Source organism: Domibacillus sp. 8LH, assembly GCF_038806185.1.
Taxonomy (GTDB): domain Bacteria; phylum Bacillota; class Bacilli; order Bacillales; family Domibacillaceae; genus Domibacillus; species Domibacillus indicus_A.
Map to the genome: position 1 here is coordinate 1 of NZ_JAVJNG010000020.1, position 56,951 is coordinate 56,951.

The following is a 56,951-nucleotide window of genomic DNA, read 5'->3' on the forward strand; positions in this document are numbered from 1 at the left end:
GGATTTACAACCGTCTCGGTCTGGCTGGACAGAGAATCCACCCATTCTCCATTTATGTAGTTTTGTAATGTTTTCACTTCTGAGTTTACTGCTGACATGTTTGATTCCTCCTTGAAAAGTCGGTTTTTAAATAAACAAGAAGCTGGCCATTGGCTTAAAAGCAGCGGTCGACTGAAATCGATTTCATCATGTTTCAAAAATAAGAACGCTGTTCAAGAGATCTATCCGCTTAATAGAGCGTTTTCATTACTGCCGTATTAATGATCTTAATACCCTTTACATTGTCTTACCAAGCAACATAGGACTGAAATCGATTTCAGTCAATTTCACTGAAAACAGCTTATTGATGTTTTGATAGGATTATTAAGTAACTAATCCAGCGATCCTTACTAAATGAAAACGCTATTTGAAATCGATTTCATTCAGTTATTTCTGAACCTTCAAAACTTTATATTGAAAGTGTACAACACTCTTTTTGATTTGTAAACACTTTCAATGTAATTTTTTTCGACAAAAAATAAAGAACCCGACAAACGCTGTCAGGTCCGCATTTTCGCCCGTTATTTTTTTTGAAAAACAGACAGGATGGCATAAATCAACACCATGATAAATCCTATTCCCGCTGCCAGAATAAATCCGTAAATTCCAACCATTCGGACCCAGCCAATTGTGAATGTAAAAAAGAGCCAAGCATACACGATGCCTCCTAAAACTAAAGCAAGCGGCCCATTAAACGGAAATAGGCACCTCCACTTCCAAATAAGCAGAGCGGCTAAAGCGCCTAATATGACAAGCCCCACTGCTTGATCCGGCCCGAAAAAAGGCAGCAGCCGTGACTGTTGAACATCTGCATCTGCGTCAGCTGGGGATGGCTGGGCGAGTCCCGTAAAAATTGAAAAAATAGACCAAACAGCTGCAATGGCAAATAGGGCAATTATCACCCAATTGATTTTTTGATAAAAAGACTTGTTTTGCATGTTATGGCTCCTTTTTGTGCTGTACGGACTCCAGCCATTTTAAGTTAAAAGAGATATTGCTTTTATATAAAAACGGCTGGATATGAGACAAGCTGGCTCATACTCTTTGTAACCGCATATTATTTTCCAGCTGTTTCTTCCATTATCTCATAAAAAGTGCTATTCAAGTGTGTAAAGGGTTGAGCACCAATGATTTGAATTGGTTTTCCGGCGGCCCCTCCACCCGTTTTTCCTCAGCTCGCCGGCTAACAGCTGATTAAAAAAGCCGTGACCAACAAGAGCAATTGAACGATGTTCAGCTGCGGCCAGCTGCTTCGCTCCTTTTTCCGCTCTTCGCTTTGCTTCTTTATATGATTCACAATGCCGGCTATATCCGGCTAACCACACTGTTCTCAGTAAAACTGTCCATACAGCAGGCGGCAGCTTTAAATGGGTAAAAGAAACAACTGGCAGCTCTACTTCACGAAACAGCGCGTCTGATTGTACTTTAACAGCTGGATTCAAATACTTAGCCGACTCGATGGATCGAACTAAATCGCTCGTGATGAGGCATGATGCATCCTTTATAGAAGCAACCGTCTCCTTCGGACAGCTGCTTTCCTGTACGCCAGCTTCGTTATAAGCCTGTACCCATGCTGAAAATTTCCGCCCTGTCATAGGTCTGCTTTCAGTATGGGCAGAACGGCCATGCCGAATTAATAAAATGGTTTTCATCGCCTTTATTTCTCACTTTCTATTAGCAGCTTTCACTCAATGGTATAGTTTTATATAATAATTGATTTGCCTGTGAAACTAGGTATACTCTCGTCCGGCTCATTCAGACAATAGATGCTTCTAAGTATACATACTAATATATTTACATTTTGCGTAGATGAGAGCAATCATAAGGATCTTTTATTTATTTGTTTATACAATGAAAAAGCTATTTTCTCAGTAACCTTTTTTCTGCCATTTGTTCATCATGAAATGCAGCCCGTTTAACATAATCCCGGTTTATTTTATATTTTCTTACCTCATTACAGCCGATCGCTTAATAGAGGATGTCAAAGTGAAAAAAAGCCGCCCATTTGAATGAGCGGCTTTTTTATTTCATTTCCATTTTTCAGCATATTTGGCTGCATTCTCTTTTGTAACAAGTTCAAAAGGAATCAAGATATTTTTTTCTACCTTTTCCCCATTTGCTGTTTTCACTGCTGTTTGAATTGCACTCGTTCCTTGTCCAATGGCATCCTGGAAAACGGTAAGCTCCATTTTTCCTTCTTGTACATATTCTAAGGCGGGCGGAGTTGCATCAATACCTGCTACTAAAATATCGTCTAATTTCCCAGCCGCTTCAATGGCCATAATCGCGCCGATCGCCATTTCATCATTATTAGCAATTACTGCATCTATTTTTTTATTTGTTTGAAGCCAGTTTTCCATTAACGTCATGCCTTTTTCCCGGTCATAGTCTGCTGCACCTTCAAGAACAACTTTCATTTTAGGTTTTTTGTCTATTACCTGCTTGTTTCCTTCAGTACGCTTCACTTGTGCTTCATGCCCTAAAGGTCCCATCAAAATGGCTATATTCCCTTTCCCTCCCAGCATTTTTGCTGCTTCTTCCATTTGGATAATACCCGCTTGCATCGATTCAGATCCTACGTAAGCGGTTGCTTTTTCTACTCCATCAAAGGTTTTTAATAAAACAATACTTGGAATACTGGCTGCGTTGATCGTATCGAGCATTCCTTCTGCAGCCACTGTATCTACTGGAGAGAAAATAATGGTATCAACGTCCCGGGAAATAAAGTTTTCGATCTGGCTCATTTGAGTGGAACTATCATCTTGTGCATCTGTATAAATAAATTCAACAGAGGAGTGTTTCTTTTCCTCTTCTTTCATCGCATCCAGCATATAGGTCACATACTGATCGCTGAAGTTCGCCATTGAAACACCTATTACTTTATGGTCTTCGGCTTTATCTTCCGGTCCCCCAGCTTCTTTACTGCAGCCTGCCAGCAGTAAAATGAATAAAAACCCCATTGCTGCTAACCATTTTCTAGACTTCTTCACGCATATTCCCCCTTTTTGGTTAAGCGCTTTCTCAAAAACGCAAAATGAATACGTTTCCAATATTACAACCTTCTGTATTTTCTGTAAACAATATTTTTAAATAATAATGGAATTTAAATGATTCCAATTTCCTGCTGTATGGATCCCTTTGCTTTAAAACTAAAAATAAAGAAGACAGCCTTTTAACCAAACCCTCTTGTTCTCCTTTTAAACACTTGTCAGTAAGAAGAGAAACAAGCCAGATGGATGTCCATCCGGCTTGTTTGCCTAAACTTACCTGAATGCAAAAGAACCTTCAAATAGATTATTCGAATGACAACAGAAAAGAGCACAGCCAATATACTTCACTTTATAATGCTTACTTTGACAGCTTTGCGCCTATCGCTTCGGCAACTTGCTTCCAATAAGCCTTAGAGTGAGGTACAAACGACTGCTTATCTGCCCGTTTTTTAACGAATTCCTTTTCTCCAGCTTCGTTTATCTGAAAACCCTCCACTTCGATAAAGTTAATCTGATCGAAGCAAAAAGACTGAAAAAGGCTAAAAGGCGCCCGAACGAGGCCTGATACTTCTTCCTGCTGAAGTGTAAAGTTCACTTCCTCTTCAATCTGATGCATATATACATGCCTAAACTCCCTGTCTAGGAACCCTTCCAGCTCGATCGACTCTTTTATGATACCAAGCGGCTGTACCTGGTGAATTGTTAAGTCGAGACCTAGTTCCTCGTTTACTTCTCGAATACCATCTTCAGCTGTTTCATCCTTCAGCAGGTGCCCTGCCGCAGTAATGTCGAGCAGGCTCGGAAAATCCTTTTTCATGCTGCTTCGAATTTGAAAGTAAATGTACACGGTGTTTTCTTCTTTTTTTAACAGCCAATATTGAAATGTTTCATGCCAGTATCCTTCTTTATGAATCTCTTCCCGGCTCGCCGTGCCTATTTCACGATGCTCTCCGTCAAATATTCGCAGTCGTTCACTTTCCATGTCTGTCCGTTCCTCCCTGTTTTATAAAAAGGTGGATTCATCTAACCCGTATTCATTCTAAAATCAGCCTGAATGTCTTTATCCTAAGAAAGGAGCCCAAACTATCGCAGCCGAAAGAATACAGCAAACAGATCGCTCCCATCCGCTGTTGCTTCTTCCTTTGTTCTGCCCTTCATTAAATTGATTTTCATTTATGCTGGATTGGGGTATAATTGGTATGTAAAGAAACATATTAAAAAAAGACCACTGGTGCGGCAAACACCAGCGGCCTTGCGCAGAATTCCCTTCAAGGGGGATCAGCAAATGAAAGTGAAAGGTAATCCACTCCCCTGCTTGTCGGCTCAAGGGTGGATTACTTTTTTTGTGTTAATGAGATGATTGAAACAACGAGACTAGCGAAAGCAATCATCAGCATCAGCGATTGAAAAGTCGTCATAGGCAGCACCCCCCCTGGCCTGCGCAGGGCAGGTAGTGCAGACATTGCCCCAGGAATCGGCGCTCTTTGTCTGCCAGCCGATTAAAAGAATGCTGTCCACCCTTGAGACGCAATTCCAACGCACTTTCATTATAGCATAGAGCTGGTAAATATAGATAACAAAAACGGAACATTAGTTCTTTTTTAGTAGATTTTTCTATTCTTCAAGTATTTCAGGCTTCCAAACCTACTTCTCTTTTTCTTCCTTCAGCTATGTTTCGCAGCCTTTACAATGTCATGTCAATTTGGTTAAAAGGGTTGAAAATCCGGTTAAGCGGCTCAAAACAAGGTACTAAAAAGATATAGATACCACTGAAGGAGGCAGCATAATGAAACGTTCATTTATTAAAGCGGCAGCACCAGCTCTTGCAGTTGGCCTTGCTTTCTCCGCTCAAGCCGCAACAGCCAGTGCTTCTGTTTCTACCCACACTGAAACGCAACCGTTAAAAACCGTCCAAAGTCAAATTACAGTCATAGATAAAAAGCTCGAAGATATTCATGCCGATTTGGCAAGAGAACGAGTGATTTCAGAAGAAACTCGTGTCCGCTCACTCAGCCGGTTGAATTCTCTTCTTTACCAAACGAATACCGCTTCACAAAAAGTAGATGCGTTAGCCCAGCAGCTTGGCGGCGATACTCTCCAGACAGCTGATGTAGAGACAAAGCTGAATACTGCCGCTACGCGTATTCTTGAAGTGCGTGACGCTTTGTTTATTCCGGACAGAGATGACCCGGCTAACACAGAAGATGTACCCGAAGGCGTTATGGATGAAAACTAAGAGAGGTGTAAAGGAGCTCCCTTCCCTGTTGAAAGGAAAAAAGCTCTTTTTCTTTTTCTGACCGACAAATTCAGCATGCACAGCAGCGGTATACAGATATGATTTACCGCCAGACTCGTTTCGTTCCCCCTATTTCATACAAGTCAATTCCCAAAAATTCGTTGCACGACTCATCAGAAAACAAAAAAACAACATGCGGGGCGTCCGGATGTACTGCGGAACCTGCTGCTTTTTCGTTACTCAACCGAAAAGAATGCTTGAATCCTTGTGCTATGACTTCCCGAACAAAAACATCTGCTGTTCCATTCAAATACTTTACTTTTTGAGCGGTTCTTCCTGCCAGCTCAACTCCAATTACCGGTACCTGCCAGCCAAAATGGATTATAATCTCCTGGTTTTCCATCAAATCGACTGTTGTTGCTACAGAACCGGCTTCAAAATCTGTTAAATGCATATAAGCTCTTTCCGCTTTCTTATCATAAGTAATTTGCTCTCTCACCCTTTGTCCCCCTATCATTTAAGGCTGAAGGCCAAAATATTTCTCATGAACGCCGAAAAAAACAGCCTGCTGCCATGCTCTTTACTTTTTCACTTTACCCCGTCTTCGGTAAATAAAAAGCAAAAAAAGACGGTTTTAGCCGTCTTTTATTTGCGGATTTCCGTTGCTTCAAGCTGTTCATTGATCGATGTTTCTGCTGCCTGGACTGTATTTTGTTTTTCAATATAACGGCTATATTTATCATTCCATCTTTTTATGGCCCATACGGCCACAACAGCCGTCAGAACGGCCAAGCTTGTTAATGCCGGCCAGAATAAGGGTGAAACGATCCCTTCTTCATATGCAAGACCAAATGGAGAGAAAACGATATAAAATTCAACCATCAGTCCGATCAGTACGACAGCCGTTGCCAGGGCATATTTCCATGGCTTCATATCAATCTTTGGATGTGGTGTGTAGCTCCATGCTTTTTTCGTCGGGTATAGCTTTCCAATAACAAGCATGATGATGAGTTCTGTTATAAATAAAATACCATACACATGAATATAATTGATTTCGAGCGAAAAACCAAAAAGGTGGTTTGTTCCCCAAATCATCATATAGTAGGTAATCACGTGGAAAACAATGACCACTTTAGCAGCAGCGGGCGGTACACGTCTGGCAAAAATGCCAATAAGAACGATCGTGATAATCGGAATGTTAAAAAAACCGGTAAAGCGGCGAATCAATTCCCATAAACCGTCTGGTGCATACATAAGCAAAGGGGATATGCAAAAACTGATAACCGCAAGCCCCGCTGTAAACCATTTGCTTAAGCTGAGAAGCTTGGCATCCGATAAATGAGGCTTCCACGGCTGAACAACATCAAGGGCAAACATCGTTGCAGCTGAATTGATCAGCGCATTAAAAGTGCTGAATACCGCACCAAGCAGTACAACTAAAAAAAGTCCCTGCAAGTACCATGGGAGAATATTGGCCGCCAGTGTCGGATATGCCAGGTCAATAGAGGCCAGCTTTCCGCCATATAAGTGAAAAGCCATAACGCCTGGAAGCATCATAAACACCGGGACAAGCAGTTTAAAAAAGCCGGTATACAGTACGCCTTTTTGTCCTTCCGCCAGGTTTTGGGCTCCAAGCGTTCGCTGAATGGCATACTGGTTTGTTCCCCAATAAAAAAGATTCGCCCAAATCATCCCCGTAAAAATAGTGGCAAAAGGAACTGAATCGGTACTTGATCCAACTGCGTTTAATTTTTCGGGATGGTTTGTGGCCATCGTTTGAAAACCTTCTGCAATGCTGCCGCTTCCTAGTTGATACAGCGCCATGATTGGAATAAGCGCACAAATGACGAGCAAGCCTATGCCAATAAAAGTATCCGACACAGCGATCGCCTTCATTCCCCCAAAAATGGCAAAAAACGCACCAATGATGCCGATCACCCACACCATCAGCCAAATGGACTGTGTATAAGAAATGCCAAATAAGCTTTCTACATCAAATAGCTTCATAACCCCTAATGCCCCTGAATATAAGGTCGATGGAATGGTAACGAAGACATAACCGAGCATAAATAACACAACCGCAAGCCGCCGGACTCCTTCGTCATACCGATCCCGCAAAAATTGCGGAAGTGTCGTAAACGCGCCGCCTAAATAGCGGGGCAGCAGGAGCAGCGCCATGATGACGATCGCCAAAACGGCGGTGACTTCCCACGCCATGTTGCTCATATTCGTCCCATACGCCTGTCCATTTAATCCAACCATTTGCTCGGCAGATAAATTTGTCAGGATCAAAGCCCCGGCAATAAAGCCGCCGCCCAAGCCGCGCCCGGCCAAAAAATACCCTTCTGTTGTGGAATTAGCCCCTTTTGTTTTTTTGTATGTCCAGATGCCGAGCAGCACAATGATGACCGCACTCGACAACAACGTAAACCAGATATTTTGACTGCCCATCCTATCGCTCCTTCCATCCCCTTTGTCTTTTTTTTCATTAAAAGAAGCGATCCACTATGTATAGTCGCTGAATGCAGGGCGTATGCCCAGTAAGTATGCCATCCTCATACCCATGTTTCGATAGAATAAACCCCTTTTCCTTCCTTTTTTCCATCAATCAGAAAAAAACAGCCGGCTTTGAAGGAACCCTGCTGCCTAAAAGAATGCGTACATCTCCAGTTCTTCTTTTTATTATTGAATGACTTTTTTCAATTCGTTCACTGACTCTTTCGACATTGTTCCATACCCTTCATCTTCTTGCTCACCAATTATTTCTGCCGTGCCCTTTTCATGCAGCCAAATTCTATAAGTTTGCAGCCGCTCCGGCATGCCAGCTTCCTCTTCAAAAAAAAATACAACTTTTACATCTTCCGTTCTCGCCATCGATACTTGGGTGCCCGGCTCCCACTTTACCTGCGTGAATACCTTCTCTAATGCCATAACCTCTTCTTTTCTTGCAATTGTTACCGTCTCTCCAACAAGCTGGTTTTCTTCAAAACGTTCTACGTCAATTCTTGTTAAATCTGACTCTTCACTGCAGCCCGCAATTAAGATCATCATTCCAACAGCCATCAGCCTGGCTATTTTTTTCCTCATTTTTTCTCCTCCTTTTTATCAGCGAAACAGCGTTAGAAAAAGTCCAAATTAAAAAAGGATCTTCCATATCTTGATCGATTGTTTTGCGCTTTTCTTCATCCTGCTCACTTTCTTTTTGTTATTTTTCTCCATTATATAGTAAGAAGAGCTTACAGCGGGTTGATTTTATAAAAAAAGCCAGACAGATGTTACCATCTGTTTGGCTTTTACCTTATTCAATCACATACAGCTTTTGATCGCCTCTGCCAAACGAGCCATCGCCGCTTTTTGTTTGCTGCTAATGAAAATAATAGAGTCTATTCTTTGGATGAACCCATGAAATAGTTACAGAATTGTTTTCCAGCTTGTGAATCTTAAAGAAGATCATTCAGTCTTGTGATAAACTGATTGAAAAGGAGGCACTAGCATGATTGATCAATGTAAAAAAAAGCAAAAAGCAGAGCTGGAGCGGCATACGTGAAAACATCATTTGGCCTTTCTGCCTTGCTGTCGCAAGGATTGTTTCTCGCATTCCTTCCTGTTTGGTTTATGCTTTTTTGGTATCTTCACCCTGTGGTCATTGTTGTTGTATGGGCGACGCTGACCGCGCTTGTTTTCTTACTCGTGTACGGCTTTCGCCAGGATACAATTGATATACCGGCAAAGTTTTTAAAACGGATAATGGCCCTTTACACAGCGGCGCTGCTCATTCTGCTGTTTTTTCGGCCATCAAATCAGACTTATGAGAATATGAATCTTATACCATTTCACACAATCCGCCTTTTTTTAAGCGGGGAGGCAGATACATTTGTGGCCTTTTACAATATAGCCGCAAATGTCGTGCTGTTCGTACCATACGGCATGTTTTGGATGCTGACAGCGTCCCCTTCCCTTCTGCAAAAAACGCTTGTACCCGTTCTGGTTATTACCTTGATCGAATTGGTGCAGTTTGTTACCCACCGGGGCAGCTTGGATATAGATGACCTGATCTTAAATATCGCTGGCGTGTTCCTTGGATATGCGTTGTATCCGTTGGGCCGGCGTGTTTTGCGTGTGATCCGCTAGTACTTCTAGAAACATAAAAATCCGGCAGACCTTCACGCAGGCCTGCCGGATTTTTATTTTTTACTTTTACTTATTCAGCTATAGGAAGCTTATTCACATAAGTACTGTACACGTAGCCTGTCTGGGACGGGTTATCTGACACGATCTCCGCCCACTCTCCATCTTTAATAATGGTAACCGGCATGCCGTTCGCTTTGTATGTGTACAAGATGCTTTGACTTGTACTTGGACCTGTGCGCACGTTTAAGCCCGGCGTGTTCGTGAAACCAATCGTATAGCGGCCAAAGTCTTGTCCGCCCATTGCCTGGTCAACCGTATACATATGGCCGGCAAATTTTGCACCCCAGTAAGGATCGGATGCGTACTTCACGTTTACGCCTGTTGTTTTGTTTCCAGGCACGGAGCCATTAAACCGCCAGTGAGTCGGTGTGAAATATCCTGCTCCTAAGTAATCTTTTGCAAGCGCCGTTACACCTTCTTCTACGGTTTTAAACACAGAGCCGCCAGTAGGATCGGAGTCGTACACTTTCAAGCCGAATAAATTATTGATCGTTTGTGCTTTATCACTCATTCCGTAATCACTTTCATGAATCGCCAGTGTAACGATCATAAGTGCGTTGACGTTATATAAGCTTTCTGCTTTTTTGGCCATCGTACCGAGGCCAATCAGCTTGCTTTTCGTTGTGGCATTTGCGTATTTAGAAAGGCCCATCGCCTGTCTTTCCGCCAGCACTTTTTGAATATAGGCATCAAGCTCGGCAGCGGTGTAATTCGTTTTCGTGCGGCCGGACAGGAACTGGAAATATTGATATTCACGCCCTGCCTGCTGACCTGCTTCATTGTAAAACGAGAAACCATCCCAGCTATAATACTTTGAGCCTGCCTGCATAAATGATGGTGCCGGTCCAGCTGTATACGCGACTGTCTTGTTTGTGTCAACATTGTAAATGTGATGGACAAGCAAACCATTTGATACAGAATAATAACCGCGTCCTTTTGCGCCTTCATACGGTACAAGGCGTGTATCTTCCGGCTTCATAAAATACTCGCTTCCGCCGAGGTATACCTTCACATATGAATCGGTCGAAGTGATATACTGCAGCTCGGTGGAAATACCGCTGCTTCCAATCGCAGAAGCTGTCACGTATGTTTTTTCATTTTTAAACTGCTCATCCGCATAAAGCCTCACAATTGTTGCGTTGCTTTCTGGCTTGGCAAAAACCATGCCTCCATACTCTTTCATATACATAATTTCCCCATTTTTAAGCAGAAGCTCAGCCCCGTTTTTGTCCATGGCTTGTTTGGCAGCATCAAAGGATTCGTACGCAACAGCTGAAGGTGTAACCGTGCCAGCTGCATCAATCATCGCTGTTTCAAACGGCTTTACAATCGGCTCTGGCAGGTTTCCTTCAAGCATCCGGTAAATAAAAGCAGCTGCTTGTCCGCGGCGTGCGTTATCCAGCGGACCAAATCGTCCATCTGTATACCCAGAAATGATACCTAAGCTGACACTTTTGCCGATTGCCACTCGATACGCCGAGCTGATATTATCAATATCTGTAAAGGATGGCTTTACATACGCGGCATCTTTCCCTAAATAGTTGAGCGCATTGCTGATCATAAGCGCCATATCCTGGCGGGTAATCGTTGCTTTTGGCGAGAAATTTCCGTCTGAACCGCCGTTAATGATGCCGGCAGCAGCCGCGGCATTTACATAAGGAGTCAGCTTAGCTGAAGCCGGGACATCTTTAAATCGCTCTGGTCCTTCCGGCAGCTGTAAGGCACGAGCTAAAAACGTCGCAAATTCTTCCCGCGTGACGCTGTTGTCTGGCTTATACGAGCCATCTTCATAGCCGCTCATAATACCGGCTTCAATAACGGCACTCAGTTCTCTGCCAAGCGAATCGCCGGCCGCCTCTACATTATTTTCGGATAAAGGCACAAGCGGAAACAATAAGCTGGCCGCCAGCACATATGAACCTATTTTTTTCATTCTCTCCAAAACTCCCTTCACTGCTTATCTTGTATGTACGTTTACAGCTCATAGCTGCTCTTTTTCTCAAATCATTCCTTCAATACATCATAATGGAAAAAGAACCGCACTCCTACTCTTTTTTTCGGCTTTCCTTTCTTACTTGTTTAGAAGTCTGCCAAAGAAAAAAGGAAAGCCAGCCGGCTTTCCTTATGAGTTAGCTAGATCGTATAATGAATCAACATCATAGCCTTTTGCTTTGTAGTAATCCAAAATACCGTAGTAAAGGGCTTTAGACATCACTGTCTGCCAGTAATCTGACTTTAGCTTGTCATTCTCCTCTTTATTCGTAATAAACCCTAGTTCCACTAAAGCGGATGGCACTGTGTTGTATTTTAATACACCTAAATCTGTTCTTCTTACTAAACCGCGGTCTTTTAAATTCCAAGCCTGCAGCATACGGTTCTGAAGTTTTTCAGCAAGCAGCTTGCTGTCTGCTGAATTAGCCGTATTCGTGGCGCTGTAATAAAGCGTTTCCGTGCCGTTTGCACTTGAACTTGCTGCGGCGTTAGCATGGATACTGACAAACACACTACCGTTGTTTTTGCTCGCAAATGCAGCACGATTATTGATTGTGATAAATGTATCTGTTGAACGGGTCATCTTCACATTAAACGGTGTTTGTTTTAACAGCTCGTTCACTTTCAAGCCTGTTTTCAGCACAACGTCTTTTTCCTGAAGTCCAAAACCAATTGCTCCTGGATCCCGTCCGCCATGACCCGGATCTAAAATGATCGTTTGATTTGACAGGCGTGGATCACTTGCTGCACTTTTTGTCTCTGTATCACGCAGATAAAAAACATTAACGAAACCAACAACTTCCCCTGACTGAATATAAATCCAGTCACCCACTTTATGGGCTGCTGAAACTTGTACATTTTCAGCTAGTTTTCCTTTTGAACCATAAGCGGTTGACGGGCCTGAGCGAATATTCAAGTCGCCCACATTCGCCCACATTGTCTTGCTAAAATCGTTCGTGTTGACTAGGCGAAACTCTGGATTGATGGCACGCGCAAGGAAAACGGAAAAGTCTGCGCGCTTCAGCAGCTGATCGGCCCCAAATGTGCCGTCATCTACACCTTGAGCAATCCCACGTGCTGTTAATGCTTTGGCTGCGCCTGACAGTGTACTGCCGAACGAATAGTCAAATGCTTTCGCCATCATGACCGCCATTTCGCCGCGCGTTACTGGTTTATCCGGCAAAAAACGGCCGCCATCATAACCCGAGAAAATCTTTTTATCTACCGCCGACTGTATATACCCAGACGCAAAATTCCCTGAACCTACATCCACAAAGTTAGTGGCTCTCTTTGTTCCATCCAGCTGCAGAGCCCGTCCAATAAACGCCGCTGCCTCTGCACGTGTAACGGTTTTATCGGCGCCAAATACTGTTGCGGATGATCCGTTTGCAATCTTTCCTTCGGCTAAATAATTAACTTCCTTTACTGCACGGCTTGGCACATCAACAAACCCGGCTGCTTGAGCAGGCAGCCCGAAACCGGCCATTGATAGAATAAGAGCCAGTACCAAACCAATCATTGCTGCTTGTTTTTTCAAACCTTTTCCTCCAGTTCTCTTTTGTTACAAATTTCATCTCTCTATTGGTTAATTTTACATATTGGATTCTATTTTTCTATAATTTAACTTTAATTGTAATCTAATTGTTATTTTTGATATTCAATAGTCATTATGTCCATATTTCTAAAAAATTACCTGTTTACTGGTTAAATGAAGGTATTCTTCGAATCCTCTTATACTTTCGAACTATTAAGCCGATAATAAAAAGGGAGGTGAGACGTATGGATATCGCTGCTTTATCGACTGGCATAAGCCAGGCTTCCCTTAACCAAAGTGTCAGTATTGCGCTGACGAAAAAAACAATGGATATGGCCCAGCAAAATGCCAGCCAAATGGTGCAAATGCTGCAGGCTCCTCATCCAACGCTCGGAAAATCAATTGACGTAAAAGCGTAACAGAAAAAGCAGCGGATCAATCCGCTGCTTTTTCTGTACGCATAATATAAAATGACAATGCTTTATCGCCTTCATATCCTTCTCCGTTATCGATTACACCAAGCTCTTTCACAAAATAATATAAAATGATGATATATTCCTTTAAGCTAGATGCAAGTACAACCCGTTCATCATATTCATGATCCACCTCGACGACCTGCCCGTACTGGCCCTTTGTATCTGGATCAAGGTCGATGGCAATAAAGTTGCCTCCCCCATCATGCTGAAAAGGAATTTTGTTGGACAGCATTTCATTATTTTTCACATAACCAGCCGGGATGGATTGAACCGGATACCGTCCTTTTATATTGCGGCCCGCAAAGTTGACTTCACGGACAATTTCATCCCAGTTCATCAGCGGGTTTCCGCCGATATGCGCATATGCTGCGCCTTCTCGTTCAATATCTTCTATCCAATGATCCGCGTCGTTGCCGTTACAAAGCGTATAAAGCATGACGAAGTCTTCAATCGGTTCTGCCTCATAATGGTTAAAAACCGAGAAAATCTGTTTTCTTTCATTTCCTGGCAAAAGCGGTGTGCAAAGCCTGCCAAATGTCCCGCTTAAAAAAGCATGGTATTCTTTCCAGAGTTCTATAAAGGGCATTGATTTGTATGTATGGATAAATTCTTTTAAGCCTGGCACGGAATGGTACACACCATATTGGCCATGATGATTCTTCGCTTCAAGCATTGCAGTCCCTCCATTGCTTTGTTTAAAGTTTATACCCACCCTTTTTTCTCACATAATGAAGTAATATGCGCCAGGTGATGACGGCCATGCCAGGCATAAATGCCAATGTTTTCGCCGATCGTTACATGGCCCGAATCAGGGTGTATGAATGTTTTATTTACATCGTTTTTCGTGAGGCTTGATAGAAGTGCTGCCCATCGTTCATGCAGCGCTTCAAGTAAAGAAAGAGACACTTCAACGGGCAGGCGGCTGTCCGTAAGATTCGCCCACGCTGCTTCATCATACGGCTTGATAACAGGTGTGGCTTCAGTCAGGGCCAGTTTAAAGCGGATAAACGCATTCATATGGCTGTCTGCGAGATGATGCACAACCTGCCGCACTGTCCAGCCGCCGTCCCGGTAAGGTGTATCAAGTTGCTCATCTGTCAAATGTTCTACCGTTTGGCGCAGCAGCAAAGGAAAGGTTTTAATGTCCTCTCTCCAGCCACTAATTACGTTTTCCGTTAATTCATCAGGCCAGGCAAAGGAGCCAATTGGAAATCTCTCATTCATTGCTTTTCCTCCCCATTTAGTATCATTTCAGCAAGAACCTGCTGCTCTATAAGCATTTAAACCGGAGCAGCCGCCATCCTTTTACTGATAAACGTCAATGTATCACCCCATGCTTTTTCTGCCGATGCTTGATCATAGTTTGATGAAAAAGGATCACTGAATCCATGACCTGCTTCATACTGGATCGTATGGATCAGCGGGTGATTGAGCGCTTTGATTACCTCACTCACTTGAAAAGACGGCTCCTCACTCGGAAAAAACAGCAGGACCGGACAGGCAGCCGATATGTGCAGATAGTTTCGAATACGAGAACCATAAAACCCGATAATCCCCGTCAGGCCTGCTTCCTCGCTGCAAAGCCACGCGACAGTTGCTCCTGCACTAAATCCTATTAAAAAAACTTGTTTATATTTCTGTTTGCACGCAGCAATTAGTGCTTTCACCTGCTCTGCTGCCTTGTGAAAACCAACATGTTTCATAAAAAAAGTATAAGCTTCATTTTCCTGCTCATAGGTGAAGGGTGCGGCTCTCGCAAGTAAATTAGGGCATTGTATATCCAGCCCTTTTACCGACAGTTTTCTGCAGATGCCTTCAATATGCTGATTGATTCCGTATATTTCATGCAGAACAATGGCGACCGCGTTACGGTCCATAAACCGGCTTTCCCTTCTCCAAATTAACCTGTTCAAAGTGCTCAACATCAGGAAACGGTTCGTAAAAGTGGTGGAGCAGCTCTTTCCATTTCTGATACTCAGACGATTGGCTGAATCCGTCCGTATGATCTTCAAGCTGTTCCCACTGAACTAAAAGTAAGTATTTCCCCTTCACTTCCAGGCAGCGCTGCAATTCATGTCCTTTATATCCTTTCATCGAGGCGATAAGCGGCGACGCCTCGCGAAATGCTTCTTCGTACTTCTTTTCCATTCCTAGCCTTACCTGCAGCATAACCGCTTCTGTTATCATTCTGATCGCTCCCTTTCCCTTCCATTGCTAAAACCTTACTAAAAAAAGAAAAAAATAGCAAAAAGCCCGGCAGAAGCCGGACTTAAAAGAATGTATTTTTATTTCGTTAAAATTGATTCCATGAATCCATTCATTTCTTCACTTAACGCATTTAAATCCTCAATAAGCGCACTAAACTGGGTGACAAGCTCCGCCTGTTCGGCAGAAGATGCTTTGATCCGGCTTACTTTATCAGCCAGTGTACCAATGTTATCCGTAATCGCATGCAAAGAAGAAGTTACATTGTTTGTGACAGCGGTTGTTTGAAGAGCCAGCTTACGTACTTCGTTGGCTACAACGGAAAAACCTGCTCCGGCTTCTCCTGCCCGCGCGGCTTCAATGGACGCATTCAGCCCTAAAATATTGGTTTGCTGCTGAATTTTATGAATCTCACTCGCTTCCTGAACCGTTTGTTTCGTCCGGTCTAAGGATGCCTGTGACTGAGCAGAAATTTCTTCACTCGATGCGGCCAATTCCTGCAATTGGGCGGCAACCGTTTGAATACTGTTTTGCAGCCCTTCCGTAATGGAATGCATCCGGCTAATAAATGATTCCAGCCTTTCCTGTTTTTCAAGCGGCGCCGCTGTGGCAAGCGCACCGATGATCTACCCGTTTTCATCCCGAATAGGAAACGCTTTCGCCTGCAGGGCCACTCCATAAATATGCTTTGGTATAACCACCGAGCTGCTTTTGCCTCTTAAAGCCCCGCGGAGATTTTAGTCCTCAGCGGGAATGGGATCTCCCTTTTTCAATCCAAAATCTACTTTCGGCGTTGGCAGGTAAGCCAGAAACTTTTCTTTATCTGTAATTCCTACCATTGTATCGTCTCCAACAATATGCTGTAATTCCTTTACAGCTTCCACCCATCCATTTAACCGGCTCATCTAAATCCCATTCTTTATAAAAAGCTTATTCTCCTGTATATATCGTCTTTACTCCTAAAATATATAAAGGCGTTTTGTAATGAACAGGCATTTATGATTCTGAATAAATCCATCAAAAAGGACCTCCAAACGCTGCTTGGAGGTCCTTTTTTCCCTTATTCGCTATTTAAATTCAGTTAAAATAAACTACTGAACAAAATATATTGATCTCTTAATTTTTCTTCATCGGATTTGTCGGCTGCGTCTCTCGTTACATCGCGTTCACGGGCTAAGATATAGACTCCGTCGTCTTCTGCGGCTAGTTTTGTTAAAACATGCATTGACTGAATATCTGCTGTACCAGGATCAAATTCGTGTAACGAAGCCATTTTTCATTTCCTCCTCTTAATTCAGTTTGATCTATCAGGCAACCTACTGAAAAAATGAAAGAAGCTCGACATTATCCTGACATTTCCTTTTCGTACCGGCCCCGCCTGCGCCAAATACACTGACAGCCACTCACGCTATCCCGCCTAAGAACACACATGTCGTGTGTTCTTCTTTTTTACCCAGGCAAATCTATTTTCAAACCTTTTTCTATTATTTTTTTATAAGATTATATATGTATTGGACAGAACCTGCTGCCCAGGCTCAGCTCGTTCTTATCCGGTCCTTCCCATCCTTACATCCAGCGCCGTCTTTACGACTTCATAATGATGCCCCTGCAGGCTCTCTAAACACTGCAGCAGGTGAAAAGGCCCCGATCCATTCCATAAATGAAGCGCAAGCCGGCCAAGCTGGACCGCGCCGGCGCTGAGGTCGTAGACCGAATCATCCTCTTCCCATTGAATGATCCAGTCAACCGGCGTTTCATGCGTATCTAATTCAGATACTATATGTTCAAATACCATCGGCACGGCCAGCAAATAGCAGGCAGCCGCATATTCTAAATCGTACTGGGCAAATTCCCATTGAATTTGTGTTAATTTAAAATTGACGGCGTGGTGATCATCCACAAAATACATGTACACCGCTCCTTTTTTCTTTACTTTTTGCGCAGCAGAACATCTTTTCAATATACCCACGCTTTCTTGTATTCATTCCCATCTAAAGGGGAGTGTTTCCAAAAAAAGCCCCCAAGCCTATTTGTCGTGTTATGATGTAAAAAAAGAAGGAGACGTACGATGAACCGTTTAAAGAAGTGGGCACGGCAGTTAAAGCGCCAGTTGTTTATGCTGTATTTCGCATGCCGCGATCCGCGGGTGCCCTGGTATGCAAAACTCTTCACTGCCTGCGTTGTCGCGTATGCATTCAGCCCGATCGATTTAATCCCGGATTTTATTCCCGTTTTAGGTTATATTGATGATATTCTTCTTGTTCCGCTCGGTATTTTTTTCGCATTAAAAATGATCCCAAAGCCGGTGGCAGCAGACTGCGAGGAACGAGCACAAAAGCTGATGAAGGACGGAAAGCCAAAAAACTGGACAGCAAGTGTTTTAGTGCTGCTTATCTGGGCAGCTGTTTTAACCTGGGTGGGACTATGGATTTGGCGACGGTAAAAAGTCCGTCTTCAGACAATTTTCTCACAATTTCTTCAATTCTCATTGACAAATCTGCTAATCGATAATACGATTGTAAAAAATGAAACGATAAAACGCTTTGATTGGGAGCATTAAGGAATCGTGATTGTCAAGAGAGCTGCCGCTTTGGTGAAAGGCAGTCAATCGCATCCCCAACTCGCCCATGAGCGGCAAAGCTGAAACGGCAGTAAGCTTTGACGGACGCCCCGTAATCAGCCTACAAGCGGGTTTATGCATCTGCATAAACCAATAAGAGTGGTACCACGGAAGGTTAACGCCTGTCGTCTCTTTATTAGAGATGACGGGCGTTTTTTATTGAGCCCGATACAGGAAAGGATGACACAAAATGAAAAATGTAAACAAATACACGCGCAATTACTTTATGCCGCCGACAACAAGCTTAAAATGGACACAAAAAGAGTACATCACCGAAGCTCCAACATGGTGCAGTGTTGATTTGCGTGATGGAAACCAGGCGCTGATCATCCCGATGAACCTGCAGGAAAAACTAGAATATTTCCAAGTGCTTGTGGATGTTGGTTTTAAAGAAATCGAGGTTGGTTTCCCGGCCGCATCCGAAACCGAATATACATTTCTTCGCACATTAATTGAACAAGATTTAATTCCGGATGATGTGACGATTCAAGTGTTAACGCAGGCACGTGAGCATATTATTCAAAAAACATTTGAATCGCTTCGCGGTGCAAAAAGCGCGGTCGTTCACTTGTACAACTCTACTTCCCTTGCACAGCGTGAGCAGGTGTTTAAGCGTTCTAAAGAAGAAATTAAAGAAATTGCAGTCAGCGGTGCAAAGCTGTTGAAAAAATATGCAGCTGAAGTAGAAGGCAACTTTAAGTTCCAGTACTCGCCGGAAAGCTTTACAGGTACGGAAATTGAGTACGCGCTTGATGTGTGCAACAGCGTCCTTGACGTGTGGCAGCCAACCGCTGACAACAAAGTGATTATCAACCTTCCAGCTACTGTTTCTATGTCTATGCCGCACGTGTACGCGAGCCAGATTGAATTCATGAGCGAAAACATGAAGTACCGTGAAAATGTGATTTTATCTCTTCATCCACACAATGACCGCGGCACAGGCGTTGCAGATGCAGAGCTTGGCGTACTCGCAGGCGCGGACCGCGTAGAGGGCACGCTGTTTGGAAACGGTGAACGAACTGGAAATGTAGATATCGTAACGTTGGCGCTTAATATGTATACACATGGTGTAGATCCGAAATTAAATTTGGATAACCTGCCGGCGATCCAGGAAGTGTATGAACGTGTTACCCGCATGACGGTTCCAGACCGCCAGCCGTATGCAGGCAAGCTTGTTTTCACCGCTTTCTCAGGTTCACACCAGGATGCGATTGCGAAAGGCATGAAATGGCGTGAACAGGAAGAACGCGAGCATTGGACCGTTCCGTATTTGCCAGTTGATCCAGAAGATATCGGCCGCGAGTATGAAGGCGAAGTTATCCGCATTAACAGCCAGTCAGGCAAAGGCGGTATCGGCTATCTTCTTGAACAGGCATACGGCTTTGAACTTCCGCCAAAAATGCGTGAAACACTTGGCTATAAAGTGAAAAACGTGTCTGACCGCAGCCAAAAAGAATTGATGACAAACGAAATTCACGACATCTTTATGGAGGAATTTGTGAATGTAAGCGAGCCGGCTAAGCTGATCGATTATACATTTGAAGGAAAAGATACCGTGAATATTACAATTGAAGTAAACATGAATGGCCAGTCAAATGAATGGCACGGCAGCGGAAATGGCCGCCTGGACGCTGTGAACAATGCGATCCAAAAAGAGCTTGGCATTTCCTATAAAGATTTAACGTACAAAGAGCATGCCCAGGAAATCGGTTCACAGGCCAATGCCGTTTCTTACGTGAGCATTACGTCCGACAATGGTGCTGTTTATTGGGGCTGCGGCATCGACCCGGATATCATGAACTCATCTATTAAAGCCCTGTTCAGTGCTGTAAACAACTTGTTGAAAGTAGAACAAGAACGCTTTGCAGCAACAAAATAATAGTAAAAACCCGTTCCAGGCTCGGGAACGGGTTTTTACGCTTCAAAAAAGCAGCTCCTTTAAAGGGAAGCTGCTTTTTGCGATGGTTCTGCTTTCACGCTTAAACTGACCGTGTCGCCTATTCCATACTTTGGTTGAAAAACAGACTGGTGGACAGTCCAGTTTTCATTTTCTACTTCAACCGTATAGTGTATTTCCTTGCCTTGATATTGAACCGTCAGAACCGTTCCTTTTAAACCTTCTTCCTTTTCTCCGGCCAGCTTCCATTGTTCAGGGCGAACCGGGCATAATCCCTCTTTTTTTAAAGACTCCGTTACTCCGATGTCCGGCCACCTTTCCCAAGGAAATTCATTTGGAATGAAAAAATCCTGCTCCCATTTTCCTTTCACCATATTACACTTGCCAACAAAGGAAGCGACAAACGCGGTTTCCGGTCTTGTGTACACAGCTTCCGGTGATCCGATCTGTTCAATTTTGCCGTGATTCATCACCACAATTTTATCGGCCATTGCCAATGCTTCCCCCTGATCATGGGTCACATATACAACGGACGCATGGGTTTCACGGTGAATACGCTGAATTTCATTACGCATTTCCACGCGCAGTTCGATATCCAGTGCGCTGAGCGGCTCGTCCATCAGCAGTACATCTGGCAGCGGTGCGATTGCCCGTGCCAATGCTACCCGCTGTTTTTGACCGCCGGACAGCTCAGCCGGGTAGCGGTCGAATAGCTGCTCAAGCCCCACTAGTTTTAATACCTGCTGCGCTCGCGCCCCTATATCCTGCTTCCATTCATCACGTGTATGATGATGATGGCGGAGCGGAAAAGCCACATGTTCATACACCGTCATATGCGGCCAAAGCGCAAAAGACTGAAAAACCATACCGATGTTTCTTTTCTCAGGCGGAACAAGCCGTTTTTTCGAAGCAGCCAGAAAGCCGTCTATATGGATATCTCCTGAAGAAGGCTTCATAAAACCAGCCAAAAGCTTTAAGAATGTTGTTTTCCCGCAGCCGGATGGTCCAAGAATGGCGGTAAATTCCCCTTTTCGTATGCTCAAATCCATTTCATGCAAGGCGGTAAAGGAGCCATACTGTTTTGTTACATTGTTGACTTCAATCATCGCTTTTTCATCACCTTTCGCTCCCACTGCCTGCTCAAAGCAGTAAAAAGCAGGCCGCCCGTTAAAATGGCCAGCACAAGCACGCTTGCAAAAGCAGTGGAATACGTTGTATAGCCTGCTTGTTCATAATTAAAAATCACAACACCAATCGTTTCCGATCCAGTTGACCAAAGCAGGCTTGAGACGGTTAATTCCGTCAGCACCATTAAAAAAACAAGGAGTGCGCCGCCGGCAAGTCCCGGAAATAGAAGCGGCAGCAAAATCCGCCGCCATTTAACCCAGCCATGCGCACCAGATACTTTCGCCGCTTCTTCCATAGAGGGATCCACCTGCAAAAGTGCCGTATAGCTGCCTCTAACCTGCAAAACAAAAAAACGGGTAACGTACGCAATAAGCAAAATCCAAACGGATCCGTAAAGGCCCGGATTCCAGCCTGGGATTGGCTGCATCCATGCAAAGATCATGCAAAGTGCCAGCACCGTGCCTGGCAATGCATAGGGAACTGTCACAAACAGCTCCATCCATTTTGCAAGAAAGCCATCTCCCCGGTAACGCAGATAAGCCAAAGCAGTGCCCGCTACAAGACAGATGCCCATCGTGAAGACTGCCAGCCATACACTGTTCCACAAGGCAGAGCCAGTTTTGGTATCTTCTAAAAACACATAATAATAGTTTTCGAGCGACAAATTTTCAGGGCGGAAGGGGAGCCCATATGCTTTAATAAGTGAAAGTGCCCCCATGGCAAGAAACGGCACCAGGCTTGTCACCCCTAAAAACAGCCATATGCCCGCTTCAAGAAGCTGCTGCGGGCGCGAAGCCAAATAAATGCGCGGATTTGTATCACGCACTACGGTTTCGGTGACCCGGCTTTTTTTCAGCAGCAGCCATTGTAGAAAGGTTCCGGCAAGTGCAATGGCGCCAAGCAAAACAGATAAAACGGCAGCGCGTGCAAATGATGATGGACCAAATCCAGCGATCTGCTCATAAATATAAGTGCTGAGCACACGAATATTAGCGGGGATCCCTAAAAAAGCAGGAATGCCAAAGTTATCTAGATTGGTTAAAAATGCAAGGAGGCCGCCGCCGGCAATACCCGGCAGGGCAAGTGGCAGCACAACTTTCAGCAGAACGTGCTTTCTGCCAGCTCCAGATGTTCTCGCTGCGTCTTCCAGCTCCCGTGGAATTTTGCGGAATACATTTACTGTAAACAAGTACACAAGTGGGTAATGAGACATTCCCAGCAGGAAGATGATGCCGCCCATGCTGTATAAATTGGGCGCCCAGCCGAACAGTGAAAACACAGGGCCGCTTTTTCCTAAAAATTGAATCCAAGCAAGCGTCGTAATATACGATGGAATAATAAACGGCAGAAAAATAAATAACTGCATCCATCGTTTTCCACGCAAATGAACATAGGCCATAACCCAGGCCATTGATACACCCAGTACAAGCGACAGTATAGTGGAGCCTGCTGTCGTATATAGGGTGTTTCTAACAGCTGTCCATGTAGCTGCTTCCTTCCATATACTTTCATAATGAGCCGAGGACCACGCACCATTATCAAGCACACTAAGAAGGAGAAGACGAAATACGGGAACAACGAACACAAACACAACAAGCAGTAATCCAAGTACCATGAGCCATTTTTTCGTTCCAAAAAAAGAAGAGAAAGAAGGGGCTTCCCTTCTTCTTTCCGGTGCGACTGATTGAGGTGAAATCATTCTGCTTACCTTTACTGCTGGCCAAACATGCCGCCGAACAGCTCCTTGTCTTCTTCACGTGCTTTTAAAAGCTCTGACGTATCTGATGTAAGCACATTGAGTTCCTCTACAGTCCGCAGCCCTTCCGGTGCCTCGATCCCTTCCCGGATTGGCGTATAGCCAATTTCTGCTGCAAGCTTCTGCCCTTCTTCAGATAAAACAAAGTCTACGAAGGCTTTGGCGGTTTCTTCGTTATCGGTGTTTTTCATAATGCCGACCGGCTCGGTGATAACCGGCACGCCTTCTTCTGGATAAACAAGTTCAACCGGCGACCCCTCCTGCTTTGCACGTGCCGCTACAAAATCAACAACCATACCATATGTTTTATCACCAGATGCAACGGCTTCAAGTACGCCGCCGTTTCCTTTCGTAATGCTCATTTCATTGTTTTTCAAGCTCTTATAGAAGTCCCAGCCTAATTCTTCCTGCCGTGTGATCACACCTAAATTGTAGGCGGCAGCGCCGGAATAAAACGGGCTTGGCATAATACTTTTTCCTTTTGCTTCCTTCCCGGCCAGTACGCTCCAGCTCGTTGGCATTTCGGCCGCTTCGTTTGTGTTTACGACAAGTCCGGTGGCCATAACTTTTGTTCCGGTATAAGTGCCATCCGGGTCTTTAAAATCATCGGGGATGTGTTCCGCTTCTGAAGACTCATAATTCATCAGCATATCTGCTTCTTTTAAGCTTTCAAATGTGACCGCATCGGCAACAAGCAGTACGTCCGCCTGTACACTCCCTGCCTGCTTTTCTGCCTGCAGCTTGGAAATGACTTCTTCTGTTCCTGAGCGGAATGTTTCCACTTTCGCTTCCGGATACTTTTCCTGAAATGCCGTGACAAGTGCCTGTGCATCTTCATCAGGCTGTGATGTATAAAAGCTGAGTGTGCCTGATACACCCGCTTCTTTTTCACCACCCGCTGCTTCCCCTGATTGCAGCGCCTCCTGTGAACATCCTGCTGAAAGTACGGCTAGTGCCAAAGCTGGCAAAACATAATGACGCATGAAAATTCCTCCGCTTCTTTTTACTCCATTTTCTTGTCATTTATTGTAACGGTTCATTGTGAACGAAGAATAAAACAAAAATAAAAGTTATGTTGAGTTCTTGTAAACGAATGGAAAATCGAAAAAAGCTGTATATCAACGGTTTGGAGCCGATTGTAAAGGCACTGTAAAAAAATGTTCATCTTTTTTAAAATAAAAAGCAGCCTTTTGAAAAGGCTGCTCGCTGTTTATAACTATAAAGTAAATTTTCGGTTTAATTCATCCAGCTCTCCCGACATAACCTGCAATTTATCCACCTGGCTTTGTGTTACTTCCGCCAGATGATTCATTTGTTCGGCGGATGCTGTTACTTCCTCAATACCCGCTGCATTCTGCTCGGAAATAGCGGCTACTTCCGTCAGGGCATTAGACATCTCGCTTTGGCGTGTGAGCACTTCTTGAAGACGGCTTTGCATTTTTTTGATAGCATCATCCATAGAATGAATTTCCCCTGTAATATCCTTAAATGCTGCTCCGGTTTGATTCAATCCATTTTTACTTTCTTCCACCTGCTGAAGTCCCTGCTCCAGGAAAGAAGCCACCTCATTCGTCGTTTCATTTACACTTTGAACGATACGCTGAATTCCTTGAACGGATGTAGATACTTGATCAGAAAGCTTTCGCACCTCTTCCGCTACTACGGCAAAGCCTTTTCCTGCATCGCCGGCGCGCGCCGCTTCGATTGCTGCATTCAGCGCCAGCAGGTTTGTTTGATCCGCGACTCCGCTTATAAAAGAAACGAGTGCCTGCACTTCATTTGTTTTTGCTTCGAGCTCTGTTACTTTTTGAACAGATTGGCGTACTGTCACATGCGTTTTGTCCATTTGGTCAATGGCTGATGTCATCAGCTTCTCGCCTTCTCTCGTCCTCTGCATAACTTCATTAGATGAGCCCGAGATCGCGCTGCCCTGTTCTGCAGTTTCTAAAACAAGAGAAGAAAAGCGGTTCATGCCTTCTGAGATGCCGGCTGCTGCTTCGGCCTGCTGCTCTGTGGCAGTTGCCATTTCCTCCATTGTCACCGCAATTTGGCTGCTCGATTCTTTCATATGGTGAGACATCTTATATAATGAATCGCTTTGGCCCCTCACTTCTACAGAGTGAAGCTGAATGTCTTGAAGCATGCCTTCAAGCGTCCCAATCATGGTTTGAATCGACCCGCTCAGAACACCAATCTCATCATTAGAAGCAGCCTGGAACGCCTGTGTTTCCTTTTTTGCTTCATGAATGTTTCCATTTGAAACAAGCGCTGCTGCCCGATTTAGTCTTGCAAGTGGGTTCAGTCGTTTCGTCAGGAAAAAGAACAGGATGCCCAGCAGTAAAGCGAGTGCTCCTAAAAGCCCTGCTATAAGCAGCGGAATAGAATTCTTCATTACATTTTGAATGATGGTTTTTACAATATTGGCTTCTAGATCTACACCAAGCACCCCGACTACATTGCCACTGGCATCTTTAACAGGAGCAAAAGCAGACATGTAGTCCCCGTAGTCTGGATCACTCACAATCTCTGTGGCAGCTGTTTCTCCTTCAAATACAGCCGCTACGTCCTTATAGCTCGTTGTGGTCGTCGGTTCTCCGATCGCCACGGCATCTTCCGCTTTTTCCATGCCATCTACCATGATACCAAGTGAGTCCTGCCCGTCTGCCTGCAATGTATATACGTACATAGCACCAATTTTTTCCCGATAGTCATTGAGCTGAATACGCAGCTTTTCATACGTTTGATCTTTTTTTGGATTTTCTAAAAAATCACTGTACACTTCGGGATCAATGCTTTCCGCAATCCGCTCGGCATGCAGAACAGCCGTTTCGCGGACAGTTTGTTCAATCGCTTTCTTCGTATTTATGTACATAAACGATCCGATCAAAAGAAACAAACCGATCAACAGAGCTGTAACTAGTCCGATGACGGTCCGTTTCAAGGACCCTGCTTTTTTCCTTTTCATTGTATTCCTCCTCACTTCGCCCTTTATTTGCTATATCCTTTATTACATCGGTTTTTATGAAACTTTTTAAAGAAGCAGGCAATTGTTCTTCCAAAAAATATACGTTTTGGCTGTGACCCTTTTATGTAAGTGTCATGGCCATTCGAATCATATCGCGGCACTGAATGCCGTTTTCCCAAATTTCTTCTTTGTAATGTCGGAGAAAAAAATCGCGGTCAATGCTGATCATGCGAAAGCCGCACTTCTGATAAAAAGCAATCTGAGAAATGCTTGAATTACCAGTACCAACTTCCATTGTTTGATAACCCCCGGCTTTAGCCTGTTCGATCGCGTGTTCCATAAGCTGCCTGCCAATGCCGGTTCCTTGGCAGGTTTCCTCTACAGCAATATTGACAAGCTCTATTGTTTCAGGATTAACAGGCAGTAGGATATACGCACCAATGATTCTGCTTTCTTCTTCAAGTAAAAAGCACCGTCCCCGTTTTACGTATTTCTCTACGATAGACCGGGAGGGATCAGCCAGCAGTAGCAGCTTATATGGCGGTGCTTCCAATGGTTGAAGCAAGCGAATGTTCATCGAATCGTCTCCTTGTAAACGCTATCTTTCTTTCAGAATCGCTTGATCAGAAAAGAGAAGAAAATTCCTATTCCCTCTATATATTATTTTCATAAGCACAATCAGCAATATCATACCATATTCACCTTGTTAACCCTCGAAAAATCCTGCTTTTTTTAAAAGTACATGCTGTTACACCATACTTTTAAACTATCCAAACGTTTAAATAAAGAAAAAAAGGGTATATAGTCATGGATAGACTTTTACATATTCGATTATTAAGCTGCCGGCATATAGGAACTGGGCACGAATAAAGGAGAGCTTATGGAATTTTTAGAAGAACAGCATGCTTCCTCATTATTGGTTCATACATTGGACCTTATTGAAGACGGGGCTGTTATCACAAATGCTGCTAAACCTGACAATCCCATTGTGTTTGTCAACAAAGGATTTGAACGCGTAACAGGGTATTCAAAGAAAGAAGTAGTCGGAAGAAACTGCCGGTTTCTGCAAGGAGAAGAAACCGACAAAAGCAGCATCTCCGAAATGAGAAGAGCGATTAAGCTTATACGCCCATTTGAACGTACACTTTTAAACTACCGTAAAGATGGCACACCGTTTTGGAACCGGATCAATATTAAGCCGGTCCGGCTGGATAACACGCTTTATTTTATCGGCCTCCAGTACGATGTGACGGATAAAATTAACTTGAATGTGGATATTGAAGCGGCAAAAAAAAAGAAATTGAAGATTTATCTATCCCCATTATTTCTCTTGATGATGAAACGATGGTCGTGCCGCTTGTCGGCCAAATGGATGCAAACCGGTCTTTTCTGCTTATCGATAAGCTTCCTGACAAACTGTTCAAAACAGAAACGGAGCATGTGATTGTGGATGTGACCGGGCTCTATCTGGATTCTAGTATGACGGGGGAATGGATACAAAATCTTCGAAACACCGTTCGGCTGCTGGGAGCGGAGCTGATCATCAGCCGAACGGTGTTTCTCCCAAAATGGCCTTTTACTTTAACCGGACCATGAACGATATCGCTGACATGCAGTTTTACTCCAGTCTGCAGGTGGCGCTCGGCAGCATTAAACGAAACCGGCCGGGCAGGATGTGAAGACTACATAGAAAAAAGCACTCCAAATATGGAGTGCTTTTTATTTTCTTATTGAGCGGCTTCGGTCGCTGGTACACCAGCAGGCTGTTCAAATGATTCTTTTACACTTGCGCTCGATGTAGCTGTAACCGGTTCAAAGTTAAACGGCGCTACAATTTCTTTCTCAAAATCACTAACCAGCATTGTGCCTTTTTTGCCCGTTAAATCTTCATGACGGATTGTTAATGTCATACGATCGGCTGACAATGTATAAGACGTGGGGTTAATTTCGTTTTCTGTGCCATCACTATAATCAAGAGAAAAGTAAAGCAGGCTGGCAATTTCTCCTGGTGTATAATCGTCTGGTACTGCTTCCTCAAAAACAACCTGTGTAGAGATAGCCGATGTAACAGTCGCTTTGACTGGAACTGGATAATACAAGTTTTCAAATTCAAACATAACCGCAGCATAAAGCAGGTTCGCAAACTCGCCACGGGTAATGTTTTGATACGTGCCATAAGATGTTGCTGTTTTTCCGTTTGTAATACCTGTGCCGTATAAAGCCTCGATATATGGCTGGAATACACCGCCTACGTCTGTAAACGGAGTTTCTTCCACATAATCTTGAAGTTCAAACGCAGTAACAAGGAACTTCGCCATTGCACCACGGCTCAGCGGCTCGCCTGGCTTGAATTCCGTTTTCGTTACGCCAGAGACAACTCCGTATTCTACAAGGGCATTCACCGAACCTTTAACCCGAGTATTTAAATCTTTAAATCCAGCATCCGGCGCGCTTTCTGTATCAAGTCCAAGCAGATTGGAAAGAATAACGGCAGCATCTCCGCGCGTCAGCGTCTGCTGTGTTCCGAATTTTGTTTCGGATACACCGTTAATGGCTTCGATCATATATAAAAACTCAACCGCTTCCGCATATCGGTCCCCGACATCTGTAAAAGGAAATTCATAATCTGCATGATCTGCTGCGCTTGCAGGTGCTGAGAAGCTTGCAACAGTGACAGTAGCGGCAGTAGCGGCGGTAAAAAATGTGTACTTATTCAAGTATGCTAGTCTCCTATCTAGGTGTGTTGAGCTGATTTTAGCATTTACAGGCAGACACGTAAATAGTTCGCTAGCATTGGAAAAATGAGTATGCTTCCAAGGTCTAATGGCACTTGTTGAAAACAAGGATCAATTTCATTTTTTCGACTGTTTTACAGGGCCTTTGTAACGATCTCTTATTCTATCTTCCTTAGAACATTTCACCTAAACATGAAATCATATTTACTGCAGTTCGCCATTTTAAAAAAAGGCTCCGGTTTCGTATTCTCTATTTCTGGTCAGCAATGACGACATCGGCTGCAGTCGGTTTTATTCCTTCCATCTTTATTCCAGTGTATAAAACGAGGAGGAGAATTCGCTGAGAAAGACCTCGTTTTTTACACATTTTAGCATAAAGTACTTCATTTAATTATCTTTCCTTATTTGTTTTATTTTGTAAAAATAAAATAAAGCTTGTTTTCTTTTTTAATAAATAGGTTTTTCTTCCTAGAAAAGAGGGGAGAATTGACCGATAATAAGGATAGGACTGTGTAGAAACGAGGAATTCTTTATGTTTACGTTATCCGCTCCATCGGGATATATCGAGCTATCCGGAGATCATTCACTTTTACTTGTACTGTTGTCCATTTTCATTGCATGCCTGGCTTCCTATACGGCTCTCTCGCTCAACGAACGAGTACGAAAAAACAGTTTTTTCCACCAGTCGATTTGGCTGTTTTTATCTTCTCTTTCAATGGGATTTGGGATTTGGTCTATGCATTTCATCGGCATGAGTGCTTTTTCCATGCCTATGGAGATGCATTTTGATTATGGTTGGACCTTTCTTTCTATTGTGCCGGCGATTCTTGCTTCTTTTTTAGCGTTTTACTTAGTCAGCCGGCCCAGACATTCTCTTTTTTCGTTTGTTCTTGCCGGCGTGACAATGGGGATCGGCATCGCAACCATGCACTACACAGGCATGGCTGCGATGGCTACAAATGTCATCTACCGATATCACCTTGGCCTGTTTATTTGGTCTATTATCCTGGCCATCTTCGTGTCATTTATCGCGCTATATGTTTTTTCCCGGTTAAAAAAGCTAATGGAAAAATGGACGTTCAAGCTTGTTACGGCTCTTTTAATGGGAGTGGCCGTTTCGAGTATGCATTACACCGGTATGAGTACGGTCACTTTTTTTGCTTTACCTTCCGCTATAACAGGCGGTTATGCTGATCATGCTAATATGAATATGCTCATTATGCCGGTAACCGCCGGAATGTCTTTTCTGCTCGTCCTGCTGCTGTTTTCGAGCATATTAGACCGGTATATTGATTACCGCATCAGTTATTTCGACGGACTTACCCGTCTGCCTAACCGTCGCTTGTTTGAAAAAACACTCAATAAACCAGCTGAACGATGCAGTTTAGCGATCTGGCATTTCGACAATCTTGAACAAATCAACCAAAGCTACGGCTATGCGTTCGACGAGCAGGTTCTTCAGCAGGTTGCACGCACGCTGCGGGAAGCGCATCCGGGCTTTACCGATTTGTACCGGATTGATGAAAATCGCTTTGCTTTTCTTGCTCCGGCAGTTGAACCGGATATTTTAGTTCAGGCGATGAAAACAATCGCATTAAAGTGGAAGGAACCTATAGAGGTCGAGGAAAAATGGATTGAGCTCGCTTCTGTGTGCTCCGTTTCTTCGGTCAGCGGGACAGATACGAATCATCAGCTGTATGCAGAAGCGATGGCTGTATTGGAGTACCCGCTTCTTTCATACAATCATGACGTTGTTTTATATGACCCGGCCGTTCATGCATTTTCTTTTGAACAGGAGATTTTAGGAGGGCTTACACGGGCAATGGAAAAAGACGAGCTTTTCCTCGTCTATCAGCCTAAAATCATGGCAGATACAGACCGGCTTGCCGGATTTGAAGCGCTCATTCGCTGGCGTCATTCTGAACATGGGATGCTGTCGCCAGGCATTTTCATTCCGATTCTCGAACAGCATCACCGCATCAATGAGCTGACAGACTGGGTCATTGACCGGGCGGCCCGGCAAATTGCTGAATGGGAAAAAAGCGGGCTTCCTAATCAAAAAATTGCTGTAAATATTCCAGGCGAGTACGTAACATCGCCCCGTCTAAAGGCGACTTTAAAAAAAGCGCTTGAACGTTACCATGTGAATCCGAAGCAGCTTGAACTTGAGATCACGGAGACAAGCGTGGTGCAATCTGCTGAAAGTGCCATCCGGGCGATCGGCTCGTTCCGTGCTCAAGGATTTTCTGTAGCGCTTGATGACTTTGGAACAGGCGTATCGTCACTGTCTTTTTTGCGTCAGATGCCAATTACAACGCTCAAAATTGATAAATCATTCGTTGATCGGGTGCCGCTTTCAGAAAAAGATTCTGCTATTTTAAATGCCATTATTACACTTGGCCAGTCGCTGAATTTGCATATTGTCATTGAAGGGGTTGAAAAAGCGGAGCAGGTACATTTTTTAACTGAAACCGCCCGTTCCCTTATTGTGCAAGGCTACTATTACGCCAAACCAATGGTACCGGATGAGCTTGCCGAATGGCAGACCCGTTTTTCAACGGCATCCGGCGTAAATTAATCCATTATAAAAAACGGCTGTCTCTCATCGAGGCAGCCGTTTTTTGTTTTCATTTAGAATAGAAACCACGACTGCAAGCCGGGCGGCCAACGCTTGTTTTTCCTCGCTACCTGGCTGCTTCTATATAAATTAGCATTCCCCAGTCTGCCTGCTGAATCGATTCTTCGGTTGTGGAGCTTGCGGCTCCGTTCACTTTGTTCATTCCATATCCCCAGATAGCTTTTCGTTCACCCGGTTTGATCTTCAAGCCTTCGTCGCCGGCATTCTCAGCAAGATCAGCTGCCCAGCTTATGGATGTGTCACTTGGAACATCAACGGATGAAGAAAGCGATAATTCATTGCCATTACAAGCAATGGTCACAAGCTGGCTGTTTTTATTTGACAGATCGGGCTGAAGCGAGAAGCTTACCTCTTTAATGTCCCCTTGCGGATCATTCGACAGCCGACTGCCTTTCTGCGCTATTTTGCCGTTTTGCCATATATCGAATGTAATAGCGACATCGGACGGCTTATTTAATATAACGGCATCGCCTTGAATATGGAGATGTGGCTGTAAAGCTTTTTCTCCTCCTTTAAATAATTCACTGGCTTTGACAGCGATCACTTCTTCCCCGGCCTGCTTTTTTTGCTTTAAATCCTCTCCTTGTGAACAGCCGGCAAGCAAAAAACCCGCCGCCAGCATACATGTCCATTTCTTCATTTCTTCCCTCCAAGATTCTGCCTATACTTGAACCATAACTGTGGTGTACGTATAAACATCCGGCTGGTTCGGCAGAAAAAATGATTTTCTTAACGCCGTTGCTTCTCCACTTCCATCAATTACTGCACCTAACTTATCATAAACAACTTTGCTGTACAGAAAGGAAGCTATTTTTTGTTTAAATCCTTACTGCCCCCAAACAAAAAAGAAGCAGCACAGCGGCTGCATGTAAAAAGGATAAAACGGCTTAGTCACGCTGTTTTTCCTCATAAGGATGTTCATGTTTTGTTTCTTGCTGACGTTTATAGGAATGCGAATCAAAAGACTGGCTGAGCTGAAGATCATCATACGGCGTGTAGTAATTGTCCGGCAGCGACTTCTTCTTAACAGCTTTCACAACCAAAAATATGGCAACGGCCACAACCATTAGGATAAAAAAGGCTGGCATCTGATCGCTCCCTCCTATGGGTGTTATCACTATTTTATACCATTTTTGGAACAGAAACCATGATTATTTCCAGCTTCTAAGAATCTCGCCTGGCAGTTTGGTCCAAAAGCCAGAATACAATAGCCGCTAAAAGCACAGCTGATAAAAATAACAGAAACGTATTTACATTGAAATTTTGATGATTGATATGAATGGAAAGCCCGGTTGTAATATCCTGTACGTACTGTTCATCCCATGTGCCGTAACGGTTCAAAAGTGCCTGCCTGATCACGCCACGGTACGCTTCAAGTGAATGATGCCGGTAAAAAAGGGCAGCTGCTAAATGGGTTAGCAATAGAACAATACTGATATAATATGTTCTGGCTTGAAAAGGGCAGCGGCGCAGCAGTGTCCACCAGAGCACTGTCATCACAATGAACAAAGGAATAAGTCCCATTAAAATCAGCAGAGCGGGATTGCCGTTACCCGATGAGGTCCCGGGAGCCGGCGTCATCCAATAACCCAGCATAAACAAACCAAATACGATCAGTGTAAGGATGCATAACGTTACCTTTACCGCTTTCATTTTATCACCTCTTCGCCAGCGTACCTTTTTTTCAATTTTTTGTAAATTACATTTTAAAAAAAAGCTATCTTTACTAAAGACAACTCTTCCTGTTCTATTTTCCATACATCTGGGCTTCTGTCACGTATCCTTCTTTTATGACGGTTTTCATGAAATAATTGGGTTAGATTTCTTTTTTTGTTATTATTTTATTAACAAAACCATCAAAATCGAGGTGTACAGATGAAAGATATTGAGCAGGCAGTGAGACAACTGCTTCCGGAAGAATGGCAGGAAACTTTTTTAAGTACACAGAAAGATATCATTGAGTTCTCATTTACATCAGATGGAGAGCTCCCGCTGATGACATCAAAAGCAGGCGGCTTCGGATACATACCGAAAAGTATGGCGTTTCCAATGAATCGTGAAGGCATGCCCCTATCGCTTTTGGCACAAATTAACTTTGCGGAATTGCCGGCACTTGACCTCTATCCCACCCATGGCCTGCTGGCGTTTTACGTGGATTACTACGATGATTTGATTGGCGCTGATTTTGATGACTATGAAAATAAAGACGGCTACCGGGTTTTTTATTTTGAATCATTTTCTGAAGAGAGCTATTCTCGTGAAGAACAAGCAAACATGCACACGCCGTTTCAAGATGAGGAGCAGTATCCAATTGTCGATACTGAACTGGCAATGATTCCGTTACTGTCCAAACAAATTTTGCTGGCGGACACGGTGGAGTTTGAAAGGACCTTTCACACGAGCAAATTTGACTTTGACGGCTTTGATCCATACGATGAAAAATATGAAACGCTCATCGGGTTCGGTACCCAGCTCGGCGGCTACCCAAGCTTTACTCAGACCGATCCGCGCGAATACATGAAAGACGGAAAAGAAAACGATATTCTTCTGTTTCAGCTGGATTCATGTTTTGGAAGCGGACAGGATTGGGAAATTATGTGGGGCGATGCCGGCATTGGCAACTTCTTTATTTCACTGGAGGATTTAAAAGCGAAAAAGTTCGAAAATGTCTGGTACAATTGGGACTGCTCCTGAAGAATGAACTTTTCCCTATTTTCCTTATGAAAATAGGGAAAAGCATCTTCAATAAAAGAGACTCTGCCGGCAAAAGGGATGTAGAAGGCTTTTTATGCCGTTACATATTCTTTTAAAGCCTGCTGCAGCGTGCCAAGTGTTTTCGTCTTCGGATCAAAAGAAATCCCCAGATGAATCATTTTCCTTACCACTTCTGCTCTTAATCCTGTAATCACTGTTTTGCAGCCCATTAAAGCGGTACCATCAATAATTTTCATTAAATGGTCAATCACTTCTGTTTCTATATCCACAATTCCTGATAAATCCATAATGAGCGTTTGAATATGGGAGATGCCGACCTCCGTCAGAACTTTTTCTTTCAGGATGGACGTTCTAAATATATCGATCGTGCCAATCAACGGCAAAATGCAGACAGAAGCATTGATGGGTATGATGGGAACCGATAGATTCTCGACCATTTCTCTTTGTGCCTTGATCAAAGAATCCTTATAGCTAGAATAACTAATGAAAAAAGCATTTAAAAAAGTATCAATCTGGGTATTGATATCTTTCTCCAGACGAAAAAAGTTGGACATCACGCCTTTATCGTCTGCTTCGTTATATTGTTCAATAAAAGTCCAAAGCGTTCTGCGAATAGCCTGCACCCATTCCAATTTAAAAGAAAGATCAATCGAATGAGCCGCCCACGCCATTCCTTCCTGCTCTGCAAAAGATCGAACTTCTTTTTCTTCTTTATCAATAATATAGCCAACAAGCTTATGCGCATTATTGACGAGATCGATATTGCCAATCGCCAATATTTCCTCGATTTTGTTTTTTACATTCACTGCTTCTGATAATAATTTTTCTTCAAACATCTGACGGTTATGGTTTAAAAATTTTTTTAATTCAGCCGATGACTGAACAATCTCTCCCATTTCTTTTCCTCCTTTTTTCGCTGAAGCTATAATTTCTTTTCTGCTCCTTACTACAAATATAGTGAGGTTTGAAATTTCAGTAAATGAGAGATTTAAGGGTATTTTGTAGAATAAAAGCTAAACCGCAGAGCCTCTTCCAAAAGAGGCCCGCGTCCGCTTCCCGCTTATCATAAAAAGGGAGCAAGAAAACTTTTCTTATGCAGTCCGACTGGTTCTTTTTCAAAAAGCGGCAAATAACATATAGCCTATAAAGCCGCCCAACGTGTTTAACAACAAGTCATCCACATCAAAACTTCCAAATTCAAACAGAAGCTGGATCACCTCATAAAAAAGACTGAACATAGCTGCAGCCCCTGTTGTAAGCATAATCCTCTGGAAGCGGCGGAATGAGCCCGGCAGCAAAAAGACAAACGGCACGAACAGCAGCACATTTCCCACCTCTTTTACTCCTTTGATTCATTCTATACAGCTTGTCCACCTTGATTTTTCAAGATGCTCCTTCCGCTGCAAACGCCGTCTTTTGCAAACCATCAAGGGTTTATAAAAAACGGCGCTGCTCCTTTCAGTGATGACTGCTGCTCTCTCTAAATCAGCCGTTTAGGTGATCATTCCATCCGCTTTTAAAAAAGCGGCGGCATCCCGGTGAACCTGCTCCGAACCCCTGCCGAGCCAAATCAAATGCCCCCATGTGTTGTACAGTTTCAATGCAGCAGAAGGAATATGCGTTTTTGCAAAATAAGCGTGAGCTGTAGATACAGAGCGGTCGTTCAAGCTTGCTTGAATGAGTACCGGACAGGAAACACGGGAAAGATCCTTTTCTGTAAGCATTCCGGAGCTTTTTAAATCCATAAGAAAACCTGTGCCAGACCGCTGACGGCAGTTCATTTTTCGTACCTCTTCGATGTCCTCTTCTTCCACAAGGTGCTTTCCTTCTGCATACGTAAGCGTGCTGAGTGAAAAAAACATTGGCCTAAACGACAGACGCGGAAATGCAGTGCCGACAACTGAAAGCAGCTTCCACGTCAGCCACTCGAACGGGGGGCGAAAAATAACCTGAGAGGTTTTGTACTCGGTATGTTCAGCAGTCAGCCATTTGCCGACAACTGCGCTTTGCAGGGTTAAAGTCCGTACTTTTTCTGGAAACAAGCCGGCAAACTTAACAGCGGTTGGCCCGCCGGCTGATATGCCAATGACATGCACCCGGTCAATGCCCAAGTGATCCAGCAGTTCAGCGTAGCGTCCGACCGCTTCCTCCAGTGGGGCAGGCGTTGTTAAACCATAGCCTGCCCGCGACGGTGTAATGAGCTGAAATCCACGCTCCAGCAAAGGTGCATAACCAAATTCCTCGTAGCAGTTGGAATGCCCGCCATGCACAATGAGTACCGGCGTTCCATTTCCAACCTTTGAATACTCAACGATATAGTCGTTTGTTTCATATGTTCCGATAATTCGATTCAATCTGCTTCCTCCTTATCGAACAAGCCGGGAGATCCATACGCTGTATAAACACTTTTGGCTTCTCCTCTTTTTGGTATAGTCTTTCCCATTGAAGTCCGTTTCTCATGCTCACACCGATAATTTTTCCGCCCCTTAACAAACACTTCAAGCCTATCAGCTTCCCATGACCCGGGCAAACCCATAAAAAGCACCCATGGCTCCAAGCAGGGCAAGACCGAGAAGCACAGTGCTGGTCGACAGTATCAGCGTGCGCGCCGTCTGTTTCTTAAACCGCACGAGCGGTATAAAAGCGGTAAGAATGCTGAGCGCGGTAAAGCCGGCGATGAGCCAGCCATGTGCAAAAAGAAGTGAAACATCTACGATAAACAGGATGGTGAGAACACATTCTGCCAGGAAGAAAGTATCCAGCACTCCAGCTTTCATACGATCCACTCCTTCTTAATCAGCATTCTGCCGGATGAACATCATCGTCTATCTCATCCGAAAAGGCTTCTTCTGAGAGCACCCGAATACCATGCCGCCGCAGCAATGCCGTTGTGACTCCGGTTCCCGCTATTTTTTCGCCTGAGAAGCTTCCATTGTAAATAGCTCTGCTGCCGCATGACGGACTGTTTTCTTTTAACACGGCCGCCTCCGCTCCGATTTCCTGGGCGGTTTTAAGTGCTGCCTTCGCACCGGCAACGTACATATCCGTTACATCATTTCCAGAATGATCGATCACTTTGGCCCGTCCATCGAGCACATCTTCTCCGGTTCCGCCGACAATTTCAGCCGGCGGACGCGGCGTTTGAAATCCCCCCAATAATTCCGGACATACCATCACAGCTTTTTTCTCTTCAACGAGCTGGCGGATTCGTTCATCCAGCCGGTCTGTCCCGTTATAACGCACTTTCATACCCGCCAGGCAAGAACTGACCATGATCATGTTTCTCACACTCCACTTGCATGTCTTTTCCAAAGAATAACATAAAGAGCGGGTAAAAGCGTCTCCCCCGCTATTTAGGGCAAAATGATTTACACTGGAGAAAAGGAGTGAATGTCATGGCAAAGCATATTTTTACCCTAACAGCTGACTGGCCGGGCGGGCGCAACGACAGCGGTACGATCCAGTCTGGCCATTTAAAAACGAAGGTGTCGATTCCTCCTGAAATGGATGGTCCCGGCATTGGCACCAATCCTGATGAGATGCTGCTTGGCGCAGCGGCCACCTGCTATATTATTACGCTGGCGGCAATGATGGAGCGCAGCCGGCTGGATAAATCATCTCTTACAATGACCTCCGAAGGTGTAGTGGACGTAACAAACGGCGTGATTACATATGAACGCATTATCCATAAGCCGCAGATTGTGCTGCCGGCGGATGCAACAGAAGCGGATGTGCAAAAAGCGCACCGGCTGGCGGAAAAAGCGGAATCATCCTGCATGATCAGCCGCGCTGTTAAAGGAAATGTCGAAATTGAACTGAAGGCTTCCGTTCAAAAAGTGCTATCATCGTCTTGAGGAGATGAAATGATGAAAACAGTTGTTATAATTGGCGGCGGTATTACGGGCGTGACCGCGCTTTATCACCTGACAAAAAAGCAGCCGGACTGGAACGTCGTGCTTGTGGAACAAAACGAGACACTTGGCGGAAAAATCCGGACAGTCAAAGAGAATGGGTTTACGATTGAAACAGGGGCGGATTCGATGGTCGCCCGGAATGCCGGCGTTCTGCCACTCATTGAAGAGCTGGGTCTTGGAAATGAGCTTGTCTATAATGAAACTGGTGTATCGTATTTATATACAGATAATACTCTTCACAAAATTCCTGAAGAAACGGTGTTTGGCATTCCAACAAGCATCGAATCGCTGAACGAAAGCACGCTTCTGTCCGAAGAAGGAAAACGAGCGGCACTTTCTGATTTTGATAAACAAGACAATCCGTTTGGCCCGGAAGATTCGGTCGGTGACTTTTTAACCTATTATCTTGGCCCTGAAATTGTCGAGCGACAGATCGCCCCGGTTCTCTCCGGCGTTTATTCCGGGAATTTAAGCAATTTAACGATGAAGTCAACGCTTCCCTATCTGCTTGATTATAAAAACGAATACGGCAGTATCATCAAAGGATTTTCTGCCAATAAAGAAACGTTTCTCGGTGATAAAGCGCGAAAAAAATTCGTTTCCTTTAAAAGCGGACTCGGTACACTGGTCGACCGGCTCGCAGAACGTTCACCGTCGGCCCGCATCTTAACGGGCATAAAGGTAACAAGCCTGCAAAAAACAGGGAATGCTGTTTCGGTTTCGCTTCATACTGGGGAATCGATCCTGGCCGATGATGTTGTACTCGCCATCCCGCACGATGCGGCGCAAAAGCTCTTAAATGATCCGGTGCTCGATACTCATTTTAACGAGCTGAAAAATTCTTCGCTTATCTCGGTTTATTTAGGGTTTAACCTGCCAGACGAACAGCTTCCAGCGGATGGGACTGGCTTTATCGTAACGGAAGGCACCGATTTAACGTGTGACGCCTGCACGTGGACAAGCCGAAAATGGACGCACACGTCAGCGGAGCGTAACTTGCTCGTCCGTTTTTTCTATAAAAGCTCAAATCCGCACTATTCTTCTCTTGCCCGTTTGACTGAAGTAGAGCTTACCGAGGCGGCCCTTTTGGACCTACAAAAAAGCCTTGGCATTCATGAAGTAGCAATGACCGTCCATATTACACCATGGACGGATTTAATGCCAAATTATCATCTCGGACACAGTCAGGCTGTAGCAGGGCTTTCTGCTGAACTTAATCGGCATCACCCGCATCTGCATCTTGCAGGCTGCTCTTATTTTGGCGTTGGAATTGGAGCCTGCATCCAAAACGGCAGGCAGATCGCGCATACCCTTTCTGAAAACGGGGACACTGCTCATAAGGAGTGATGACCTGTGGAGAAAAAAACATACGATGAACGATTTGAAGAAAATACGAAACAAATTCAAAGGGAAAAGAATGAGCGTTTAGAAGACAAAAGCCGTCTGCCAGATGACCAAAATCGCATGAAAAGCGTAGAAAACCGGCGCACATAAGGAACAAGCGGCACTCTTTTATGAAGTGCCGCTTGTTTTTTTAAGTTTAAACTTATGTAACAGTCCATCAAGTTCTTTCGCTATATGGACAAGAGATTGAATGGAACCCGACATGTGCTCGGTTAAGCTGCTTTGTTCAACCGCAATAGCCTGTACATGTTTTGTGCTGTCTGCCGACTGGGCAGCTATCTATGCAGAATCTGCTACCGAAGCAGCAATTTCTTCAGAAGAAACCTCCTCAATTTGGTGTGCGATTTCTTTTATAGCATTATTTTACTGGTTGTTTTTGTTATTTCGTATTTTTTATACGCTGGTTGATCGGCCGGATCACCGAGCCGATTCAAGCTCTGCTCGAAGGAACCACCATTTTGCGAAAAGGCCATTACAGCCGCCGAATTGATGATCGGGTATTCGTAAATGCGTCCAAAGAATTCAGCGAGCTTTGCGGTGCTTATAACGATATGGCACGTGACCTTCAAAAAGAGCAGGCAGAAGAAGAAATGCGCCGGACCAATGAGCAGCGGCGGCGTTTGTCATTCAGTGACAGCTTAACCGGCATTGGCAACCGCCGCTTTTTTGATGATATGCTGGCCCTGTCATGGAAAAAAGCGTTTGAACTGAAAGAGCCGATTTCTCTTCTTCTGCTCAATATTGACTTTTTAAAAAAATACAACGACCGATACGGGCATGATGCCGGTGACAGAGCGCTGCAGCATGTAGCAAGAGTAGTAGATGAGATCGCAAAAGAAGTCAGGGCTGCCGCTGCACGCTATGGCGGCGAAGAACTGGCCGTTATTTTGCCGCCCGGCGTACCGGTGAGGAGTTTCAAACTTGCCGAACAAATCCGCCTGGCAGTTGAACGTCTTGGCATTCCGCATGAAGACCATAAAAACAAAGTGATTACGGTTAGTATTGGAGGCGCCGCTCTTACGCCTCAGCCTGGCGACCACCCGTCTCTTTTAATACGAAAAGCAGATGAAACTCTTTTTTATACGTCAAAGCGCAAGGGACGCGCCCGCACTACAATCTATGAATCTGTAATACTGTGAACGGTTCCGTTCACAGTGTTTTTTTCAAACGGGGTTTCGAATTGAGCGTATTCCCTGTATATAACCATTAGAAAGGAGGATGGTTTGATGGAGACGATACTGCCGCTTATCCAGGACGTCGGCTTTCCAATCGCGGTGACTTTTTACCTTTTGTACCGGATTGAAACGAAGCTTGATGGCGTCATTCAGTCTATTCAAAATCTGCCTGATAAAATGAAAGAATAAAAGAAAAAGCAGCTCTCCTTTCTAAAGGAGGCTGCTTTTCATGGCAACGGCCGGATTCCTGCATAGCCAGGCCGGAAAAAGTAGTTTTTCGGTCTTCATAACAAGTAGTCCGGCCCTGTTTATATGTTTCTGGTTCTCTCATCCCCACTTCGCGCCCCACAGCTTCATTTCTTTAATAATCTTATGAAAATCCTGCCCTTTTTCGGTTAACGTATACTCGACGCGAAGTGGTACGGTCGGATACACGGTCCGCACGACAATGTCATTCACTTCTAGACGGCGAAGCGTATCGGACAGAGATTTTGGACTGATCCCCTGGACAGCGCGTTCAAGTTCTCCAAACCGTCTCGTTCCACAGAACAATTCCCGCAGGATTAAAAAAGACCATTTGGATCCAATGATATCGAGTGCCCGTTCAATCGAACATTCAATAACCAATTCTTCTTTACTCATATCCATCCCCCTTACTATCTTTTTGATAGTACCTATACCATACCATATTACCTTTTAAAAATTTCACTACTTTTCAGTGAGAAATGAAAGCGTTACACTGAAAGAAGACTATGAGACAAAGGAGACTTTTACATGAGCTACCTAACCAACTCCGATCGTTACCTGGCAAATCCTGACCGTTACAAAGGCAGCATGCAGTACCGCCGAAGTGGAAAATCAGGTCTTCTTCTCCCCGCCATTTCACTGGGCCTCTGGCACAACTTCGGCGGTGTTGATACATTTGAAAATGGCCGGGCAATGCTGCGCCGGGCGTTTGATCTCGGCATTACTCATTTTGATCTTGCCAACAACTATGGACCGCCGCCAGGCTCCGCTGAAGCTATGTTTGGAAAAATCATGCTCAGTGATTTTGCTCCGTACCGCGACGAAATCATTGTCTCTACCAAAGCCGGTTATTATATGTGGGAAGGCCCTTACGGTGAATGGGGGTCAAAAAAATATTTAACTGCCAGCCTGGATCAAAGCTTGAAACGGATGAATCTCGACTATGTGGATATTTTTTATTCTCACCGCCCAGATCCGAATACGCCTTTAGAAGAAACCATCGGGGCGCTGGATTTATTTGTCCGCCAGGGAAAAGCTTTGTATGTCGGAATTTCGAGTTATTCTGCTGAACAGACAGCCGAAGCAGCAAGCATTGCCAAGGAACTTGGCACACCAATTCTCATTCACCAGCCGTCTTATTCGATGTTCGAGCGCTGGATAGAAGACGGCCTGCAGGATGTGCTGGATGAACATGGCATTGGTTCGATTGCTTTTTGTCCATTGGCGCAGGGACTGCTGACAAATAAATATATTCACGACGTACCTGACAATTCTCGTGCCGCTAAAAATACCGGATTTCTGGAGAAAGAGCGGATTACCGATGAAGTCCGGGCACAAATCCGTGCTTTAAACGACATGGCTGCGGAACGCGGCCAGTCGCTTGCCCAGATGGCTCTTGCCTGGGTGCTGCGGAACGGTCGTGTCACTTCAGCCCTGATTGGCGCAAGCAAAGTAAGCCAGATCGAAGAAAACGTAAAAGCACTCGAAAATCTTCACTTTTCTGATGAAGAGCTCTTAAAAATTAATTCCATCTTAGCGCGTGACATCAATGCCTGACAGCGGCCATCCCCCTTTTTGGGGGATGGCTTTTTGTTTAGATATTATATCTGTCTCGCACACATCCCGCCTTTTCTAAAATAAGGGTATCGATTTTCCTTTCTTCCTTGTACATAAAGGGTGAAAGGAGGGGAAAACAATGGCACAAGCAACTTTAACGAAATCATCACTGCGCCTTACGTTTGACAATGGCGTAGATGAAAATGGCAAGCAGCTGTTCCAAACAAAAACATATTCAAACGTAAAAACAGATGTCACACCTGATCAGTTTAATGCTGCCGCTGCAGCGATTGCCGGGCTGTCTGCACGGCCGCTCGTATCCATTGAGCGAAACGATACTTCGACTATTAACTAAAAAAGGAGGAATACTGTATGGCTAAAACCCTACAGCTTCAATTCACTACTGCCGGAGGCGGCACGTCCAGCCTCACGATCGATACACCGGTTGAACCGGTGGATACGGCAGCCGTTGCGCAGGCGATGAACGCGATTATCGCATCCGGCGTTTTTATGGCCTCAACCGGCTTATTCACCGCTGCCAAAAGTGCCAGCTTGATCGACCGTGAAGTAACCGAGATTTTGTAATCGTGAAGCCTGCCCGTTTTAAACCGGGCAGGCTTTTTCATACGATTGAAATTGATTTTAAAAATATCCATTTACAAAAACTCTCCTTTAGTGTATTTTTACACTAAAGGAGAGTTTTTAATGAAAAAATATTATATTTTCTTTTCTATTATCTGCTTATTTGTTTATTTTTCTATTCCTTTTCTTATGATGACTGATATGTTTTTCTATACGTTCGGTGAATTTTCCATTTTTTTAATGGGGCTGTTTCCATTGCTCGGTATTCTTTGTGCTCTTTTAGGAAAAAGAGGACAGGCTGCACGTATCAGCATTATGTTAAACAGTCTGGCTTTTTGTTTTTTATTTTTGCCCGTGGTTCTAAGGACAGGCGTTGTACCGATGTAAGCAGTAAAAAAGCAGACTGGAGTGCTGAATATGACAAAATGGATTGTTTTATTTCTGTTGGCCGCTTATCCTGCTTTCTATTTGTGGGGCCCTCACCTATTCAAAGAAAAACAAGTGAAACAGGAAGTGCTCGCTTATTTAGAAAAAAGCCAAGGCTGGAGTGAAGATGACCTTTTATCCATTAAAGTCGTTGATGACTGGATGTCAAACGGAACATCCTGGCGGTATCGTGTTACAGTGGTGCGAAAAAAGGAACCAGAAACTCACTACGAGTTTTACAGTGAAGAAAACGGTCAGGTAAAGCTTTTTTCTATACCGTCCCAAAACGGCGTGTTCCTGCTGGAGCGTGCGAATAACTTCAATCACTAAAACAAACCAACATAAGGACATTTATCAAGGTAAGAAAAATATAGAACGAAAGTAATGGCATTGATCAATATAACTACTCTTCTGCTCATTTTTGCTATCGGAAGGACAATCAGCAGGAGAATGAATTACACTCCACCGAAAGAAGGCTGGACAGAATTTGATCAGATAGGAAAAATTTTTACTCCATGATCTTGTTCGTGCTTTTATTACATGAAAAGAACAATATAAAAAACCGATCCGCAAAAGCGGATCGGTTTTTTTATTCCCGATGAAACAGCCCCATCACTTCAACCGTCTGCGTAATGTTTACGAACGCGTGCGGGTCGACTTCTTGAATCATCTGTTTCACTTCATTTAATTGATAACGGGTAATGACGGTCATTAAGACGGAGCGGCTTTCGCCGGAATATGCACCTTTTGCTTCCGTGACGGTAATGCCGCGGTACAGGTTTTTCAGCATTTTCGCACAGAGCTCATCGCCTTTTGAGGTTACGATATGCAGCGTGAGCTTAATGTGCTTCGTGTGAATCGTATCGACCACTTTGCCTGTTGCGTAAATGGCAATCAAGGTGCTGAGGGCAGCATCCCAGCTGAACAGAAAGCCCGCGGCAACAATCACAATTGCATTCATGATGGACAGCAGTGTGCCGAGCGGGAAGTCCCGCTTGCGTGCCAGCAGCATCGCGATAATATCAAAACCGCCGGATGAAGCAGACGCACGGAAAGTCAGGCCGACTCCCGCACCCGTTAGCACGCCGCCGAATAAAGAAGAGAGGATCGGCTCAGTGGACAGCTGCGTGATGGGAATCCAATAAAGAAATAAAGACAGCGATACAACTGATAAAATCGTATACGCAATAAATTTCTTTCCAAGCTTGACTACCCCGAGTATGAGCAGCGGAAGGTTTAATAAAAAGTTTAACAATCCGGTATTCAGTGGCGTAATAATGCCAAGCATGATCGCTACTCCGCTTAATCCGCTGCTTAAAATCTCGTGTGGGATTAAAAAGAAATTATACGCGATGGCAATCAGTACGGAACCCGCCAGTATAAGCAAAATGTGCATAAAGCAGCTCCCCCTTTTTTTCTTCATTATAAGAGAAAAACTGGCAGTTCCTTTAAAAATAGTGTTTTCAGAAAAGCGGCAAATGCGTGTTTTTTTTCTTCTTATTGTATAATAGAAGGAATCAAAGGCAGCTTCGTTCGCCCTTGTGATTTGCCAGAGGAGTGGACCTGAATGAATGAACAATCCCCGCTCGTCCGTTTTTTAGGCGGACGCACAGCCCTATTCGTCTTAAGCCTTGTGCTTTTGCTTGGGCTTACTATTATGGTATATTCCCGAGTTTCCTTTATTTTCGAACCAATTTTCGGGTTTATAGGCACCGTTGCCCTCCCCGTTATTTTATCCATTGTTGGCTACTACTTATTAAGCCCGCTTGTGAATCTGCTGCAGCGCTATAAAATACAGCGCGGCTGGGGAATTTTAATTGTTTTCGTGGCGCTGTCTGGCCTGATTACCATTTTACTGGTGACTATCCTGCCTTTTTTGCGGGATCAGACTGAAGCGCTGATTGCTTCATTCCCAAGCTACGCCCGGCAGCTCGGCATGGATATCGATATGTGGGCACGCAACTCACCCTTTGAAGCACAATATATGGAAATCTCTAAAAATATGCAGACGAACGCTGAACAGTTTCTAGGATCCATTACGCAGAATTTTTCCGATTTTGCCGGGCATACGCTTGACAGTATTACGAATGTGATCGCTACACTCACTAATTTCATTGTCTCGCTCGTAACTGTGCCGTTTATTTTGTTTTACCTGCTAAAAGACGGCCATAAGCTTTATAACGGCTTCCTTCATGTACTACCGCCAAGAATGCGCGGTCGTACCGGGGCGATGCTGATTGAAATGGATGAACAGCTTCGCTCATATATTCAAGGACAAATGCTGGTGAGTCTTTGCATTGGAATTATGATGTATATCGGCTTTCTCATTATCGGCCTTGATTATGCGCTGCTGCTTGCGGCTATTGCCAGCGTAACAAGCGTCGTGCCATACCTCGGACCGGTCATTGCTATTACACCCGCGATTATTATTGCCATCGTGACGTCACCGTTTATGGTGGTAAAGCTTGCCTTAGTATGGACAGTTGTTCAGCTTTTAGAAGGCAAATTTATTTCTCCGCAAATTATGGGCAAATCGCTGCAAATTCACCCGGTCACCATTATTTTCGTTCTACTGACGGCTGCCCACCTGTACGGCGTAGTCGGTGTGTTGATCGGCCTGCCGACTTATGCGCTTCTGAAAGTCATTGTTCAGTATATGTTTGGCTTATTTAAAGCTCGTTATAACCGGTTTTCCGAAAAAGCGGATGATCAGTATGCTGTTGTTGAAACGGACGATGACCTTGTTTAAGACTATGCAGCCCGGGTAAACATCTACTAGACGTATCAAAAAGGAGATGTTTTCATCATGGCACATGACAACAATGGACTTGGCGACAAATTAAAAGGCGCCGTAAACAAAGCAAAAGGTGAAGTAAAAGACCAGGTAGGGAATGCAACAGACAACGCAAAAATGCAGGCAGAGGGAAAAGCCGATAAATTAAAAGGCGATGTGCAAAACCATATTGGTCATGCGAAAGACCATCGTTAACCACCTGCCAAAACACCCGCAGTGTAACAACTGCAGGTGTTTTTTACTTTCCGTGACCAGTGTATAAAAAAGCAGCTTCCTGATTAGGAAGCTGCTTTTTTTACACTCTTTTTTTCATCCATTTGGATAGAACTTCATATACAATCGGCACAATAACAAGTGTCAGCAAAGTTGAACTTGTCAAGCCGCCGATTACAGTTACACCGAGGCCTTTTGAAATCAAGCCTCCTCCTTCGAGACCGAGCGCAAGCGGAAACAGAGCACCAATCGTCGCCAGCGCTGTCATTAAAATAGGACGCAGACGTGTTGATCCTGCTTCGAGCAGCGCTTCACGCGTCGTTAAGCCTTCGCGTTCTTTATGAATCACTCGGTCAATCAGCACGATTGCATTCGTTACTACAATGCCAATCAGCATAAGCGCACCAATCATAGATGAAATACTGATTGTTTCGCCAGCAATCAAGAGCGCCACCAGCGCACCGATAATAGCAAACGGCAGCGAGAATAAAATCGCGAATGGCGCGAGACCGCCGCCAAATGTAAGGACGAGTACAAGATATACAATCGCGATCGCCGCCAGCATAGCAAGGCCAAGCTGCGTAAACGACTCATTAATATCCTGCGTTACACCGCCCATTTCTACATTTACACCTGCAGGCAAATCAAGTTTATCGAGTTTTTCCTGCAGTGAATTGGATGCCGTAGATACATCGTCGCCTTTCAGCTCTCCGTTCACATCCACAAAAACTTTCCCATTACGGCGGGAAACCGTATCCGATGTTTCTCCTTCTTCTACCGTCATTACACTGCCGATTTTCACCGGCTGGCCGTTCATTGCTGAAACAGAACGGTTCGTGATATCGTCAATAGATTCATATGACTGCGCAGGCACATCAATATAAACATTGACGTCTTCCCCATCCCTTTCAATCGTCGTTAAAATTGGGCGTTCCCGCACCGGGTTCAGCTCCATAGCGATTTGACCGGCAGTCAGGCCTGCTGCCGCCATTTTTTCTGGATCGGCAACGAGCGTGTATTCTTCATAGGCGTCTGCAAGACCCGTTTCCACCTTTTTAAAATCACCGCTATCTTTCATCATCTCTTCTACATCTGCCACAACCGGCTCGATGTCTTCCAGCTCTTCGCCGTAAATATTAACGGCGACTTCATTACTTCCGGCGCTGGCCGAGAAGTCCTGCGACGCCCATTCTCCTTTAGAAACAGAGTCTTGCAAATCTTTGAGCGCGTCTTCTTTTTTCTGTGTGAAATCTTTTGTCTCTTCGTTATACATCACATAAAACATGGCGCTGTTCGATTGGCCCGGGTTCATCGGATTTTCACTTCCGACTGAATACTGAACCGTCTCTACATCGTCGATATCCATAAAGTAGCGCTCCGCATCAGCCGCAATATCCGCTACTTCCTCCATCGTCTGTCCCGGCTCCGGGGCGTACGTGACAATAACCATTTTCTCTTCTTCACTCGGCAGGAAGCTGACGCCGATCTTCGGCACTAAGAAAAAGCTGCCGATCAGGAGCACAACTGCCGTTAAAAATGTAATGATTTTATGATTTAAGGTCCATTTCAGCACAGAACGGTAACCCGCAGCAAGCCGTCCTGGCTTTTCTTCGTGTGCTTTTGCCTTAACGCCGCGTTTAAACAGTGTATGGGCGAGCATTGGCACAATGGTGACAGCTACCAGGAGCGAGGCAAGCAGCGCGAACACAACCGTCAGCGCAAATGGAAGAAACAATTCGCCTACCGTACCTTCTACCAGCCCAAGCGGCAGGAACACCGCAATGGTTACAATAGTAGAAGACATAATCGGCACGAACATTTCTTTTGTTGCTTCACGGATCAGTTCTTTTCCGCGCAGCGTCTCATCCTGAAGCGACAGGCGCCGATAAATGTTTTCCACAACCACGATCGAATCATCAATTACGCGCCCAATGGCAACTGTCATCGCTCCAAGGGTCATAACGTTTAACGTAATGTCCATTTGTTTCAGTAAAATTAACGCAATTAAAATCGACAGTGGAATCGAAATAACCGAGATAACCGTCGAGCGTACATCACGCAAAAACAGCATGATAATAATAACCGCAAAAAGAGCACCGAACAGCGCTTTGTTCAGCATTGTTTTCACAGATTCTTCAATTGGACCGCCTTGGTCAAAAGTAGAAGTAATCGTCAGGCCGTCCATATCACTTTCAAACTCATCTACTTTTTCTTTTACTGCATTGACAACGTCCACTGTATTCGCATCGGCTGCTTTTACAATTTGCAAGCCAATTGATTCCTGGCCGTTTGTCCGGGAAATCGATTCGGCTTTTCCGGTTAATTTCACCTCAGCGATATCCGACAGCTTGACCGGACCGATTGGAAGGTTCTGCAAGTCTTCAAGCGTTGTAATATTGCCATCAACCATCACAGACTTTTCCGTGCTGCCAAATTCAAATAAGCCAAGCGGTGCTTGAATGTCAGCTCCTTGAATCATTTTCGTCACTGTGTCTTCATCCAGCTTCAGCTGGGCAAGCTTTGCCTGATCAAACACAACGGTTGCTTCCTCCACCTGCTGGCCGGATATTTGAACGGATGCCACACCTTCAGTGCCTTCAATTTCCGGCACAACCTCCTCTTCTACAAGTGTTGTCAGCTCTTCCAGAGACAGGTTTTGGTCTGAAAGACTGAGTGCCATGACCGGAAATGCATTAATACTTAAACGCGATACGTCAGGCTCCTGCACGTTTTCTGGAAAATCCAGGTCCTCAAGTGCTTCTTTTGCTTCCTGTTCCGCTTTTTCCATATCCGTTGAGAAGCTGTATTCTACTTGGACAGAGGAAGCGTTTTGATAGGAAGTCGAGCTGACGACTTTTACGCCTCCTAAGTTTTGAAGCTGCTTTTCAATGGGTTCTGACACACTTTCCGCCACTTCTTCCGGCGTCGCTCCCGGATAGACCGTTGTTACTGTCACAATTGGCGGCGTGATATTAGGAATCGTCTCAAGCTTCATAGAAAGCCCGGCATACAAACCAGCCGCGGTTATGATGATGGTCATCAGCCAGACGGCAAATTTGTTTTTTAAGACGAAGTTAATTAACGCGTTCATGTTTCCTCTCCTTTATGACCAACCGGTCAGTTCTCTTTTCAATATATATGACTAGTCGGTCAATCGTCAAATAATTTCCGGTTTCAAAACAGTGACTTGTGGGTCATAATAGAAGTAGAGGTGAACGTCTATGACTGAGAAAGAACAACGAATTATCGAAGAATCCCTTAAACTATTTGCCCAGAAAGGCTTTGCTGCCACTTCCATACAAGAAATCGCCACCGCCTGCGACATATCAAAAGGTGCTTTTTATCTTCACTTTAAATCCAAAGAAGCATTGCTGTTAGCGGTTCTGCATTATTACTTTGATTTGTTATCAGCTAAAATCAAGACGATTGAATCTGAAGACTTGCCGCCGCGCGAAAAGTTTGTAAAACAAATTGAATGCCAAATGCGTGAGATTCAACAACATAAAGAGTTTCTTATCATGCAAGCACGCGAAAATGCAATTCCATTCAATGACGATATCGAAGCGTTTATTTTCAAAATGCGTACGGAGACGCATCAACTTTATCGAAACCGGCTGATCGGTATGTATGGACGCGAGATTGAACCGTACTTTTGGGACTTGTCCGCTGCACTTCAAGGCATCCAGCATGCGTTTTTGCATATGACACTTGTAGATGGAGTAGAGCTGGACGTCCATTCATTTGCGGAGTTTTTATTAGATAGTGCCGATGATCTGCAGGCCGGGCTCAAGCGCCGCGCCAAGCCGCCTGTGATCGACTCGCAAATCATGGAAAATTTGTTTAAGCATCACTTGAACGACGATCTTTTCGTTCTTTGGCTATCTGATTTAAAGCAGGAAAACTGGTCTGATGACATCCTCGTTTCGCTTGATGTGATCGAACAGGAACTCCAAAGCAGCAGTCCGCGGCCCGCTGTGCTGCGCGGTATGCTTGCCAATCTAACCGAAGAACCCAGCCTCCACGAGTTTATGCAGGCTGTGAAAAACTATTACAAACTTGGGTAACGGATCGTTTCATAAGAAAAGCCCTGGCAGGGAATGCCAGGGCTTTTCTTACTTCGATTGCGGCCGGAATCCTTCTTCCAGCAAATAACGCTCTGCTTCTTTAAACGATTCAAAGCTTTCTTCCAAATTTAAACCTGTGTACACATTCCACAGCTCATCTTCATTTGCAAGCACCAGCACTTGTCCTTCATGGTTTTTCCATTCCGTTTCTTTCACAAGCTCCTCCTGCTCAATGGCTTCGTCTTCTGGTTTATCTGACAAATACCGGATCGAATCCGATACCGCTGCCCGGAGTTCACTTTCTGAAAAGTCCCGAATATTGATAAGCCCTTTTGAATCAGCTTCATACCCCGGCAAGTCGCCGACAAAAACAAATCCATTCCCATTAGGATGCAGGTGATACACGACCACCGTTTTTTCATACAAACTTTCCTCAAAATGGTAATTAACACGCTTTAAAGACACATCTTTCACTGTCAGCTGTGGAAATGTCGCAAGAATCGCTTTTTTTTCTTCAAATGTAAGCATGGTACGCCTCTTTTCTTTTTAGATGACCGTAGTATATCATTTGCAGCCCCGCTTTTAAAATTAAATAAAATATTTATCATTTCCCCCAAAAAGCTGGCCAAAAGAGCTAAATATTTATCATTTTTTGCCGAAATACATAGCAAGATATCGACATAATACGACAAAAACCAGGAGGTTATACCTATGAAATATTTAAAAATTGGCCAAAAAATGCTCGTTTTAATCATAACGGCTGTTCTTTTTTTGCTGATGATCGGCGGTACCAGCTATTTCTTTTTGAATCAGACAGCCGAAAAGTCGAAGGAGATGTATGAAGATAAACTGGTTTCCATTCAAAACATCGGCCAAATCCGAACGAACAACCGGGCCATCACGGCTTATACACTGGAATTAATGATCTCTACTGATTCAAACATGAATCAGGAGCTCCGCGAGAAAACGGAAAACTTGATCGATGAAAATAACAAGCTCATGGAAGACTACTTGAACGCCAGCAAATCCGATCCGAAAGAACTCGAAATGGCTGAGCCGTTTGTAGAAGAATTTAAAACGTTCAGTGAAAAAGCACTCGATGCTCAAATTCTCGCTGGACAAAATAAAAATAAAGAGGCCTACGAGCAGTACTTAGCAGAAGTAGAACCTGCACGTGCAAAAATGACAGAGCTTGGCACTCAATTAAGCAATTATAATCGAGACACGGCGGCTGTATTAAACAATGAAAACCAGGAAAGCGCCCAAAAAGCGAACGCGATTATTTTAATCGCTTCTCTTCTTTCCATTCTTCTTTTCGTAGGACTTGCGATTTTGATTTCCCGGATGATCACCCACCCTATTCGTATCATTCAGGAATTAATGAGCCAGGCTCAAAAAGGAGATTTAACTGCTGCCGGAACGTATGCTTCTCGTGACGAGCTCGGCCAGCTGACTGCGTCATTCAACGACATGACGAGCGGATTGCGTGATGTGATTCGGCAGGTCGCTGAAACGGCGGAGCAGGTTGCGGCTTCTTCCGAGGAGCTCAATGCGAATTCAGAGGAAACGACGCGTGCGACTGAATTGATCGCAAACACAATGGAAGAAATGGCAAGCGGGTCGGACAGCCAGCTGCGTCAAGTGTCTGACACAACGGCAACGATGAACGAACTGGCAGACGGCGTTCAGCAAATCGCGCGCAATGCACACTCTGTCTCCGAAACAGCTGCCGGGGCGATTGAACGTGCGACTGCCGGAAACGCGTCGATCCGCCAGGCCGTTAACCAAATGGGATCCATCAATACAACATTCGACGGGCTTTCTGGTGTGATTCAAGGACTCGGCCGCCGTTCAAACGAAATTGGCCAGATTATTGACTCCATTACAGCGATTGCTGCCCAAACGAATCTGCTTGCGCTGAATGCAGCGATTGAAGCGGCACGGGCCGGCGAACAAGGCCGCGGATTTGCGGTGGTAGCGGATGAAGTTCGTAAGCTTGCTGAAGAATCTGCCCGGTCAGCTGGCCAAATTTCCGAGCTGATTTCCGCTATTCAAGCAGAAACCGCCCAAGCTGTCGAAGCGATGAAATCAGCCACAGCTGAAGTACAGGGCGGTATTGATGTGGTGCATAATGCGGGTGGCTCGTTTGCAGATATTACTTCTGCAATCGGCGACGTAACCGGTCAAATCCAGGAGGTATCCGCCGCTGTCCAGCAAATGGCTGCCGGCACTGAGCAAGTTGTTGCAAGCATGGATCAAATTCATTCTATCTCAGAAGAAGCTGCTGCCAGCACGGAAAATGTCTCGGCGGCATCCGAGGAGCAGATGGCCTCTATGGAGGAAATCGCTGCTTCTGCCCGTTCTTTAGCGGAAATGGCAACCCATCTTCAAGAGATGACCCGACGCTTTACCGTTTAATAAAAAAGCAGTCTCTTTATCGAGACTGCTTCAGGCTGCCCGCAAACGCCCGCTTTCGGCGTCACTTGCCGGCTGTGAATGCTCATGACCCTAAAAAGGTCACTCCGCTTCCCATCCAGCTGCGTTCCTGGAAGAGCAGGCGTTTTCAATCAGCCTGCTTCTAACTTTGTCTACACTCTGAAGCAGTCTCTTTACCGAGACTGCTTTTTTAATAAGTCTGGATTGAGGACAATGGGTAAAACCGCAGCTGCACTTCTCCGTTCACACTGTTCTCCGGGATCAGCCCGAACGCGCGGCTGTCTTTGCTCACTCGGCGGTTATCGCCCATTACAAATAAGTATCCGTCCGGAACCCGGTCATACCCGGTTTTTTCCTTTAAAGTAAAGTCACCCATCAGCTTTTCACCGGGCATCAGCCCGTCCCGGTTTTCATCTAAATACGGCTCCTCTGTTGCTTTTCCATTCACGTACAGCACGTCATTTTTCACCTCAATCGAATCTCCCGGTACTCCGATAACCCGCTTAATATAATGTTCATCCGCATCCGGCGCATCAAATACGATTTGATCAAACCGATCGATCTTCGTTGTTTTGGTAATAATGACTTTATCATCGTTCTCAAATGTCGGTGCCATGGATTCTCCGTGTACGACAATACTTGAAAATAAAAAGTAGCGTACAGTACCTGCAATGATCACCGCCAAGGCAATCGACTTTATCCACGAAATGACTTCGCTCCAATTCATGTGGTTCTTCCTTCCCTTTTTCAGTTTAAGCCATGCCTTTTCTTTATTGTATCAAACCGAATCCTTTTCATGCCAGAATCACCCTTTTAAAACAGACAACTGCAAGAATACGTTTAGCCATCTTCTGGAAAGGTTAAGGTACTATTGTGTATAAAAAAAAGGAGGAGATCCAGATGAACATTTATGAACAGCAGAAAAACGGCCAGCCGGCGCAGTCACAGTCCAAGCAGCCAGGAATTGAATCTCAAATGGAGCCCCGTCCGATTCAGCCGACTAACTACATAGGCAGCGGCAAGCTAAAAGACCGTGTAGCGCTGATTACAGGCGGTGACAGCGGAATTGGCCGTGCTGTTGCTATTGCCTATGCTAAAGAAGGTGCTCATGTGGCGGTCAACTACCTTGAGGAACATAGCGACGCGGAAGAAACAAAGCAGCTTATTGAAGCAGAAGGTGTACGCTGTCTCCTGCTCCCTGGCGACGTTTCAAAAGAAGATACATGCAAGGAGCTCGTAGAGAAAACGGTGAGCGAGCTGGGCAAACTTGATATTCTCGTAAATAATGCGGCGATTCAGTTTCCAACGCAAAACATTGAAGACATTACTGAAGAACAGTGGGATAAAACGTTCCGTACCAATATGTACTCCGTCTTTTTTATGAGCAAGCACGCGGTGCCGCATTTAAAACAAGGCAGCGCCATTATTTCCACCACTTCTATTAACCCTTATATCGGCAACCCGACCTTAATGGATTACACAGCAACAAAAGGGGCGATCGTCGGCTTTACACGCAGCCTGGCGCAAAACCTGGCGTCAAAAGGCATCCGTGTGAATATGGTGGCGCCTGGCCCCATTTGGACACCGCTTATTCCGGCCACATTTGAAGGTGAGAAAGTCGCCGAATTTGGAACAAATACCCCGCTCGGGCGTCCTGGACAGCCGGCAGACCATGCAGGCGCATATGTGCTGCTTGCATCTGATGAAGGGGCTTATATTACCGGACAATGTATTCATATCAATGGCGGCATGGCAATGTCTTCTTGATCATTCCAGGCAGAAAGGCAGTCCGCTTTTCTGCCCTTTTACTTTACTTGAATTACCCTCAGTTACTCACTACGTTCGTTTGAACATGGGAGATTCCTAAGTACAGGAACCCATCGGCCCCTAATTCATTAGGCTACACCCGTCACTCCGACGGTTGGCAGTACAAACGACTTCGCAGCAAGTCTCCTGCAGAAAATCAAATTGTGTGACTAAACAATAGCTAAATTACGGATATTCCGGGAAGCATTAATGTCCGCATTTTCAGAATGACCACAGGAGACACAAATAAATGCCGCTTGTGTTTGACGGTTTTCTTTCGCTGTATGCCCGCATGAATGGCACTTTTGGGAAGTGGGACGAGGATCAACAACGATCACCTTCTTGCCGTACCATTTTGCTTTATATTCCAGCATCGTGCGGAATTCCGACCAGGAAACTTCGCTGATTGCTTTAGATAATGTACGGTTCTTCAGCATGTTTGATACTTTCAGGTCCTCAATCCCGATGACATCGTGGTTTTTGATGATCTCGGTCGTGATTTTCTGCAGGTAATCAGTCCGTGCGTTCGCAATCTGTTCATGAATACGTGCCACTTTGATACGCTGTTTTTGTACATTTTTCGCTTCTGATAAAGGTTTTTTTTGTTGAATCGCCAGGCGCTGACGACGGGAAAGAATGCGCTGTGCTTTGGCCAGCTTCTCTTCTAACACTCTAAAGAACTTTGGATTTTTGTACACTTTCCCATTCGAGAGAATGGCAAAGTCTTTTAAGCCAACATCAATCCCAACGGTGGAATCTGTTTTGGGCAGGTCTTTCACCTCTGTTTCAACAAGCAAAGAAACGAAGTACTTTCCGGAAGGGCTTTTCCGTACCGTTGCATTTAAAATACGGCCTTGCACGTCACGGCTGTTCGCAAAACGAACCCAGCCCAGCTTAGGCAGTTTCATGCGATTGCCTGCAATACTTACCTCTGGAAGCTGATTCTTTTTTTCAATATTCGTCGTGTAAGACTGAACCTTATTTTTCTTACTCTTAAATCGTGGAGCAGCGCTTTGCTTCTTGAGGAAACGGTCAAATGAGTCTGCAAGATGTTTCAAGGATGATTGCAGGGAATGTGAATCAACTTCTTGCAGCCAACTTAATTCTTTCTTTAGCTGTGTAAGCTGGGAAGAACAGGCACTGTACGATAAGCCTTTTCCAGTTGTTTGATAGGTTTCGTTCCATACGGAAAGGAAGCGGTTGAACACAAAACGCGAGCAGCCGATGGTTTTCGCAATCAACACTTCTTGTTTTTTGGTTGGATATAGGCGAAAGCGATAGGCTTTGTTAACCAGCATTCTACTCACCTCGTTTAGCAGCTATAATACAAATTATACCAAAAACAAGACGGAACTAAAAACGTTTGCTTCGCAAAACTGACATTCACCCCACCGCTTATTTCTGGGCTGCGCCCTTAACGAAACGGAAGCGGGGGGTACTCTTTCAGTAAAATCTGATAGAAAGAAGGGAAATGAATGGATTTTACCCAAAAAAGCACACTCGTCTCACACATTCACGATATCCTTTGTTTTTATTACCCTGCCTGTATCGACCAAAAAAACGGCGGCTATCGGAGCGGCTTTTCCGATGACGGGACAGTGACAGACAGCCAAACAAAGCACCTTGTCGGCACAAGCCGGTTTGTTTACCTTTTCAGCATCGGCATACTGACAGACGGACCGGACTGGTGCCGGGATGCGGCGGAACACGGCATTCGCTTTTTGACTGAGCACCACCAGGATAAAGAAAATGGCGGCTTCTTTTTTGAGCTCGACGGCACTCATGTACAAGATGATACAAAAATGGCCTATGGTCATGCTTTTGTGCTGCTGGCCGCTTCAATCGCCCATCAAGCCGGTGTCCCAGGCGCCAAAGAATTGCTCGAGATTGTTGACGAGGTAACGGAGCAGCGCTTTTGGGACGAGAAGCATGGCTTATACCGCGATGAATGGGATGCTTCCTGGTCTGTACTGGCTGCGTACCGCGGGCAAAATGCCAATATGCATATGTGTGAAGCCATGCTGACAGCATTTGAAGCAACTGGGGAAAACAAGTATCTTGACCGGGCATACCTGCTGGCAAAAAAGGTGCCCATAGAACTGCGGACAAAGGGCGGCGGCATGATCTGGGAGCATTACACACCAGACTGGCAGCCGGACTGGGTATACAACCAAGGTAACACAAAAGACGAATTCCGGCCGTACGGCTTCATTCTCG

At 44.7% G+C, this 56,951-nt stretch carries 63 protein-coding genes and 1 other annotated feature (1 of these 64 running past the window's edge); of the genes, 25 read left to right on the top strand and 38 right to left on the bottom strand.

The genetic code is table 11. The features are described from left to right. Positions 1-560 precede the first annotated feature (560 nt). From RG959_RS18015 to RG959_RS25205, 5 genes are all read right to left on the bottom strand, one after another. The gene (locus tag RG959_RS18015) at positions 561-977 is read right to left on the bottom strand and encodes a hypothetical protein (RefSeq protein ID WP_342798309.1); all 417 of its coding nucleotides are present in this window, start codon (positions 975-977) and stop codon (positions 561-563) included. Positions 978-1,136: 159 nt separating this feature from the next. After that, on the bottom strand, positions 1,137-1,691 hold the full coding sequence (locus RG959_RS18020; RefSeq protein WP_342798310.1) for a histidine phosphatase family protein: 555 nt from the start codon (positions 1,689-1,691) through the stop codon (positions 1,137-1,139). Between the two features lie 375 nt (positions 1,692-2,066). Further along, positions 2,067-3,029, bottom strand: a complete 963-nt coding sequence (locus tag RG959_RS18025) for a sugar ABC transporter substrate-binding protein (protein WP_342798311.1) — start codon at positions 3,027-3,029, stop codon at positions 2,067-2,069. A 358-nt stretch (positions 3,030-3,387) separates the two neighbouring features. Further along, positions 3,388-4,011 (bottom strand): NUDIX hydrolase, encoded by a 624-nt coding sequence (locus RG959_RS18030; RefSeq protein WP_342798312.1) that lies wholly within the window; start codon positions 4,009-4,011, stop codon positions 3,388-3,390. Positions 4,012-4,363: 352 nt separating this feature from the next. Then, positions 4,364-4,492 carry a putative holin-like toxin gene (locus RG959_RS25205; protein ID WP_369335189.1) on the bottom strand — a complete coding sequence of 43 codons (129 nt, stop codon included), beginning with the start codon at positions 4,490-4,492 and terminating at the stop codon, positions 4,364-4,366. A gap of 323 nt (positions 4,493-4,815) precedes the next feature. On the opposite strand from RG959_RS25205, the gene RG959_RS18035 reads away from it, so the two are divergent. Next, a complete protein-coding gene (locus RG959_RS18035) occupies positions 4,816-5,265 on the top strand; it encodes a hypothetical protein (protein WP_342798313.1) in 450 nt (149 codons plus the stop codon). A 103-nt stretch (positions 5,266-5,368) separates the two neighbouring features. Here the strand turns inward: RG959_RS18035 and RG959_RS18040 are convergent, their stop codons facing one another. The 3 genes from RG959_RS18040 to RG959_RS18050 form a co-directional block, all read right to left on the bottom strand. Then, entirely contained in the window at positions 5,369-5,764 is a 396-nt protein-coding gene (locus RG959_RS18040; RefSeq protein ID WP_342798314.1) for a hypothetical protein, read from the bottom strand. 146 nt (positions 5,765-5,910) lie between these two features. Continuing rightward, positions 5,911-7,716 (bottom strand): solute:sodium symporter family transporter, encoded by a 1,806-nt coding sequence (locus tag RG959_RS18045; protein ID WP_342798315.1) that lies wholly within the window; start codon positions 7,714-7,716, stop codon positions 5,911-5,913. Positions 7,717-7,947: 231 nt separating this feature from the next. Further along, a complete protein-coding gene (locus RG959_RS18050; RefSeq protein WP_342798316.1) occupies positions 7,948-8,352 on the bottom strand; it encodes a hypothetical protein in 405 nt (134 codons plus the stop codon). Between the two features lie 456 nt (positions 8,353-8,808). On the opposite strand from RG959_RS18050, the gene RG959_RS18055 reads away from it, so the two are divergent. Then, positions 8,809-9,396: a VanZ family protein gene (locus RG959_RS18055; RefSeq protein WP_342798317.1), complete on the top strand. Its 588-nt coding sequence runs from the start codon at positions 8,809-8,811 to the stop codon at positions 9,394-9,396. A gap of 70 nt (positions 9,397-9,466) precedes the next feature. On the opposite strand, the gene RG959_RS18060 is transcribed toward RG959_RS18055, so the two are convergent. After that, complete coding sequence (locus RG959_RS18060) at positions 9,467-11,389, bottom strand: S-layer homology domain-containing protein (protein WP_342798318.1); 1,923 nt, start codon at positions 11,387-11,389, stop codon at positions 9,467-9,469. 189 nt (positions 11,390-11,578) lie between these two features. Continuing rightward, positions 11,579-12,985 carry an N-acetylmuramoyl-L-alanine amidase gene (locus RG959_RS18065; protein ID WP_342798319.1) on the bottom strand — a complete coding sequence of 469 codons (1,407 nt, stop codon included), beginning with the start codon at positions 12,983-12,985 and terminating at the stop codon, positions 11,579-11,581. A 242-nt stretch (positions 12,986-13,227) separates the two neighbouring features. Between RG959_RS18065 and RG959_RS18070 the strand changes: the two genes are divergently transcribed. After that, on the top strand, positions 13,228-13,401 hold the full coding sequence (locus RG959_RS18070) for a YjfB family protein (RefSeq protein WP_242231688.1): 174 nt from the start codon (positions 13,228-13,230) through the stop codon (positions 13,399-13,401). A gap of 16 nt (positions 13,402-13,417) precedes the next feature. Here the strand turns inward: RG959_RS18070 and RG959_RS18075 are convergent, their stop codons facing one another. The 8 genes from RG959_RS18075 to RG959_RS18110 form a co-directional block, all read right to left on the bottom strand. Then, the gene (locus RG959_RS18075; RefSeq protein ID WP_342798320.1) at positions 13,418-14,131 is read right to left on the bottom strand and encodes an SMI1/KNR4 family protein; all 714 of its coding nucleotides are present in this window, start codon (positions 14,129-14,131) and stop codon (positions 13,418-13,420) included. 29 nt (positions 14,132-14,160) lie between these two features. Further along, the gene (locus tag RG959_RS18080; RefSeq protein ID WP_342798321.1) at positions 14,161-14,682 is read right to left on the bottom strand and encodes a YfiT family bacillithiol transferase; all 522 of its coding nucleotides are present in this window, start codon (positions 14,680-14,682) and stop codon (positions 14,161-14,163) included. A 56-nt stretch (positions 14,683-14,738) separates the two neighbouring features. Then, complete coding sequence (locus tag RG959_RS18085; RefSeq protein WP_342798322.1) at positions 14,739-15,335, bottom strand: dienelactone hydrolase family protein; 597 nt, start codon at positions 15,333-15,335, stop codon at positions 14,739-14,741. Continuing rightward, entirely contained in the window at positions 15,325-15,645 is a 321-nt protein-coding gene (locus tag RG959_RS18090; protein ID WP_342798323.1) for an antibiotic biosynthesis monooxygenase family protein, read from the bottom strand. The genes RG959_RS18085 and RG959_RS18090 overlap by 11 nt, the downstream gene beginning before the upstream one ends. Positions 15,646-15,743: 98 nt before the next feature. Then, positions 15,744-16,220 (bottom strand): methyl-accepting chemotaxis protein, encoded by a 477-nt coding sequence (locus RG959_RS18095; RefSeq protein ID WP_342798325.1) that lies wholly within the window; start codon positions 16,218-16,220, stop codon positions 15,744-15,746. Between the two features lie 180 nt (positions 16,221-16,400). Then, positions 16,401-16,568, bottom strand: coding sequence for a hypothetical protein (locus RG959_RS18100; RefSeq protein ID WP_342798326.1), 168 nt, complete (start codon positions 16,566-16,568; stop codon positions 16,401-16,403). Positions 16,569-16,744: 176 nt separating this feature from the next. Further along, complete coding sequence (locus tag RG959_RS18105) at positions 16,745-16,936, bottom strand: hypothetical protein (protein WP_242231693.1); 192 nt, start codon at positions 16,934-16,936, stop codon at positions 16,745-16,747. Between the two features lie 273 nt (positions 16,937-17,209). Then, the gene (locus tag RG959_RS18110) at positions 17,210-17,572 is read right to left on the bottom strand and encodes a hypothetical protein (RefSeq protein WP_251269873.1); all 363 of its coding nucleotides are present in this window, start codon (positions 17,570-17,572) and stop codon (positions 17,210-17,212) included. A gap of 159 nt (positions 17,573-17,731) precedes the next feature. Between RG959_RS18110 and RG959_RS18115 the strand changes: the two genes are divergently transcribed. Beyond that, on the top strand, positions 17,732-18,106 hold the full coding sequence (locus tag RG959_RS18115; protein WP_342798327.1) for a YkvA family protein: 375 nt from the start codon (positions 17,732-17,734) through the stop codon (positions 18,104-18,106). 91 nt (positions 18,107-18,197) lie between these two features. After that, positions 18,198-18,419: a binding site (T-box leader), on the top strand. Between the two features lie 54 nt (positions 18,420-18,473). Beyond that, on the top strand, positions 18,474-20,162 hold the full coding sequence (locus tag RG959_RS18120) for a 2-isopropylmalate synthase (RefSeq protein ID WP_342798328.1): 1,689 nt from the start codon (positions 18,474-18,476) through the stop codon (positions 20,160-20,162). A 59-nt stretch (positions 20,163-20,221) separates the two neighbouring features. On the opposite strand, the gene RG959_RS18125 is transcribed toward RG959_RS18120, so the two are convergent. The 5 genes from RG959_RS18125 to RG959_RS18145 all read right to left on the bottom strand — a co-directional run bounded on the left by RG959_RS18125 (position 20,222) and on the right by RG959_RS18145 (position 26,606). Next, the gene (locus tag RG959_RS18125) at positions 20,222-21,313 is read right to left on the bottom strand and encodes an ABC transporter ATP-binding protein (protein ID WP_342798329.1); all 1,092 of its coding nucleotides are present in this window, start codon (positions 21,311-21,313) and stop codon (positions 20,222-20,224) included. Continuing rightward, on the bottom strand, positions 21,283-23,007 hold the full coding sequence (locus RG959_RS18130) for an ABC transporter permease (RefSeq protein ID WP_342798330.1): 1,725 nt from the start codon (positions 23,005-23,007) through the stop codon (positions 21,283-21,285). The genes RG959_RS18125 and RG959_RS18130 overlap by 31 nt, the downstream gene beginning before the upstream one ends. A gap of 11 nt (positions 23,008-23,018) precedes the next feature. Next, complete coding sequence (locus tag RG959_RS18135; RefSeq protein WP_342798331.1) at positions 23,019-24,047, bottom strand: ABC transporter substrate-binding protein; 1,029 nt, start codon at positions 24,045-24,047, stop codon at positions 23,019-23,021. Between the two features lie 233 nt (positions 24,048-24,280). After that, entirely contained in the window at positions 24,281-26,029 is a 1,749-nt protein-coding gene (locus RG959_RS18140) for a methyl-accepting chemotaxis protein (protein ID WP_342798332.1), read from the bottom strand. 121 nt (positions 26,030-26,150) lie between these two features. Further along, positions 26,151-26,606, bottom strand: a complete 456-nt coding sequence (locus RG959_RS18145; protein ID WP_342798333.1) for a GNAT family N-acetyltransferase — start codon at positions 26,604-26,606, stop codon at positions 26,151-26,153. A gap of 303 nt (positions 26,607-26,909) precedes the next feature. Between RG959_RS18145 and RG959_RS18150 the strand changes: the two genes are divergently transcribed. Both RG959_RS18150 and RG959_RS25210 read left to right on the top strand, forming a co-directional pair. After that, positions 26,910-27,473: a PAS domain-containing protein gene (locus tag RG959_RS18150; protein WP_342798334.1), complete on the top strand. Its 564-nt coding sequence runs from the start codon at positions 26,910-26,912 to the stop codon at positions 27,471-27,473. After that, a complete protein-coding gene (locus RG959_RS25210; protein ID WP_369335190.1) occupies positions 27,398-27,625 on the top strand; it encodes an STAS domain-containing protein in 228 nt (75 codons plus the stop codon). Before RG959_RS18150 ends, RG959_RS25210 begins: the two co-directional genes overlap by 76 nt. Positions 27,626-27,756: 131 nt before the next feature. Here the strand turns inward: RG959_RS25210 and RG959_RS18160 are convergent, their stop codons facing one another. Next, positions 27,757-28,746: an S-layer homology domain-containing protein gene (locus RG959_RS18160; protein ID WP_342798336.1), complete on the bottom strand. Its 990-nt coding sequence runs from the start codon at positions 28,744-28,746 to the stop codon at positions 27,757-27,759. A gap of 550 nt (positions 28,747-29,296) precedes the next feature. Here RG959_RS18160 and RG959_RS18165 point away from each other — a divergent pair. Beyond that, positions 29,297-31,342, top strand: a complete 2,046-nt coding sequence (locus RG959_RS18165; RefSeq protein WP_342798337.1) for a bifunctional diguanylate cyclase/phosphodiesterase — start codon at positions 29,297-29,299, stop codon at positions 31,340-31,342. A 106-nt stretch (positions 31,343-31,448) separates the two neighbouring features. Here the strand turns inward: RG959_RS18165 and RG959_RS18170 are convergent, their stop codons facing one another. From RG959_RS18170 to RG959_RS18180, 3 genes are all read right to left on the bottom strand, one after another. Further along, entirely contained in the window at positions 31,449-32,042 is a 594-nt protein-coding gene (locus tag RG959_RS18170) for a hypothetical protein (protein WP_342798338.1), read from the bottom strand. A gap of 247 nt (positions 32,043-32,289) precedes the next feature. Beyond that, positions 32,290-32,490, bottom strand: coding sequence for a hypothetical protein (locus RG959_RS18175; RefSeq protein ID WP_251269885.1), 201 nt, complete (start codon positions 32,488-32,490; stop codon positions 32,290-32,292). Between the two features lie 76 nt (positions 32,491-32,566). Then, complete coding sequence (locus RG959_RS18180) at positions 32,567-33,055, bottom strand: hypothetical protein (RefSeq protein WP_342798339.1); 489 nt, start codon at positions 33,053-33,055, stop codon at positions 32,567-32,569. A gap of 222 nt (positions 33,056-33,277) precedes the next feature. Here RG959_RS18180 and RG959_RS18185 point away from each other — a divergent pair, with 222 nt between their 5' ends. Beyond that, the gene (locus RG959_RS18185) at positions 33,278-34,096 is read left to right on the top strand and encodes a YwqG family protein (protein ID WP_342798340.1); all 819 of its coding nucleotides are present in this window, start codon (positions 33,278-33,280) and stop codon (positions 34,094-34,096) included. A gap of 92 nt (positions 34,097-34,188) precedes the next feature. Here the strand turns inward: RG959_RS18185 and RG959_RS18190 are convergent, their stop codons facing one another. The 5 genes from RG959_RS18190 to RG959_RS18210 all read right to left on the bottom strand — a co-directional run bounded on the left by RG959_RS18190 (position 34,189) and on the right by RG959_RS18210 (position 37,396). Continuing rightward, a complete protein-coding gene (locus tag RG959_RS18190) occupies positions 34,189-35,013 on the bottom strand; it encodes an STAS domain-containing protein (RefSeq protein ID WP_342798341.1) in 825 nt (274 codons plus the stop codon). Positions 35,014-35,232: 219 nt separating this feature from the next. Then, on the bottom strand, positions 35,233-35,451 hold the full coding sequence (locus tag RG959_RS18195) for a VanZ family protein (RefSeq protein ID WP_342798342.1): 219 nt from the start codon (positions 35,449-35,451) through the stop codon (positions 35,233-35,235). Between the two features lie 159 nt (positions 35,452-35,610). Next, positions 35,611-36,471: an alpha/beta fold hydrolase gene (locus tag RG959_RS18200; RefSeq protein WP_342798343.1), complete on the bottom strand. Its 861-nt coding sequence runs from the start codon at positions 36,469-36,471 to the stop codon at positions 35,611-35,613. 153 nt (positions 36,472-36,624) lie between these two features. Further along, positions 36,625-36,894, bottom strand: coding sequence for a hypothetical protein (locus RG959_RS18205; protein ID WP_342798344.1), 270 nt, complete (start codon positions 36,892-36,894; stop codon positions 36,625-36,627). 19 nt (positions 36,895-36,913) lie between these two features. Beyond that, positions 36,914-37,396: a 2-thiouracil desulfurase family protein gene (locus RG959_RS18210; protein WP_342798345.1), complete on the bottom strand. Its 483-nt coding sequence runs from the start codon at positions 37,394-37,396 to the stop codon at positions 36,914-36,916. 116 nt (positions 37,397-37,512) lie between these two features. Between RG959_RS18210 and RG959_RS18215 the strand changes: the two genes are divergently transcribed. From RG959_RS18215 to RG959_RS18235, 5 genes are all read left to right on the top strand, one after another. After that, positions 37,513-37,971, top strand: a complete 459-nt coding sequence (locus RG959_RS18215) for an OsmC family protein (RefSeq protein ID WP_342798346.1) — start codon at positions 37,513-37,515, stop codon at positions 37,969-37,971. Between the two features lie 12 nt (positions 37,972-37,983). Continuing rightward, positions 37,984-39,378 (top strand): protoporphyrinogen oxidase, encoded by a 1,395-nt coding sequence (hemG, locus tag RG959_RS18220; RefSeq protein WP_342798347.1) that lies wholly within the window; start codon positions 37,984-37,986, stop codon positions 39,376-39,378. A 6-nt stretch (positions 39,379-39,384) separates the two neighbouring features. Continuing rightward, positions 39,385-39,525: a hypothetical protein gene (locus tag RG959_RS18225; RefSeq protein WP_242231718.1), complete on the top strand. Its 141-nt coding sequence runs from the start codon at positions 39,385-39,387 to the stop codon at positions 39,523-39,525. Positions 39,526-39,839: 314 nt separating this feature from the next. Further along, positions 39,840-40,574, top strand: coding sequence for a GGDEF domain-containing protein (locus RG959_RS18230; protein ID WP_342798348.1), 735 nt, complete (start codon positions 39,840-39,842; stop codon positions 40,572-40,574). A gap of 87 nt (positions 40,575-40,661) precedes the next feature. After that, complete coding sequence (locus tag RG959_RS18235) at positions 40,662-40,799, top strand: YvrJ family protein (RefSeq protein WP_242231721.1); 138 nt, start codon at positions 40,662-40,664, stop codon at positions 40,797-40,799. A 138-nt stretch (positions 40,800-40,937) separates the two neighbouring features. On the opposite strand, the gene RG959_RS18240 is transcribed toward RG959_RS18235, so the two are convergent. Next, positions 40,938-41,252: a winged helix-turn-helix transcriptional regulator gene (locus RG959_RS18240; RefSeq protein ID WP_342798349.1), complete on the bottom strand. Its 315-nt coding sequence runs from the start codon at positions 41,250-41,252 to the stop codon at positions 40,938-40,940. A gap of 132 nt (positions 41,253-41,384) precedes the next feature. On the opposite strand from RG959_RS18240, the gene mgrA reads away from it, so the two are divergent. The 5 genes from mgrA to RG959_RS18265 all read left to right on the top strand — a co-directional run bounded on the left by mgrA (position 41,385) and on the right by RG959_RS18265 (position 43,751). Next, on the top strand, positions 41,385-42,413 hold the full coding sequence (mgrA, locus tag RG959_RS18245; RefSeq protein WP_342798350.1) for an L-glyceraldehyde 3-phosphate reductase: 1,029 nt from the start codon (positions 41,385-41,387) through the stop codon (positions 42,411-42,413). Between the two features lie 139 nt (positions 42,414-42,552). After that, entirely contained in the window at positions 42,553-42,768 is a 216-nt protein-coding gene (locus RG959_RS18250; RefSeq protein ID WP_251269906.1) for a DUF1659 domain-containing protein, read from the top strand. A 17-nt stretch (positions 42,769-42,785) separates the two neighbouring features. Further along, positions 42,786-42,998 (top strand): DUF2922 domain-containing protein, encoded by a 213-nt coding sequence (locus RG959_RS18255; RefSeq protein ID WP_342798351.1) that lies wholly within the window; start codon positions 42,786-42,788, stop codon positions 42,996-42,998. 120 nt (positions 42,999-43,118) lie between these two features. Further along, complete coding sequence (locus tag RG959_RS18260) at positions 43,119-43,382, top strand: hypothetical protein (protein WP_342798352.1); 264 nt, start codon at positions 43,119-43,121, stop codon at positions 43,380-43,382. Between the two features lie 30 nt (positions 43,383-43,412). Continuing rightward, the gene (locus tag RG959_RS18265) at positions 43,413-43,751 is read left to right on the top strand and encodes a DUF3139 domain-containing protein (protein ID WP_342798353.1); all 339 of its coding nucleotides are present in this window, start codon (positions 43,413-43,415) and stop codon (positions 43,749-43,751) included. 259 nt (positions 43,752-44,010) lie between these two features. On the opposite strand, the gene RG959_RS18270 is transcribed toward RG959_RS18265, so the two are convergent. Further along, complete coding sequence (locus RG959_RS18270; RefSeq protein WP_251269910.1) at positions 44,011-44,817, bottom strand: YitT family protein; 807 nt, start codon at positions 44,815-44,817, stop codon at positions 44,011-44,013. A gap of 171 nt (positions 44,818-44,988) precedes the next feature. On the opposite strand from RG959_RS18270, the gene RG959_RS18275 reads away from it, so the two are divergent. Together RG959_RS18275 and RG959_RS18280 are read left to right on the top strand one after the other, a co-directional pair. Continuing rightward, positions 44,989-46,170, top strand: coding sequence for an AI-2E family transporter (locus RG959_RS18275; protein ID WP_309088491.1), 1,182 nt, complete (start codon positions 44,989-44,991; stop codon positions 46,168-46,170). Between the two features lie 57 nt (positions 46,171-46,227). Then, positions 46,228-46,410, top strand: coding sequence for a CsbD family protein (locus RG959_RS18280; protein WP_251269912.1), 183 nt, complete (start codon positions 46,228-46,230; stop codon positions 46,408-46,410). 100 nt (positions 46,411-46,510) lie between these two features. On the opposite strand, the gene RG959_RS18285 is transcribed toward RG959_RS18280, so the two are convergent. Beyond that, the gene (locus RG959_RS18285; protein ID WP_342798354.1) at positions 46,511-49,519 is read right to left on the bottom strand and encodes an efflux RND transporter permease subunit; all 3,009 of its coding nucleotides are present in this window, start codon (positions 49,517-49,519) and stop codon (positions 46,511-46,513) included. A gap of 130 nt (positions 49,520-49,649) precedes the next feature. Between RG959_RS18285 and RG959_RS18290 the strand changes: the two genes are divergently transcribed. Continuing rightward, the gene (locus RG959_RS18290; protein WP_342798355.1) at positions 49,650-50,492 is read left to right on the top strand and encodes a TetR/AcrR family transcriptional regulator; all 843 of its coding nucleotides are present in this window, start codon (positions 49,650-49,652) and stop codon (positions 50,490-50,492) included. 48 nt (positions 50,493-50,540) lie between these two features. Here the strand turns inward: RG959_RS18290 and RG959_RS18295 are convergent, their stop codons facing one another. Continuing rightward, positions 50,541-51,020 carry a hypothetical protein gene (locus RG959_RS18295; RefSeq protein ID WP_342798356.1) on the bottom strand — a complete coding sequence of 160 codons (480 nt, stop codon included), beginning with the start codon at positions 51,018-51,020 and terminating at the stop codon, positions 50,541-50,543. A gap of 183 nt (positions 51,021-51,203) precedes the next feature. On the opposite strand from RG959_RS18295, the gene RG959_RS18300 reads away from it, so the two are divergent. Next, positions 51,204-52,910, top strand: coding sequence for a methyl-accepting chemotaxis protein (locus RG959_RS18300; protein WP_342798357.1), 1,707 nt, complete (start codon positions 51,204-51,206; stop codon positions 52,908-52,910). A gap of 208 nt (positions 52,911-53,118) precedes the next feature. Here RG959_RS18300 and lepB read toward each other — a convergent pair whose 3' ends face one another. Next, positions 53,119-53,655, bottom strand: a complete 537-nt coding sequence (gene lepB, locus RG959_RS18305; protein ID WP_342798358.1) for a signal peptidase I — start codon at positions 53,653-53,655, stop codon at positions 53,119-53,121. A 173-nt stretch (positions 53,656-53,828) separates the two neighbouring features. Between lepB and RG959_RS18310 the strand changes: the two genes are divergently transcribed. Next, a complete protein-coding gene (locus RG959_RS18310; RefSeq protein ID WP_342798359.1) occupies positions 53,829-54,695 on the top strand; it encodes an SDR family oxidoreductase in 867 nt (288 codons plus the stop codon). Between the two features lie 209 nt (positions 54,696-54,904). Here the strand turns inward: RG959_RS18310 and tnpB are convergent, their stop codons facing one another. Continuing rightward, positions 54,905-56,032, bottom strand: coding sequence for an IS200/IS605 family element RNA-guided endonuclease TnpB (gene tnpB / locus RG959_RS18315; RefSeq protein ID WP_342798360.1), 1,128 nt, complete (start codon positions 56,030-56,032; stop codon positions 54,905-54,907). A 177-nt stretch (positions 56,033-56,209) separates the two neighbouring features. On the opposite strand from tnpB, the gene RG959_RS18320 reads away from it, so the two are divergent. Continuing rightward, positions 56,210-56,951, top strand: the 5' portion of a protein-coding gene (locus RG959_RS18320) for an AGE family epimerase/isomerase (protein ID WP_342798361.1). It continues 434 nt past the right edge of the window; 742 of the gene's 1,176 nt are visible here — the first part of the coding sequence; it begins with the start codon at positions 56,210-56,212; its stop codon lies beyond the right edge, outside the window.

Coding starts and splice junctions, on each gene's coding strand:
- RG959_RS18015 (WP_342798309.1), bottom strand. CDS start 977: ATGCAAAACAAGTCTTTTTATCAAAAAATCAATTGGGTGATAATTGCC.
- mgrA (WP_342798350.1), top strand. CDS start 41,385: ATGAGCTACCTAACCAACTCCGATCGTTACCTGGCAAATCCTGACCGT.
- RG959_RS18115 (WP_342798327.1), top strand. CDS start 17,732: ATGAACCGTTTAAAGAAGTGGGCACGGCAGTTAAAGCGCCAGTTGTTT.
- RG959_RS25210 (WP_369335190.1), top strand. CDS start 27,398: ATGGATGCAAACCGGTCTTTTCTGCTTATCGATAAGCTTCCTGACAAA.
- lepB (WP_342798358.1), bottom strand. CDS start 53,655: ATGAATTGGAGCGAAGTCATTTCGTGGATAAAGTCGATTGCCTTGGCG.
- RG959_RS18135 (WP_342798331.1), bottom strand. CDS start 24,047: ATGCGTCATTATGTTTTGCCAGCTTTGGCACTAGCCGTACTTTCAGCA.
- RG959_RS18080 (WP_342798321.1), bottom strand. CDS start 14,682: ATGAATGAGAGATTTCCAATTGGCTCCTTTGCCTGGCCTGATGAATTA.
- RG959_RS18265 (WP_342798353.1), top strand. CDS start 43,413: ATGACAAAATGGATTGTTTTATTTCTGTTGGCCGCTTATCCTGCTTTC.
- RG959_RS18130 (WP_342798330.1), bottom strand. CDS start 23,007: ATGATTTCACCTCAATCAGTCGCACCGGAAAGAAGAAGGGAAGCCCCT.
- RG959_RS18020 (WP_342798310.1), bottom strand. CDS start 1,691: ATGAAAACCATTTTATTAATTCGGCATGGCCGTTCTGCCCATACTGAA.
- RG959_RS18270 (WP_251269910.1), bottom strand. CDS start 44,817: ATGCACATTTTGCTTATACTGGCGGGTTCCGTACTGATTGCCATCGCG.
- RG959_RS18190 (WP_342798341.1), bottom strand. CDS start 35,013: ATGGGAGAGATTGTTCAGTCATCGGCTGAATTAAAAAAATTTTTAAAC.
- RG959_RS18240 (WP_342798349.1), bottom strand. CDS start 41,252: ATGAGTAAAGAAGAATTGGTTATTGAATGTTCGATTGAACGGGCACTC.
- RG959_RS18210 (WP_342798345.1), bottom strand. CDS start 37,396: ATGATCATGGTCAGTTCTTGCCTGGCGGGTATGAAAGTGCGTTATAAC.
- RG959_RS18140 (WP_342798332.1), bottom strand. CDS start 26,029: ATGAAAAGGAAAAAAGCAGGGTCCTTGAAACGGACCGTCATCGGACTA.
- RG959_RS18145 (WP_342798333.1), bottom strand. CDS start 26,606: ATGAACATTCGCTTGCTTCAACCATTGGAAGCACCGCCATATAAGCTG.
- RG959_RS18030 (WP_342798312.1), bottom strand. CDS start 4,011: ATGGAAAGTGAACGACTGCGAATATTTGACGGAGAGCATCGTGAAATA.
- RG959_RS18295 (WP_342798356.1), bottom strand. CDS start 51,020: ATGCTTACATTTGAAGAAAAAAAAGCGATTCTTGCGACATTTCCACAG.
- RG959_RS18255 (WP_342798351.1), top strand. CDS start 42,786: ATGGCTAAAACCCTACAGCTTCAATTCACTACTGCCGGAGGCGGCACG.
- RG959_RS18060 (WP_342798318.1), bottom strand. CDS start 11,389: ATGAAAAAAATAGGTTCATATGTGCTGGCGGCCAGCTTATTGTTTCCG.
- RG959_RS25205 (WP_369335189.1), bottom strand. CDS start 4,492: ATGTCTGCACTACCTGCCCTGCGCAGGCCAGGGGGGGTGCTGCCTATG.
- RG959_RS18185 (WP_342798340.1), top strand. CDS start 33,278: ATGAAAGATATTGAGCAGGCAGTGAGACAACTGCTTCCGGAAGAATGG.
- RG959_RS18090 (WP_342798323.1), bottom strand. CDS start 15,645: ATGATAACAGAAGCGGTTATGCTGCAGGTAAGGCTAGGAATGGAAAAG.
- RG959_RS18035 (WP_342798313.1), top strand. CDS start 4,816: ATGAAACGTTCATTTATTAAAGCGGCAGCACCAGCTCTTGCAGTTGGC.
- RG959_RS18285 (WP_342798354.1), bottom strand. CDS start 49,519: ATGAACGCGTTAATTAACTTCGTCTTAAAAAACAAATTTGCCGTCTGG.
- RG959_RS18205 (WP_342798344.1), bottom strand. CDS start 36,894: ATGAAAGCTGGAGTGCTGGATACTTTCTTCCTGGCAGAATGTGTTCTC.
- RG959_RS18045 (WP_342798315.1), bottom strand. CDS start 7,716: ATGGGCAGTCAAAATATCTGGTTTACGTTGTTGTCGAGTGCGGTCATC.
- RG959_RS18280 (WP_251269912.1), top strand. CDS start 46,228: ATGGCACATGACAACAATGGACTTGGCGACAAATTAAAAGGCGCCGTA.
- RG959_RS18175 (WP_251269885.1), bottom strand. CDS start 32,490: ATGCCAGCCTTTTTTATCCTAATGGTTGTGGCCGTTGCCATATTTTTG.
- RG959_RS18250 (WP_251269906.1), top strand. CDS start 42,553: ATGGCACAAGCAACTTTAACGAAATCATCACTGCGCCTTACGTTTGAC.
- tnpB (WP_342798360.1), bottom strand. CDS start 56,032: ATGCTGGTTAACAAAGCCTATCGCTTTCGCCTATATCCAACCAAAAAA.
- RG959_RS18300 (WP_342798357.1), top strand. CDS start 51,204: ATGAAATATTTAAAAATTGGCCAAAAAATGCTCGTTTTAATCATAACG.
- RG959_RS18095 (WP_342798325.1), bottom strand. CDS start 16,220: ATGCATTCCATTACGGAAGGGCTGCAAAACAGTATTCAAACGGTTGCC.
- RG959_RS18215 (WP_342798346.1), top strand. CDS start 37,513: ATGGCAAAGCATATTTTTACCCTAACAGCTGACTGGCCGGGCGGGCGC.
- RG959_RS18290 (WP_342798355.1), top strand. CDS start 49,650: ATGACTGAGAAAGAACAACGAATTATCGAAGAATCCCTTAAACTATTT.
- hemG (WP_342798347.1), top strand. CDS start 37,984: ATGAAAACAGTTGTTATAATTGGCGGCGGTATTACGGGCGTGACCGCG.
- RG959_RS18120 (WP_342798328.1), top strand. CDS start 18,474: ATGAAAAATGTAAACAAATACACGCGCAATTACTTTATGCCGCCGACA.
- RG959_RS18050 (WP_342798316.1), bottom strand. CDS start 8,352: ATGAGGAAAAAAATAGCCAGGCTGATGGCTGTTGGAATGATGATCTTA.
- RG959_RS18235 (WP_242231721.1), top strand. CDS start 40,662: ATGGAGACGATACTGCCGCTTATCCAGGACGTCGGCTTTCCAATCGCG.
- RG959_RS18105 (WP_242231693.1), bottom strand. CDS start 16,936: ATGGCTTCGTTACACGAATTTGATCCTGGTACAGCAGATATTCAGTCA.
- RG959_RS18275 (WP_309088491.1), top strand. CDS start 44,989: ATGAATGAACAATCCCCGCTCGTCCGTTTTTTAGGCGGACGCACAGCC.
- RG959_RS18150 (WP_342798334.1), top strand. CDS start 26,910: ATGGAATTTTTAGAAGAACAGCATGCTTCCTCATTATTGGTTCATACA.
- RG959_RS18100 (WP_342798326.1), bottom strand. CDS start 16,568: ATGAGCCGGTTAAATGGATGGGTGGAAGCTGTAAAGGAATTACAGCAT.
- RG959_RS18165 (WP_342798337.1), top strand. CDS start 29,297: ATGTTTACGTTATCCGCTCCATCGGGATATATCGAGCTATCCGGAGAT.
- RG959_RS18075 (WP_342798320.1), bottom strand. CDS start 14,131: ATGCTTGAAGCGAAGAATCATCATGGCCAATATGGTGTGTACCATTCC.
- RG959_RS18085 (WP_342798322.1), bottom strand. CDS start 15,335: ATGGACCGTAACGCGGTCGCCATTGTTCTGCATGAAATATACGGAATC.
- RG959_RS18170 (WP_342798338.1), bottom strand. CDS start 32,042: ATGAAGAAATGGACATGTATGCTGGCGGCGGGTTTTTTGCTTGCCGGC.
- RG959_RS18260 (WP_342798352.1), top strand. CDS start 43,119: ATGAAAAAATATTATATTTTCTTTTCTATTATCTGCTTATTTGTTTAT.
- RG959_RS18310 (WP_342798359.1), top strand. CDS start 53,829: ATGAACATTTATGAACAGCAGAAAAACGGCCAGCCGGCGCAGTCACAG.
- RG959_RS18180 (WP_342798339.1), bottom strand. CDS start 33,055: ATGAAAGCGGTAAAGGTAACGTTATGCATCCTTACACTGATCGTATTT.
- RG959_RS18070 (WP_242231688.1), top strand. CDS start 13,228: ATGGATATCGCTGCTTTATCGACTGGCATAAGCCAGGCTTCCCTTAAC.
- RG959_RS18110 (WP_251269873.1), bottom strand. CDS start 17,572: ATGTATTTTGTGGATGATCACCACGCCGTCAATTTTAAATTAACACAA.